51 protein-coding genes and 2 tRNA genes are annotated in these 51746 nt (G+C 58.8%); 27 read left to right on the top strand and 26 right to left on the bottom strand.

The genetic code is table 11. The annotated features are described in order from the left end of the window. The 5 genes from ACR0ES_RS07360 to ACR0ES_RS07340 form a co-directional block, all read left to right on the top strand. On the top strand, window positions 1–183 hold a 183-nt coding region (locus ACR0ES_RS07360; RefSeq protein WP_480486824.1), incomplete at its 5' end, for a hypothetical protein. Between the two features lie 347 nt (window positions 184–530). Further along, window positions 531–1280, top strand: a complete 750-nt coding sequence (locus ACR0ES_RS07355; protein WP_480870026.1) for a 5-oxoprolinase subunit B family protein — start codon at window positions 531–533, stop codon at window positions 1278–1280. Beyond that, window positions 1277–2275 carry a 5-oxoprolinase subunit C family protein gene (locus ACR0ES_RS07350; protein WP_480870024.1) on the top strand — a complete coding sequence of 333 codons (999 nt, stop codon included), beginning with the start codon at window positions 1277–1279 and terminating at the stop codon, window positions 2273–2275. Before ACR0ES_RS07355 ends, ACR0ES_RS07350 begins: the two co-directional genes overlap by 4 nt. Before the next feature lie 12 nt (window positions 2276–2287). Then, a complete protein-coding gene (locus ACR0ES_RS07345) occupies window positions 2288–3049 on the top strand; it encodes a LamB/YcsF family protein (protein ID WP_480538882.1) in 762 nt (253 codons plus the stop codon). 150 nt (window positions 3050–3199) lie between these two features. Then, complete coding sequence (locus ACR0ES_RS07340; RefSeq protein ID WP_480538884.1) at window positions 3200–4447, top strand: hypothetical protein; 1248 nt, start codon at window positions 3200–3202, stop codon at window positions 4445–4447. A 56-nt stretch (window positions 4448–4503) separates the two neighbouring features. Here the strand turns inward: ACR0ES_RS07340 and ACR0ES_RS07335 are convergent, their stop codons facing one another. Next, complete coding sequence (locus tag ACR0ES_RS07335) at window positions 4504–5898, bottom strand: D-alanyl-D-alanine carboxypeptidase family protein (protein ID WP_480773261.1); 1395 nt, start codon at window positions 5896–5898, stop codon at window positions 4504–4506. Window positions 5899–6177: 279 nt separating this feature from the next. After that, window positions 6178–6879 (bottom strand): HAD family hydrolase, encoded by a 702-nt coding sequence (locus ACR0ES_RS07330; RefSeq protein ID WP_480773262.1) that lies wholly within the window; start codon window positions 6877–6879, stop codon window positions 6178–6180. Window positions 6880–6972: 93 nt separating this feature from the next. On the opposite strand from ACR0ES_RS07330, the gene clpS reads away from it, so the two are divergent. The 4 genes from clpS to hemF are packed head-to-tail and all read left to right on the top strand — an operon-like array spanning window position 6973 to window position 10052. After that, a complete protein-coding gene (clpS, locus tag ACR0ES_RS07325) occupies window positions 6973–7314 on the top strand; it encodes an ATP-dependent Clp protease adapter ClpS (protein WP_209598551.1) in 342 nt (113 codons plus the stop codon). Window positions 7315–7358: 44 nt separating this feature from the next. Then, complete coding sequence (locus ACR0ES_RS07320; RefSeq protein WP_480870022.1) at window positions 7359–8324, top strand: class I SAM-dependent methyltransferase; 966 nt, start codon at window positions 7359–7361, stop codon at window positions 8322–8324. A 37-nt stretch (window positions 8325–8361) separates the two neighbouring features. After that, window positions 8362–9162, top strand: a complete 801-nt coding sequence (locus ACR0ES_RS07315) for an SDR family NAD(P)-dependent oxidoreductase (RefSeq protein WP_480483341.1) — start codon at window positions 8362–8364, stop codon at window positions 9160–9162. Window positions 9163–9167: 5 nt separating this feature from the next. Continuing rightward, the gene (gene hemF / locus ACR0ES_RS07310) at window positions 9168–10052 is read left to right on the top strand and encodes an oxygen-dependent coproporphyrinogen oxidase (protein ID WP_480483339.1); all 885 of its coding nucleotides are present in this window, start codon (window positions 9168–9170) and stop codon (window positions 10050–10052) included. A gap of 3 nt (window positions 10053–10055) precedes the next feature. Here the strand turns inward: hemF and ACR0ES_RS07305 are convergent, their stop codons facing one another. Further along, complete coding sequence (locus ACR0ES_RS07305) at window positions 10056–10463, bottom strand: hypothetical protein (RefSeq protein WP_480870020.1); 408 nt, start codon at window positions 10461–10463, stop codon at window positions 10056–10058. A 182-nt stretch (window positions 10464–10645) separates the two neighbouring features. Between ACR0ES_RS07305 and ACR0ES_RS07300 the strand changes: the two genes are divergently transcribed. Both ACR0ES_RS07300 and ACR0ES_RS07295 read left to right on the top strand, forming a co-directional pair. Next, window positions 10646–11158, top strand: coding sequence for a toxin-activating lysine-acyltransferase (locus tag ACR0ES_RS07300; RefSeq protein WP_480870018.1), 513 nt, complete (start codon window positions 10646–10648; stop codon window positions 11156–11158). After that, complete coding sequence (locus tag ACR0ES_RS07295) at window positions 11159–12085, top strand: Hint domain-containing protein (protein ID WP_480870016.1); 927 nt, start codon at window positions 11159–11161, stop codon at window positions 12083–12085. It abuts the gene before it with no gap. A gap of 2 nt (window positions 12086–12087) precedes the next feature. Here the strand turns inward: ACR0ES_RS07295 and modC are convergent, their stop codons facing one another. Genes modC through modA form a run of 3 tightly spaced genes read right to left on the bottom strand, consistent with a single transcriptional unit; the run spans window position 12088 to window position 14662 of the window. Next, on the bottom strand, window positions 12088–13188 hold the full coding sequence (modC, locus tag ACR0ES_RS07290) for a molybdenum ABC transporter ATP-binding protein (protein ID WP_480870014.1): 1101 nt from the start codon (window positions 13186–13188) through the stop codon (window positions 12088–12090). After that, window positions 13185–13877 (bottom strand): molybdate ABC transporter permease subunit, encoded by a 693-nt coding sequence (gene modB, locus ACR0ES_RS07285; protein ID WP_480870012.1) that lies wholly within the window; start codon window positions 13875–13877, stop codon window positions 13185–13187. Before modB ends, modC begins: the two co-directional genes overlap by 4 nt. Before the next feature lie 5 nt (window positions 13878–13882). Then, window positions 13883–14662: a molybdate ABC transporter substrate-binding protein gene (gene modA, locus ACR0ES_RS07280; RefSeq protein WP_480832180.1), complete on the bottom strand. Its 780-nt coding sequence runs from the start codon at window positions 14660–14662 to the stop codon at window positions 13883–13885. Between the two features lie 243 nt (window positions 14663–14905). Between modA and ACR0ES_RS07275 the strand changes: the two genes are divergently transcribed. The 4 genes from ACR0ES_RS07275 (at window position 14906) to ACR0ES_RS07260 (ending at window position 20527) form a co-directional block, all read left to right on the top strand. Next, window positions 14906–14981, top strand: a tRNA-Val gene (locus tag ACR0ES_RS07275). 146 nt (window positions 14982–15127) lie between these two features. Further along, a complete protein-coding gene (locus ACR0ES_RS07270; protein WP_480870010.1) occupies window positions 15128–18724 on the top strand; it encodes an adenylate/guanylate cyclase domain-containing protein in 3597 nt (1198 codons plus the stop codon). Window positions 18725–18750: 26 nt separating this feature from the next. Then, a complete protein-coding gene (locus ACR0ES_RS07265; protein WP_480870008.1) occupies window positions 18751–19008 on the top strand; it encodes a DUF4242 domain-containing protein in 258 nt (85 codons plus the stop codon). A gap of 103 nt (window positions 19009–19111) precedes the next feature. Then, complete coding sequence (locus ACR0ES_RS07260) at window positions 19112–20527, top strand: FAD-binding oxidoreductase (RefSeq protein ID WP_480545969.1); 1416 nt, start codon at window positions 19112–19114, stop codon at window positions 20525–20527. A gap of 327 nt (window positions 20528–20854) precedes the next feature. On the opposite strand, the gene ACR0ES_RS07255 is transcribed toward ACR0ES_RS07260, so the two are convergent. From ACR0ES_RS07255 to ACR0ES_RS07240, 4 genes are read right to left on the bottom strand one after another with little or no spacing between them, the layout of a single operon-like run. Next, window positions 20855–21652: an ABC transporter permease gene (locus ACR0ES_RS07255; RefSeq protein WP_480773270.1), complete on the bottom strand. Its 798-nt coding sequence runs from the start codon at window positions 21650–21652 to the stop codon at window positions 20855–20857. Further along, window positions 21649–22401, bottom strand: a complete 753-nt coding sequence (locus ACR0ES_RS07250; RefSeq protein WP_480475310.1) for an ABC transporter permease — start codon at window positions 22399–22401, stop codon at window positions 21649–21651. Before ACR0ES_RS07250 ends, ACR0ES_RS07255 begins: the two co-directional genes overlap by 4 nt. Before the next feature lie 9 nt (window positions 22402–22410). After that, window positions 22411–23175: a transporter substrate-binding domain-containing protein gene (locus ACR0ES_RS07245; RefSeq protein WP_480475308.1), complete on the bottom strand. Its 765-nt coding sequence runs from the start codon at window positions 23173–23175 to the stop codon at window positions 22411–22413. 44 nt (window positions 23176–23219) lie between these two features. Then, window positions 23220–24017: an ABC transporter ATP-binding protein gene (locus tag ACR0ES_RS07240; protein WP_480486771.1), complete on the bottom strand. Its 798-nt coding sequence runs from the start codon at window positions 24015–24017 to the stop codon at window positions 23220–23222. A 77-nt stretch (window positions 24018–24094) separates the two neighbouring features. On the opposite strand from ACR0ES_RS07240, the gene ACR0ES_RS07235 reads away from it, so the two are divergent. The 5 genes from ACR0ES_RS07235 (at window position 24095) to ACR0ES_RS07215 (ending at window position 29543) form a co-directional block, all read left to right on the top strand. Continuing rightward, entirely contained in the window at window positions 24095–24751 is a 657-nt protein-coding gene (locus ACR0ES_RS07235; protein WP_480773271.1) for a TetR/AcrR family transcriptional regulator, read from the top strand. After that, entirely contained in the window at window positions 24748–25932 is a 1185-nt protein-coding gene (locus tag ACR0ES_RS07230) for a pyridoxal phosphate-dependent aminotransferase (protein ID WP_480832189.1), read from the top strand. Before ACR0ES_RS07235 ends, ACR0ES_RS07230 begins: the two co-directional genes overlap by 4 nt. Then, complete coding sequence (locus ACR0ES_RS07225) at window positions 25929–27533, top strand: 5-guanidino-2-oxopentanoate decarboxylase (RefSeq protein WP_480773272.1); 1605 nt, start codon at window positions 25929–25931, stop codon at window positions 27531–27533. The genes ACR0ES_RS07230 and ACR0ES_RS07225 overlap by 4 nt, the downstream gene beginning before the upstream one ends. A 3-nt stretch (window positions 27534–27536) precedes the next feature. Beyond that, window positions 27537–28319 (top strand): dimethylarginine dimethylaminohydrolase family protein, encoded by a 783-nt coding sequence (locus ACR0ES_RS07220; RefSeq protein WP_480773273.1) that lies wholly within the window; start codon window positions 27537–27539, stop codon window positions 28317–28319. Between the two features lie 225 nt (window positions 28320–28544). Further along, window positions 28545–29543, top strand: a complete 999-nt coding sequence (locus ACR0ES_RS07215; protein ID WP_480773274.1) for a LacI family DNA-binding transcriptional regulator — start codon at window positions 28545–28547, stop codon at window positions 29541–29543. Here the strand turns inward: ACR0ES_RS07215 and ACR0ES_RS07210 are convergent, their stop codons facing one another. Together ACR0ES_RS07210 and ACR0ES_RS07205 are read right to left on the bottom strand one after the other, a co-directional pair. Next, entirely contained in the window at window positions 29544–30677 is a 1134-nt protein-coding gene (locus ACR0ES_RS07210) for a Gfo/Idh/MocA family protein (RefSeq protein ID WP_480773275.1), read from the bottom strand. A gap of 37 nt (window positions 30678–30714) precedes the next feature. Further along, entirely contained in the window at window positions 30715–31818 is a 1104-nt protein-coding gene (locus tag ACR0ES_RS07205) for a Gfo/Idh/MocA family protein (protein WP_480538911.1), read from the bottom strand. Window positions 31819–31942: 124 nt separating this feature from the next. Between ACR0ES_RS07205 and iolC the strand changes: the two genes are divergently transcribed. Genes iolC through ACR0ES_RS07190 form a run of 3 tightly spaced genes read left to right on the top strand, consistent with a single transcriptional unit; the run spans window position 31943 to window position 34593 of the window. Beyond that, window positions 31943–32911 carry a 5-dehydro-2-deoxygluconokinase gene (gene iolC / locus ACR0ES_RS07200; RefSeq protein ID WP_480870031.1) on the top strand — a complete coding sequence of 323 codons (969 nt, stop codon included), beginning with the start codon at window positions 31943–31945 and terminating at the stop codon, window positions 32909–32911. A 9-nt stretch (window positions 32912–32920) separates the two neighbouring features. Beyond that, a complete protein-coding gene (locus tag ACR0ES_RS07195) occupies window positions 32921–33757 on the top strand; it encodes a 5-deoxy-glucuronate isomerase (RefSeq protein ID WP_480870006.1) in 837 nt (278 codons plus the stop codon). Beyond that, window positions 33754–34593: a class II fructose-bisphosphate aldolase gene (locus tag ACR0ES_RS07190; protein ID WP_480870004.1), complete on the top strand. Its 840-nt coding sequence runs from the start codon at window positions 33754–33756 to the stop codon at window positions 34591–34593. Before ACR0ES_RS07195 ends, ACR0ES_RS07190 begins: the two co-directional genes overlap by 4 nt. A 15-nt stretch (window positions 34594–34608) precedes the next feature. Here the strand turns inward: ACR0ES_RS07190 and ACR0ES_RS07185 are convergent, their stop codons facing one another. The 12 genes from ACR0ES_RS07185 to ACR0ES_RS07130 all read right to left on the bottom strand — a co-directional run bounded on the left by ACR0ES_RS07185 (window position 34609) and on the right by ACR0ES_RS07130 (window position 45659). Then, entirely contained in the window at window positions 34609–35367 is a 759-nt protein-coding gene (locus ACR0ES_RS07185) for an SDR family NAD(P)-dependent oxidoreductase (RefSeq protein ID WP_480870002.1), read from the bottom strand. After that, window positions 35364–36170, bottom strand: coding sequence for a 5-deoxy-glucuronate isomerase (iolB, locus tag ACR0ES_RS07180; protein WP_480832194.1), 807 nt, complete (start codon window positions 36168–36170; stop codon window positions 35364–35366). The genes ACR0ES_RS07185 and iolB overlap by 4 nt, the downstream gene beginning before the upstream one ends. 48 nt (window positions 36171–36218) lie before the next feature. After that, window positions 36219–37400 (bottom strand): phytanoyl-CoA dioxygenase family protein, encoded by a 1182-nt coding sequence (locus tag ACR0ES_RS07175; protein WP_480483299.1) that lies wholly within the window; start codon window positions 37398–37400, stop codon window positions 36219–36221. Between the two features lie 47 nt (window positions 37401–37447). Continuing rightward, the gene (gene iolE / locus ACR0ES_RS07170; RefSeq protein ID WP_480773279.1) at window positions 37448–38347 is read right to left on the bottom strand and encodes a myo-inosose-2 dehydratase; all 900 of its coding nucleotides are present in this window, start codon (window positions 38345–38347) and stop codon (window positions 37448–37450) included. Beyond that, entirely contained in the window at window positions 38344–40176 is a 1833-nt protein-coding gene (gene iolD / locus ACR0ES_RS07165) for a 3D-(3,5/4)-trihydroxycyclohexane-1,2-dione acylhydrolase (decyclizing) (protein ID WP_480870000.1), read from the bottom strand. The genes iolE and iolD overlap by 4 nt, the downstream gene beginning before the upstream one ends. Before the next feature lie 151 nt (window positions 40177–40327). Further along, entirely contained in the window at window positions 40328–41149 is an 822-nt protein-coding gene (locus ACR0ES_RS07160; protein WP_480475274.1) for an ATP-binding cassette domain-containing protein, read from the bottom strand. 1 nt (window position 41150) lies between these two features. Next, window positions 41151–42257 carry an ABC transporter permease gene (locus ACR0ES_RS07155; protein ID WP_267364099.1) on the bottom strand — a complete coding sequence of 369 codons (1107 nt, stop codon included), beginning with the start codon at window positions 42255–42257 and terminating at the stop codon, window positions 41151–41153. Window positions 42258–42325: 68 nt separating this feature from the next. Beyond that, window positions 42326–43246, bottom strand: coding sequence for a sugar ABC transporter substrate-binding protein (locus ACR0ES_RS07150; RefSeq protein ID WP_480869998.1), 921 nt, complete (start codon window positions 43244–43246; stop codon window positions 42326–42328). A gap of 124 nt (window positions 43247–43370) precedes the next feature. Beyond that, window positions 43371–44384, bottom strand: a complete 1014-nt coding sequence (gene iolG / locus ACR0ES_RS07145; protein WP_480869996.1) for an inositol 2-dehydrogenase — start codon at window positions 44382–44384, stop codon at window positions 43371–43373. Between the two features lie 388 nt (window positions 44385–44772). Then, window positions 44773–44849 (bottom strand) — tRNA-Arg (locus ACR0ES_RS07140). 21 nt (window positions 44850–44870) lie between these two features. Then, complete coding sequence (locus ACR0ES_RS07135; protein ID WP_267366437.1) at window positions 44871–45347, bottom strand: GNAT family N-acetyltransferase; 477 nt, start codon at window positions 45345–45347, stop codon at window positions 44871–44873. After that, window positions 45348–45659 (bottom strand): ETC complex I subunit, encoded by a 312-nt coding sequence (locus ACR0ES_RS07130; RefSeq protein WP_209507877.1) that lies wholly within the window; start codon window positions 45657–45659, stop codon window positions 45348–45350. Window positions 45660–45928: 269 nt separating this feature from the next. On the opposite strand from ACR0ES_RS07130, the gene uvrB reads away from it, so the two are divergent. Next, window positions 45929–48115 carry an excinuclease ABC subunit UvrB gene (gene uvrB, locus ACR0ES_RS07125; protein WP_480869994.1) on the top strand — a complete coding sequence of 729 codons (2187 nt, stop codon included), beginning with the start codon at window positions 45929–45931 and terminating at the stop codon, window positions 48113–48115. 79 nt (window positions 48116–48194) lie between these two features. Next, complete coding sequence (locus ACR0ES_RS07120; protein ID WP_480869992.1) at window positions 48195–48845, top strand: hypothetical protein; 651 nt, start codon at window positions 48195–48197, stop codon at window positions 48843–48845. 178 nt (window positions 48846–49023) lie between these two features. Here ACR0ES_RS07120 and ACR0ES_RS07115 read toward each other — a convergent pair whose 3' ends face one another. Next, a complete protein-coding gene (locus tag ACR0ES_RS07115) occupies window positions 49024–49314 on the bottom strand; it encodes an antibiotic biosynthesis monooxygenase family protein (protein ID WP_209507883.1) in 291 nt (96 codons plus the stop codon). Window positions 49315–49570: 256 nt separating this feature from the next. Here ACR0ES_RS07115 and ACR0ES_RS07110 point away from each other — a divergent pair, with 256 nt between their 5' ends. Both ACR0ES_RS07110 and ACR0ES_RS07105 read left to right on the top strand, forming a co-directional pair. After that, a complete protein-coding gene (locus ACR0ES_RS07110) occupies window positions 49571–50362 on the top strand; it encodes a formate/nitrite transporter family protein (RefSeq protein WP_480869990.1) in 792 nt (263 codons plus the stop codon). Window positions 50363–50473: 111 nt separating this feature from the next. Then, window positions 50474–51181 carry an ORF6N domain-containing protein gene (locus ACR0ES_RS07105; protein WP_209507887.1) on the top strand — a complete coding sequence of 236 codons (708 nt, stop codon included), beginning with the start codon at window positions 50474–50476 and terminating at the stop codon, window positions 51179–51181. Between the two features lie 21 nt (window positions 51182–51202). On the opposite strand, the gene ACR0ES_RS07100 is transcribed toward ACR0ES_RS07105, so the two are convergent. Next, window positions 51203–51631 (bottom strand): excalibur calcium-binding domain-containing protein, encoded by a 429-nt coding sequence (locus tag ACR0ES_RS07100; RefSeq protein ID WP_480869988.1) that lies wholly within the window; start codon window positions 51629–51631, stop codon window positions 51203–51205. Between the last annotated feature and the right edge of the window lie 115 nt (window positions 51632–51746).

The raw sequence follows: 51746 nt of genomic DNA, 5'->3' as shown, positions 1-51746 counted from the left end.
AACCTCAACCTCAGATGCCCACCGTCTCTCCGGTGCGTCTCAACCGTCTTTCCAGTCCGTCAGGCCAACCTCAGTTGCGCCGGTGAAGGGGGTTCTAAGTATTACTCTCAAAACCCGCAAGCGGAAAATGACGTTATTGGTCTTTTTTTTGAATTTTCTTTGTTTATTGTTTTACTTCAATAGCTTACATTCATTCAAAATTGACCTCCACCCTCCTGTCCGGGTACTTTTGGGCACGATCTGACTGGCAAGCCCCATAAGACAAAATGGGCCGACACAAGATATAGAGACTCCGCGATTTCAAGATACAAGTCAGGGCGACTCGAAACGGGAAAACGAGTCGGAACTGCGGCCAGAATCCGGTCAAAAACCTCTCACCCCCGCCGGACGCCTAATACTGCGGGTCGCTCCCTGCCGGGATGTGGACGGAACAGGCACAATGTCCGCTATTGAACGCCCTGTCTTGCGCATCCCCTAAAGATGCGGTCAGGTTCCACCAATTCACTCTTCGATCCGAAAGCAGATCAGCAATGGCGCGCAACATTCAGTTTCCTTTGGTCAGAACCGTCGGATTTGACGGCGCGCTGGTGACCTTTTCGGATAGGATGACCAACACCGCGAACCGGGCAGCGCTGGCGTTTCGGTCTGAAGTCGATCGTCTGCACTGGGATGAGGTGACCGAGTCGTCAGCCTCCCTGGGCTCGGCCTTTGTTCGGTTCGACACGCAGCGCATCTCTCATCAGAAAATGCTGCAAAAGCTTCGGGATCTGGTTGACCAGAAAGACTGGTACACTACACCCCTGCCCGCAGGTCGCAGGTTGTGGCGCGTTCCGACAGTTTACGGGACCGACCTTGCCCCCCAGCTTGACGATGCCGCCGCTGCTGCCGGCCTGTCGCCGGAAGAAGCAATACGTCGGCTTGGACAGTCCCGCGTGCGGGTTCTGACCATCGGCTTCGCTCCGGGGCAGCCTTATCTTGGGCCTCTGGGACCCGAATTCAACATTCCCCGGCTGCAAAGCCTGACCCCCATGGTGCCGGAAGGGGCTTTGGTTCTGGCGATCTCGCAATTTGTTCTGTTTTCCGGGCCGACGCCAACCGGGTGGCGGCATATCGGGCAGACCGCCTTTCGGTGTTTCCGTCCCGAAAGGGTCGAGGCCTTTACCCTTAGACCCGGCGATGAACTGTTGTTCGAGCCCGTTTCCCGAGACGTTCTGGAACACATCAAGGCCAACAACGAGGACGGCACAGGCGGCGCAACCTGTGAGGAGATTGCGCCATGAGCCTTATTGTCCACCGGATTGGCCCGACCTGCACCATTCAGGATCAGGGGCGCACAGGTTTTCTGGATCAGGGGCTGTCCCGATCAGGGGCCGCGGATATTCTGGCCTTGCATGAAGGGGCGGCGTTGCTGGATCAAAGCCCAAACCTTGCGGCGCTGGAGATGGCCGGGATGGGAGGCGAGTTCGAGGCGACGCATAACACGCGCATCGCCCTGACTGGCGCACGAATGCAGGCCAGCATTGATGGCAGCCCTGTCGCCTGGAACGCCTCGCACCAACTGAGCGCCGGGCAAAGGCTGGTCATCGGGGCGACGCTGGCTGGAAACTACGGCTATCTGCATCTGGGCGGCGGTATTGATGCCGAGGTTTTTCTGGGGTCCCGCTCCACCCATCTGACAGCGCGGATTGGCCGGGCGTTACAGCAGGGTGACAGGCTGACCTGTGGACCGGATGCAGGCAACAGCGGGATGAAACTGGCTGCTGTCGAGCGGTTTTCGGGCGGGGTGCTGCATGTGGTTGCCAGTTTTCAGACATCTTTGTTTGACGGCGCGACGCTTGAACGGTTTGCCCAAACCAATTTCCGGCGCGGCGCACGCGCCAACCGGATGGGCATGCAGGTGGACAGCGACGGTGACGGCTTTGCCGCCTCGGGCCAGCTGAATATCCTGTCCGAGGTGATCACCCCCGGCGATATCCAGATGACCGGCACTGGCGATCCGTTCATCCTGTTGCCGGAATGTCAGACCACGGGCGGGTACCCTCGTATCGCGACCGTTCTGCCATGCGATATGTCCCGCGCGGCACAGACACCCGCAGGCGGCGACATCCGGTTCGAATTTGTCAGCATGGAACAGGCTGAAGAAATGCACAAAGCGTTCCTGTCAGACCTTGCGCGCCTGCCCTCAAAAGTCGAGGCACTGGTGCGTGATCCCCATGACATACCGGACCTGTTGTCCTACCAATTGATCGGCGGAGTGATCTCTGCCACAGACTAAGGAGATGTGCCAATGCCAAGCGTCGATCTGAATGCCGATTTGGGGGAAAGTTTTGGCCCCTGGAAAATGGGCGATGACGAAAGCCTGCTGAAAATCATCACCTCGGCCAACATCGCTTGTGGGTTTCATGCCGGTGATCCGGATGTAATGGCATCGACGATGAAACTGGCGGCCGAAAATGACGTAGGCATCGGCGCGCATCCCGGCTTTCCCGATTTACAGGGGTTTGGTCGGCGGAACATGAAGTTGCCCCATGACAACCTGCGCAATCTGGTCCGGTATCAGCTGGGGGCCGCAATCGGCATGGCCACCGCAGTTGGTACCAAGGTACGGCACCTGAAACTGCACGGGGCGCTGGCCAATATGTGTTCAGCCGATATCAATATGGCGCGCGCCTGTTATCAGGGTGCATTGGATGTTGATCCCGATATCATCGTCATGGTGCTGGCCGCGACAAAACAGGAAGAGGCCGTGCGTGAACTCGGGTGCAATTGGGTGGGCGAGATTTTCGCCGACCGTGCATATAACGACGACGGAACACTGGTTGATCGCAGCCTGCCCGGCGCCGTCATCCACGACGCCGACGTCGCCGGACCTCGCATCCTGAACATGGTCCGCGAAGGTGCGATCATCACCGAAAGCGGCAAGCGGCTGGAAACGTCCATCGACACAATCTGCCTGCACGGCGACGGCCCGACCGCGGTTCAAATCGCCCGCTCCGTTCGCGAAAGCCTGATCGGGGGCGGTGTCGATGTGACGAAATTCACCCGCTGACCATCATGCGTTAACGTCGGCAACCCAATTTCACGACTGTTGCCCGTACAGGTCTCAGCGCCTAGCATGACGGGCAAGCACATGTTCTGAAACCTACAATTTCAAACGATCGCTCGCCCCGGTTGGGGTGTCGCGCAAGGAGGTAGTCGAATGTCCTTTGATCTGATGTCCTATCAACCCCGGGGCGACAAGAAGAACTCGGACTTCTTTGCGGAATACCTGCCGAAAATCTACGAGCGCCGGACAAGCTCGGGCATCGCCGGGCAGGTCGGGCCAATGCGCGCAATCTGTATGCAGGTCGAAACCGACGCGCTGTTCGATACGCTGGTCGAACTTTACGTGATGACACCCTATCGCCACACAGCCAGCTATCTGGGGCAGACCCACAAATTTTCGGTCCTGCATTCGCATCCCGATTATCCCGCGCTGATCGTGATGGCCCCGCTCAGCCCCGGTTTCGAAGACTTCATCCCCCGCATCAATCGCATGTACCCGCTGGCCCGCAATACGCCGCAAACGCGGTATGTTGGCGAGATTTTCGGCGCCTGTGATCTGAAGGCGCTGACCGGGACGCTTGAGGATCAGAATATCCGCTTCGAATATGCGGGAGACACAGAAAACCCGTTCTACACATTGGACGGCTTCCGCTTTACGACCCCGTCCGATTTCACCTGTAACCGGGTCGGGTATTCGACACTTGATTTCAACGACACAGACAGCCTGGGCCTTGGTGATCGTGTGTTATTGAGCGACGCGGAACAAGCGCGGCTGGATCAGGCAGCCGCGTTCGGATCGGACAGCAAAATAGCGCCCTTGATGCTGGGCATCGATCATCTGGCGACGCGCGTGCTGGCGGGTGAGCGCGAGGATGCGATCCTCGAATTCCTGACCATGGTGCCCTACTATTTCTGGGGGGCTTACAACATCTTCGACATGAACTCGTCCACCAATGTGAACCGCAACGCCAATGTGGACGATGACAAGAAATCTCCGGCCAAGGTTTTCACCGCCAACAACACGCCGTCCTTCGTCAACTCATTCGCCAAGCTGCCGATGCCGACCGAGGATTTTGTGCGCAATTTTGGCCGTCGCCTGCATCACATGGCCGTCGAGATCAAGGATGGCGACCATGGTGCCGGGGAAAAGAATGTCGACTTTGTCGTGAACACGCTTAAAGACAAGGGCGTGCCGTTCCTGGCCCATGTGGTGGGCGAATGCAAAGACGACCCGAACCTGAAACAGATCTTCTCGAAACACTCGAAGAACACGCTGCTGATCACTGAATATATCGAACGGTGTCACAAGTATGACGGGTTCTTCACCAAGGACAATGTCGCCGCCCTGACCGCCGCCGCGGGACAGGACGAACAATATCAGCACGGTCACGTCTTCGATTAAAAAAAGGGCCGCGGATGACCGCAGCCCAGACCCAACAGGAGAGAATATGCCGGACCTTATGATGGCCCGATCATGAAACAGGTGACATTGCGGGCTTGCAGACGGCGACACGCCAAATCGGCCTGTTCCCGCGTCATGCCCTGGAATGTCGCATCAAAGCCGCGCGAGCTCTGACTGACCTTGCGCAGACTGCCATCCAGCGTGGTCATTTCCGACAGCGCCGTTTTCAGCAGAATCTTCTCGGCCTCATATCGTGTGGTGTAGCGGCCCACATTGACCCCCCACAGATGCCCACCGGACGAGGACAGGCGGGTAATCACTTCCTGCTCGGGCTCTGGAGGGCTGGCGGGCTCGGTCGAGGCCAGCACCAGATTGTCCGGGCGCAATGCCGGGCGGGTGTCCGACGTTTCAACCGGCGGGGCGGTTGGAGCAATATCCGCTTCGGCAATCGCTGCGGCAATGCCGCTGCTGATACGGTCGCTGTTCTGGTCTGCCACGACCGCGACCGCACTGGCAACCTGTGTTGTGGCACTCGGGCGCCCAAGCGGGCGCAGGCTGGATTTCGGTGCTCCGCTCAGCGCTGCAACTTGGGTATCGCCCCCCAGCCCGACATTGCCCGCATAGACCGGGCGCTCAGGTTTGCGGATAGGTGCACGAGACGGGGCACGGCGAAACCCCAAATCCAGCAATTCCGCAACCTTGGCGTTCCGCGACGCCCCGGATTTACCACCAAAGACAGTTGCGATGATACGCTCATCCTTGCGTTTGGCCGACGCCACCAGGTTGAACCCCGCCGCACGTGTGTATCCGGTCTTTATTCCGTCCGCACCTTTATAGGCCGCCAGTAGGCGGCGGTTGGTGTTGGGAACAGTCTTGATACCGGCATCCGTCGATTGGCGCGAGAACAGGTTATAATACTGCGGGTAATCATATAGCAGATGCCGTCCCAGCGTGGTCATGTCACGCGCGCTGGACAGGTGCCCTGCCTCAGTCAGACCATGCGCATTCTTGAAGGTCGTGCGGCTCATTCCCATTGCTTTGGCGGTTCGGGTCATACGGCGGGCAAAGGCTGCTTCCGAGCCACTGATGGCAATGCCGATCGCCGTGGCCGCGTCGTTGGCCGATTTTACCGCAGCGGCGCGGATCAGATAGCGGAACGCAATCGTCTGGCCCGCGCGCAGGCCCAGCTTCGACGGGGGCTCGGCCGCCGCCTTCTGGGTAATCCGAACGGGTGTATCCAGTGTGATTTCGCCGTTTCGCACTGCCTCAAACGCGATATAGAGCGTCATCATCTTGGTCAGCGAGGCCGGGTGCAGCCGCGCATCCGCATTTCGTGAATGCAGCACCTCGCCAGTTCGGGCGTCAATCACCATAGCTGCATAAGGCGCCGCCATTGACCTGAGCGGCGCAAACGCCAGCACACATAGCAACGCTATAAGGAAAAAGCCCATTCGGGCCGGAACTGTCCGCCGAATCTGCACGATCTTTGCCTCTGTCTGCCTCACGCTGCCGGGTTTTCCCGGTCAGCAATATTTATTTTATTGTCTCCAAGGCTATCACAGCGACCCAATGAAATAAACCGAAAGCTGAGGTTTTCGCAGTTTCGTTTTGCGTCTGGGCTGAGGCTATATCTTGCGAATTTTCCCGTCAGAACCACCAGATGCGCGATAAAGGCAAAACTGCGCCCGGTTGCGGCAGGGTTTATGTGAAACTGAGGCGAAAAGGCAACATCACTTCAGGTCGCGCAACAGATCGGCCAGATCACCCAAATCCCTTAACTCGCGGAATCGGGGGCTTTCGACCGGGGCTTCTGCATGTTCCACCTCCCAGACCAGACCGTGGGGCACGTAGACACCCCAGCACCCGGCCTGAATCGGGGCTACGACATCTGACCGCATCGAATTGCCGATCATCATTGCGGCAGTCGGGCCATCACCATGACGGTCGAACACGAACCGATAGGTTTCGGGCGTCTTTTCGGAAACGATTTCCACACCATCGAACAGATCACCCAGCCCGGACTGGGCCAGTTTGCGTTCCTGATCGATCAAGTCGCCCTTGGTGATCAGGATAACCCGATACGCATCGGCAACACCTTCGACGGCCTCGCGGGCATGGGGTAACAGCTCGATCGGATGGGCCAGCATCTCTTGCCCCGCTTCGATCAGCTGCCGGATGACCCAGGCCGGAACGCGGCTTTCGGTGACTTCGATCGCCGTCTCGATCATCGACAGGACAAATCCCTTGATGCCATACCCATAGCGCTGAATGTTGCGTTTTTCTGCCGCAAGAAGACGGTCCATCAGGTGATCACGATCGGCATGATCGGCCAAGAGTTCAGCAAAACGAGCCTGCGTCAGCTGAAAAAACCGTTCGTTATGCCAAAGGGTGTCGTCTGCATCAAACCCGATTGTCGTCAGCTTGGTCGTCATCCCGTTTACGTCCGCTTGCTCTTTTCACCAGCCATGCACACGTTATATAAGCGCCAAGATAAACCCCAAGCCTGAATCGGACAGTTGCACACGATGCTTGAAATGATCTGGATGATGTCTGACAAGCCGGACGACGACAGTGACGCGTCCGTCCTGGTACAGACACGCCCAAAAACCAAGCGTCCGCCTTTATACAAGGTCCTGTTGCTGAACGACGATTATACACCGATGGAGTTTGTGGTGCATGTGCTTGAACGCTTCTTCGGCATGACCCATGCGCAGGCGTTCGAGATCATGCTGACCGTTCACAAGAAAGGCGTGGCCGTAGTCGGTGTTTTCAGCCACGAAATTGCCGAGACCAAAGTTGGTCAGGTGATGGATTTTGCCCGCAGGCACCAGCACCCTTTGCAATGCACAATGGAACGCGAAGAGTAAGGCCTTTGGCCTGACGCGCGCGCCTCTCTCAGCCGGAATTGCCCATGTCCCCTCGTCTGGAACTTGCCTTGCAAAACGGCCTGACGCTGTCCCCCCCTCTTAGCGTGATTTGCCCCACGCCCGACCATGATCTGTCTGCGCTGGCGGGCGGCGCACAAGTTGTGCAGCCCTTCAAACCATTTCACGACCATTTCGCCGCGCAGGGTTTTGAAACGGTGCCCGACGCAGATGGCCCCTGTCAGGACGCCATTGTCTTTCTGCCCCGCGCCAAGGCACTGGCCCGGTCGCTCATTCAGCAGGCCTGTGCGCGGGCGAACGGCCTGGTTGTCATCGACGGTGCCAAGACCGATGGTGTGGACAGCATATTGAAGGATGTGCGCAAGCGGGTTCCGGTCGAGGGACCGATTTCCAAAGCACATGGTAAGATTTTCTGGTTTCAGGCCGATGATCTGGCCTTTGTGGACTGGGCCGCGCAGAAACAGCAGATGGTTGGCGGATACTACACGGCACCGGGTGTGTTTTCAGCGGACGGAGTTGATCCTGCCTCGGCCCTGTTACTGAAGACCTTGCCTGACCGGCTTGGCCCCCGCGCGGCGGATCTGGGGGCGGGATGGGGATATCTGTCTGCGGAGATCCTGAAACGCGGTTGGGTAAGCTCGTTACATCTGGTCGAAGCGGACCATGCGGCGCTGACCTGCGCGCGGCTTAATGTCACCCAATCCCAGGCGCATTTTCACTGGAGCGATGCCGTATCCTGGACCGCGCCGGAGCCTATCGACACCGTTGTGATGAACCCGCCATTTCACACCTCACGCAGCGCGGATCCCGCCTTGGGGCAAGGGTTTATAACCTCCGCCGCCCGCAATCTGACACGCAACGGAACCCTTTGGATGGTCGCCAACCGGCACCTTCCCTACGAAGCTACACTGAACGAACATTTCGCTCAGGTCGGTGAAATTGCCGGCGACAACCGGTTCAAGGTATTCCAGGCCTCTCGCCCTCGGCGTTAAGGCCCGTTAACCTGCGCCCCAATTCAGGAGGATTCGGATGTCCTTTTCCATCGCTGGCAAGACAGCAATCGTAACGGGCGGGGCCAGTGGCATCGGCCTGGCCATCGGGCGGCATTTCGCGGATGCGGGCGCAAATGTCATGTTTGCCGACATAGATGAAAAACGCCTGATCGACGAGCTTGGAGAACAGGCCGAAGGCAGCAATATCCGGTACTTTGCGGGCGATCTGCGCGAAAAGCTGACCATAGCCAACCTGTTATCTGCGACGCTGGATGCGTTTGACCAGGTGGATATTCTGGTCAACGGCGCACGGCAAGTGATCCCGTCTGATCCGCTGGATCCGGATGACGATTCGATGCGCACCCTGCTGAACCAGAACCTGATGCCCGCCTTGCGGCTCAGCCAGTTGGTCGCAAATCGCATGATCAAACAGGCCGACGGCGATGTCGAAAACCCGGCGGGGACGATCATCAACCTGTCCTCGATCGCGGCCCGGCGGACCCACCCCGATCTGATGGCCTATTCCGTTTCGACCGCTGCACTGGATCAGCTGACCCGGTCCCTTGCGGTTGCGCTGGCTCCGAAACGGATCCGCGTCAACTCGATCGCGCTGGGTTCGGTCATGAGCGCATCGCTACAATCGACCCTCAAGGACAATCGCGACTACCGCGTCGATATCGAAAAGCACACGCCCCTGGCCCGTATCGCCTCGGCCACGGAACTGACGGAAACCGCGCAATATCTTGCGTCTGATGCAGCTGGTTTCGTCACCGGGCAGATCCTGACAATCGATGGTGGCCGTACCCTGCTTGACCCGGTCGCAGCCCCTGCACATTAAGACCCATGTTCGAAACAGAAAAATCTACCGCCTCCGCCTGGTTTCGCCAATTGCGCGATGACATCGTTGCAGCGTTCGAAGCCCTTGAAGACAGCCACACCGACGGGCCGTTTGCCGATGCCGCACCCGGTCGGTTCGAGGTCAAGGAAACCAAACGCCAGTCGAACGATGGGTCAGACGCGGGCGGCGGGCTGATGTCGGTCATGCGCGGCGGGCGTGTGTTTGAAAAGGTCGGTGTCAATGTCTCGACTGTCTACGGCACGCTGGGCGAACGTGCGCAACAAGCGATGGCGGCGCGCAAAGGCATCCCCGGAATGACCGAAGACCCGCGCTTCTGGGCGTCGGGTATCAGCCTTGTGGCCCATATGCAGAACCCCCATGCCCCGGCGGTCCACATGAATACACGCATGTTCTGGACACCCCATGCCTGGTGGTTCGGTGGCGGCTCGGACCTCAACCCCTGCATCGAGTATGACGAGGACACCGCGCATTTCCATGCCACGCAAAAGGCGCATCTGGACCCGCACGGACCCGCCCACTACCCGCGCCTCAAGGAATGGGCTGACGAATATTTCTATATCCCTCACCGCAAACGCGCGCGCGGCGTCGGCGGGATCTTCATGGACGACTATTGCACCGGTGACTGGCAGGCGGATTTTGCCCTGACACAGGATATTGGCAGGGCCTTTCTGCCCGCCTTCCTTCCCTTGGTTGAAAAGCGCCGCGTTCAGAACTTCTCAGAAGCGGACAAGACCACCCAACTGGTGCATCGCGGCCTTTATGCGGAATACAACCTAGTCTATGACCGGGGCACAAAATTCGGTCTGGAAACCGGGCATGACCCGGATGCCGTTCTGATGAGCCTGCCGCCGATGGCAAAATGGGTCTGACGATCAGAACGTGTCCATGATGAAATTGTCGTAGCAATAGTTCTGCGCCGACACCGCCGACATGTTTGCTCCGACTTTCTTGACCGTGATCGAATAGCCGGGTTTCGTATCGGCCCCCGGCGGCGGGGTCATGGAAAACTGCACCGTTCGCACGCCGGGCTCATACGCCCGCCAGATATAGATCCTCTGCGAGTTCGGAACCCCCAGTGTGCGAATGGCATAATCTCCGATCCCGCACCAATAATTGACCGGCGCGGATGAACCGACAGCCTTCACCTCGTAAACCCCGTCCGGCAAGGGCGTGATCTCGGTACGGAACTGCGGCCGGACTGACAGGCCGAACCCCACCGCCCCAGCCACCGCTGGCGCTAAAACAAGTGTGGCAGTGATGAATGGCTTGAGAAAACGCATGATCCAGATATCCCAAAACAATGGCACCAATACCGATAGCATAACCACGACACCCTGTGAGTAAAGTGGGACACACCAGCTGCGCGGGCACAGTTATTTGGGGAATTTCCACTATTCATATCGCCGGAAACGAGTACACTACCCGAAAGCATTTATAACGCATCAAACTATCGGCAATTCCGTTGACCAAGAGCTTTCCAAAAGACTGGTTCGATTTCCCGCCCGAGAAATATGCGGATCTGGGTGCGATGTTTTATCTCGCGGGTCTGACGAAAACGCACCAGAAACGTAATCTGGCACAAGTTCTTTATGCGTTCGAAACCCCGTTTCGTCTGGGCCAATACCAGATCTTCAGGCAGAATGGCTTTCCCCGCGGATTTGTCACTTTTGCCGGTCTCAGCCCCGAGGCCGAGTATCGCTATGCGGTGAAAGAAAATCCGCTGATGGACAAGGATTTTACCAGCGGGTCCTCCTTCTGGATCATCGACCTTGTCGCGCCGTTTGGACAGACCAGCCAGATTGTTGATATCCTCAAGCAAGAGATCCCGCATCCGCGCGTGCGCACCAACCGAATGGACAGCGACATGACACGCAACCGGATTGTCGAATGGACGCGGGACGATGCAGGCGAGGTTCATATGCGCCTGTACCGAAAGAAGGAATTTGAGCGGATGCTGCAACAAGGCGAGGTCTAGTTGGTTTCAGTTCCGATCACAGGTGAATTGACCGGCAACGTGACCGGGTCCCCACCCAATGTGGCGATGGGGCAACCCACGCTGAACAACGGAAACTTTACACCGCTCACCCAAACCTGGACAATTGCGACACCCCCTGCCAACGGTACAGCCACGATCGACCCAAATACCGGTGAGTGGACCTATACGGTCGATCCGACGTATTTCGACAGCCTCGACAATGGTGAAGTTGTCTTTGATTCCTTCTTCATCAGTGTCTCGGGAACAACGCAAGCCGGTCCGATTACACTTCCTTTTACCGGCTCTCCGGACCCGGTAGAGGTGGTCATCCGGATCGAAGGCGTGTGTTTCGTAGCCGGAACCCTGATCGAGGCCGAAAACGGCCCCCGCGCCATAGAGACCCTGAAGGTCGGGGACAAGGTGGCGACAGCCGATCACGGGTTGCAACCTGTTCGCTGGATCGAAAGCAGCACGATCCCACCCGACCGATTACGCAATGAACCCGCAATGTGGCCCGTTCGCATCTCGGCAAGCAGTCTGGGATCCAACACACCCTCGCGGGATCTTCTGGTGTCTCAGCAGCACCGTATTCTGGTGAAAGGCCCCCGGGTCGAACTGCTTTTCGGAACCACCGAAGCGCTGGTTGCCGCCAAGCACCTGTGCAGATGGCCCGGAATAGGGCTCGATACCTCGGTTGAAACGGTCGAGTATCTTCACATCCTGCTGGATCGGCACGAAATCCTCTCGGCGGATGGGGCACAGGCAGAAAGCCTGTTTCTGGGGGAAGAGGCGCTACATACCCTTTCATCCGACGCGCTCCAGGAACTGGCCGCCATATTTCCCGACCGTCCCTCCTCCGGCCATCAGGGGTTTGGGCGCGCCGCGCGCCTTATCCTGATGGAACACGAAGCCCGCGCACTTGCCTGAGGTCAGGTGCCAGTCCCGATACGGCCACCGACATTCTGCGGGGCCAGTGCAACCGTCTTGATCACGGCATGGCACGTGCTGCCCGGCTGCAAGTTCAACGCCGCAACTGACCGGCGCGTGACCCGCGCCAGAACAGTCCCAGCCAGTGTCCTGACTGACACGATCGCTCCGGGACCTTCACCCGACCGGATCGAGTCGACCGTCCCGCTGAGCACGTTCAATGCCGACAGACCCTCGGGCTTTTGGACGGACAGGATCACCTCTTGCGCCGGAATGCGAATTCGCAGATGCGCGCCGACCTCCTGCCCGATACGTGGCAGAAACAGACGCGCGCCATTTGCGTTCAGCTCGGTCAACCCGTCAGCGTGGTGCTGGTGCACCTGCACTTCCAACACGGCACCAACCGCACGCACACCTGCGGGCGCCACGGTCGGGTCGGACAGAACCTCGGACGCGGGGCCATGGCGGACGACCCTGCCATCCTGCAAAGCGACAACCGATGTGGCCAGACGGGCCACCTCGTCGGCTGAGTGGGTCACATACAGGATCGGGACAGACACCTCATCCCTGAGACGCTCGAAATAGGGCAGGATCTCCGCCTTGCGGGCCTCGTCCAGCGCCGCAAGCGGTTCATCCGCAAGGATCAGCCGCGGGCTGGCCAGCAACGCCCTGCCTATCGACACGCGCTGTTTTTCGCCCCCTGACAACCCGGCTGGACGGCGATTCAGAAGGTGGCCGATCCCCAGCATCTCGATGACCTTTTCCGGGTCTTCCCGCCGCGCGCTTTTGGGGGCGAACCACCGGCCATAGGCAAGGTTCTGGCGCACGGTCAGATGCGGGAACAACCGCCCCTCCTGAAAAATATAGCCCAACCGCCGCCGGTGCGGTGGCAGCCAATGCCCGCGTTCGGTGTCAAACAACACCCAGTCATCCACGGCCACCCTGCCCGCGCGCGGCCGCAGCAATCCGGCCACCGCGTTGACAATCGTGGTCTTGCCCGACCCGGAACGCCCAAACAGCACGGTCACACCGGGTGGCGCGTCAAAACTGACCTCCAGATCGATCCCCGGCAGCTGATGATGCAAGCGAACGGACAGGCTCATGATCCGGCCACCCGCGCGGCAGCGCGCCGTCCCACATATTCCGACAGCAGTAACGCGCCCATGGCGATGACGATCGAGATCAGGACCAGCCGCGTTGCAGCAGCCTCGCCCCCCGGCACCTGCAAAAAGGCGTATACAGCCGATGGCAATGTCTGCGTCTGCCCCGGAATATTCGACACGAATGTAATCGTGGCCCCAAACTCACCCATGGCCTTGGCAAAGGCCAGAATGGCCCCGGCGATGACACCGGGCAGGATCATCGGCAAGGTCACGGTCAGAAACACCATAGGCCGCGACGCCCCCAGCGTCGCCCCAGCCTGTTCCAGCTTCGGGTCCACCGCCTCGATCGACAGACGTATCGCCCGGACCATCAGCGGAAACGCCATGATACCAGCGGCCAGCGCGGCCCCAGTCCAGCGAAAGGCAACCACAATGCCGAACTCGGCCAAGAACCGCCCCAACGGCCCCTGAATGCCGAAGGTCAGCAACAGCAGATACCCCGTCACAACCGGCGGCAGGATCAAAGGCAAATGCACCAGACCATTCAAAACCTGCCGCCCGGGGAACCGCCAGCGGGCCAGAATGTAGGCAACAAAAATGCCAAACGGCAAGGTCGCCAGCGTCGCCCAGAAAGACACGCGCAGCGACAGCTTCAGCGCTTCAACTTCGGCGGGACCCAACCACTCCAACGCGATCACCCGCCCGGCAGGGAAAATCCCTGCTCCTGAAAAATAACCATAGCAGCATCGCTGTGCAGATGATCCAGAAAAGCCCGCGCCGCACCTGTGGCATTACCTGTCATCGCCGCCGGATAGATGATCGGAGGGTGCAGGTCGGTCGGAAAACTGGCCACAACACTGACCCGCTGTTCCGCCTGCGCATCCGATCGATAGACGATCCCCAGAGGCGCGGCACCGGTTGCCACAAGGGCCAGCGCAGCGCGCACATTATCGGTTTGCGCCACACGCTCCTGCACCGCCTCCCACTGGTTCAACCCCTGCAAAGACGCCTTGCCGTAGATACCGGCGGGCACCGCATCGACCAGCGCCATGGCCAGAAAGCCTTCGCCCAGCTCGGCCCTGAGGTCATGAACCGTCCGAATGTCACCCAGATCAGGACGCCCCGCAGCGCCGATCAGAACCAGACTGTTGCCCAGCAAATCCGACCGTGTCTCTGGCCACAACAAGCCCTGCTGTTCCAGAAAATCCATCCAGTCGGCATTGGCCGAGATGAACACGTCCGCAGGCGCACCCTGCTGAATCTGCCGCGCCAGTACCGAAGACGCCGCGTAAGACACGGTGACATCCTGCCCCGTCCGCTCTGTGTATTCCGTTGCGATTTCGTCCAAAGCGGTCTTGAGACTGGCCGCGGCGAAAACCAAAACCCCTTCTGCCCCGGCCCGAACCGGAGCCAGCACAAATGCGCCAAGGACCAGTGCCACCATCCAGATACGGCAGGCGAAGGGTAGGATCATGTGTGCTCCCGACCGGAAAGTTGCAGTCTCTTCGGGCATATCGGAGGCCATAGGGCTCTTGCAAGCGCCTTTGATCTTTTCCAGACCACACGCCTGAAACCCACGCAGACCTGCCTCATAAGCCCATGCTCACCGAGGCTGGCGTTGTTGAGGGCGGCATTTCCTATCCGCAACCCATCGCGGAATAAAAATCTCACAGACCCTCTTGCGCCCGCCCGCTGGCTTGGCTACATGCAGCGTCACGGGTGATTAGCTCAGTTGGTAGAGCGCTTCGTTTACACCGAAGATGTCGGGAGTTCGAGTCTCTCATCACCCACCATCCTTTCCCCACAATGTATCAAGGTCTTACGTGACTGGCACATTTTGCTGTGCTGCGCGTGAAACTGCGTCCGCTGCGCATTGATCGCCCGGCTGAATAAATAGCGTTTTCTTGATTAGTGACGCGTATCTCAGCATGATCCGGATATGTCGGTTGAAATGGACACGTGGCTGAACGACCTCGGATTGGGTCAGTACGCAAGTGCCTTTGCGGAAAACGACATTGATGCGCGGGTTTTGCCATTGCTGACAGGCGACGACCTGAAAGAGCTTGGGGTAAGCCTTGGTCACCGAAAGATCATCCTTGCGGCGGTTCAGGATTTGGTTGGCTCTGGGCGCCTGTCTTCATCAGCGCCAGCCGCAGGGGAGCCAACCAGCGAGAAAACTCAGCCATCCTCCGTTGATGATGTGCATGGCGAAGCTGCACCAGCGAAGAAGCCCATCGCACCTGCGGCTGAGCGGCGTCATCTGACAGTCTTGTTCGCTGATCTGGTCGGCTCGACGGAGTTGACCAACCGATTTGATCCCGAAGACATGCGGGATCTGCTACAGAACTATCAGGATACCGTCGCGGGGGCAGTGAGCAGGTATGGTGGCTATGTCGCGAAATATCTTGGCGACGGTCTTCTTGTGTTTTTCGGCTGGCCAACAGCCTACGAAGATCACGCCATTCGCGCGATAAAGGCGGGGCTTGAGTGCGTCCGTCGGGTTGAAGAGCTCAACGCCCCTGACGGTGAGCGTTTGTCAGCCAGACTGGGTATTGCCAGCGGCGATGTCGTGGTCGGTGACACGATCGGCGAAAACTCGTACGAAGAAGGTGCCATGACCGGGCCGGCGGTCAATCTGGCGGCGCGGATACAGGAACACGCCCTGCCAAACTCGGTGGTTTTGTCTGCAGAAGAAACCGAAGCCGCCTTGCACCGGATATTCGAGTTCGAGACCCTTGGATCAACTCAGTTGAAGGGGTTCAAAGACCCTCGGACCTTGTTGAAGGTCGTATCGGAACGCAGCGCGGAAAGCCGGTTTCGCGCGTCATACAAGGATGACGCTGGCAGCACCATGATTGGCCGGGACTACGAAAAGGGGATCCTGTTGCAATCGTGGCAACGTGCCCAAAACGGTCATGGTGAGGTCGTTCTGCTGTCGGGTGAGGCGGGGATTGGAAAATCGCGCCTGACTGAGGGGTTTCTTGCGGACATTACAGCAACCGGACAGGCCGATGTGATAAGGCTGAACTGCTCGCCCTATCTGACCAGCAGCCCCTTTCATCCGGTCACCCAGCGAATTTCACAGGATGCGGGCGTTGAACCGGATTTTGATGACAATCAAATTCTGGAACACGTCAGGAAGCTGCTGGAAGGCCGGGAAGGTCTGGACTGGGAACAGGTTCTGCCTGTCTTTGCAGCGCTGGTTGCGCCGCGCAGCGCGCCGGCTCGTGAAGTTCTCGAGATGTCGCCGCAGGAGCAACGCGACATAACGATCCAAACCCTGATCCATGCGGTGCAGGTCCGGGCAAGCGTGCGCCCGGTTATTCTGTGTGTTGAAGATGCACATTGGATCGATCCCTCGACGCAAGCCCTGCTGGAGCGGTTCAAGGCGATTTGCACCGATCTTCCCCTGATGATCCTGATGACCCACAGACCCGGGTGGGACCTGGCCCGCGATGACGGGGACACGCATGTTCAAACACTCCTGCTGCGCCGGTTCGGTTCTGCTGATGTCTCGGATCTGGTCCGCAATATCACTGGCAAGGACCCGGACGATGCCTTGATCGCGACAATCATCGAAAAAACGGACGGTGTGCCCCTGTTTGTCGAAGAATTGACCCAGGCGATCGTGAATGCTGATGAGCAGGCACAAGTCCGCATACCATCCTCGCTGAAGGGTGCCTTGATGGCGCGGCTTGATGCAGTTTCGCCCGAGGCCAAACAGGTCGCGTTGACGGGGTCAGTCATTGGGCGGGAATTTGAACCAGATTTGTTGAGGGCCGCGATGGGGCTGGAACGCGCGGATATCAATCTTCGTCTCGAAGAACTGTCGCGAACGGGACTGATCTTTGAAAGCGGAAACAACCGCGGGCATTTTGTGTTCCGCCATGCCCTTATCCGCGATACGGCATATCAATCCATGCTGAGCTCTACCCGCAGGCAGCAACATTCAAACGTTGCCCGTGCACTGATCGCAATGCGATCAGCTGAAATCGAACGCCGCCCCGAACTGGTGGCCCGCCATCTGTCAGAAGCAGAAGATTGGCGCGCCGCATTCGACAAATGGGAAGCTGCGGCTGAAATGGCATTGGCCCGGTCAGCCAGCCAGGAAGCGATGACCAATGCCCAGGAGACGCTCAAAGCGGCTAAGCGGCTGAACTCGGAAACCAGCCCGGAAATGGTCAGGGGCATGATCCTGGTTGGCCGCAGCCATGACAGCCAGGGTCAGTTGTCCGAGGCGATGGCGGTTCTGAAAACTGCATCTAACGCTGCACGGAAACTCCACGATGTGCAGTTGTCAGCCGATGCAGCCAATCATTTTGCTGACTCGTGCATGATGACAAGCACGCGACATCACGAGGCCATTGACCTTTGTGACAAGGCGCTGAAAGACCTGTCTGACGGTGACGAAGTCAGGCGGTGCCGGTTGATGAGCCAACTTGCAAGGGCGTATATGTTTGTCGGCCAGTTTTCCGAGGGTACGCGCTTTGGTCAGCAATCCATGGAACTGGCGGCGAAACTTGGGGATCATAAATCCCAGTTTTCGGTAATGATGATGCATTTTGGGGCGCCATTCATCGCGCGCAACGGGCGAGAGGCGCGCCATTGGCGTGAAAACCTGGATGCCATGCATCGGGTCGCAGAAAAGCTTGGCACCATTGATCAGGGCCGCGACCGGACGCTCAGCCTGTTTGTCGGTGCTGAAATGGCCGACCGCGACCTGATGGACAACTCACTCGAATTGCTGACTGCGATTTCCGAAAAGGACAATCATCTGCAACTCTATTGGGTTCAGAAACACGCACGCGCCATGGTTGCAATCATGGACGGCGACTTTGTTCAGGCTGAAAAGCACGCCACCGAAGCGGTCAAGATCGGCCGAAAAACGCACGGCGAACATGTCGAGGGCGTTTTCGGCGTTCAGATGTTCACCATCCGCCGCGAGCAGAACCGCCTGCACGAGGTCGCGCCTGTGATCAAGAAACTGATGACCGACAGCCCCGAAGACATATCGTGGAAGCCGGGTTTTGGCCTTATCGCAGCCGAACTGGGGTACACGGAACCCGCCGAAAAAACACTGAATGAAATGGCGGAAAACGGCTTCGACCTGCCGCCAGATGCCATGTATTCAACAACACTGTCCTATCTTGCCGACATCTGTGTGGCAGTCGGGCATCCGGATCATGCCCAGACGCTTTACGGTATGCTGCAACCCTACGAGGACCTGACGATCACCGCAGGGGCAACCACAGTCTGCACAGGTGCCGCAGCCCGACGCTTGGGGAACCTGGCAACGGTGCTGAAAGACTGGGAAATTGCCGGGAAGATGTTCCGGAAAGCCATCGAGATTGACACGAGGATGAATTGCCCGCCATGGATTGCGCATTGCAAGGCAGCGTATGCATCCGCACTCAGACAACAGGGCCGCCCCAGCGATTTGGAACTGGCGTTTCAACTGGAAGGGGAAGCGTTGGCAATATCACAGAAATTGAGTATGGTTTCCCTTAAGTCAAAGCTCGAAGGGGTAGCCAGTTAAGGCCCGGAAAATGCTTGGGGGGCATAATGCCACGATACATCATTGAACGGAATTTTGCCGAGCAGCTGAATATCAGCGACAACGACAAAATTCACATCAAAGAAATCAACGACGAAGTCGGCATTGAATGGATCTTTTCCTTCCTCAGCGCAGATAAGCGCAAAACATACTGCCTTTACGAAGCCCCGGATGAAGAAAGCCTGCGAAAAGCAGCCGAGCGTCTGAACATTCCTACCGATGTCATCACGCCGGTAGATCGGATCGATCCGGGACTATTTGCCTGACGACCAGCTTTCTCCCACAACCAAGTATCCCCTTCTCAGGGCAATAACAAACTCACGAGGCAGCCGTGCGCGAAACCTTTCCTGAAACAAGGGAGGCCTAAGCATGTTTGACCTGAAAGCACTCGACGGACATATCGCAACTGTGGATCAAGGCGATTTGGACGCGCTTGATGCCTCACTGCGCGGCGGGGTCTACCTGCCGGGAACCCCGGAATACGAAGAAGCCAGGATTACCTGGAACAGCATGTTCGAGCGTTTCCCCGCCTTCGTGATCCGTGCGATGGGGGCGAGCGACGTCCAGAAGGCAATTAACTTCGTCCGACAAGCAGGCCTCATGATGACCGTTCGATCAGGTGGGCACCAGATTGCAGGGCACGCCGTCGCGGACAAGGCCGTCATGCTGGACCTGTCCCAGATGCGTTCGGTTCACGTGGACCCTGCCCGCAAAACTGTCCGCGTTGCACCCGGTGCGTTGCTTGGAGACGTTGATCGCGAAACACAGGCCCATGGTCTTGTCGTCCCCACAGGCATCAATTCGACCACCGGCATCGCCGGGCTGACCCTGGGCGGCGGTTTCGGCTGGACGACCCGGAAATTCGGCATGACAATCGACAACCTTCTGTCGGCAGAAGTCGTCACAGCGGATGGCGCGATTGTCACCGCATCATCCACGAGCCACCCGGAACTTTTCTGGGCCATTCGTGGTGGTGGCGGAAACTTCGGTGTCGTTACCTCATTCGAATTCCAGTTGCATGATCTTGGGCCGGATGTCCTGTCCGGCCTGATCGTGCACCCGATCGAAAAGGCACCAGAATTGCTTTCCGAATTTGTGGCCATTGCGGACACGTCCCCCGATGAGCTCACCGTCTGGAGCGTGATGCGAAAAGCGCCGCCGCTCCCGTTCCTGCCGGAAGAGTGGCACGGGCGCGAAGTGCTGATTTTCGCAGCGTGTTACAGCGGCCCGATGGATGAAGGTGAAAAAGCGATGTCGGCCTTGCGCGCGCTGGGTGAGCCGATTGTGGATGTCATTTCACCGCACAGGTTCGTGGACTGGCAAGCGGCTTTTGATCCCCTGTTGTCGCCGGGCGTCCGCAACTATTGGAAAAGTCATGACTTCAACACGCTGCCCCCGGCCGCCATCACGGACCTGCTGGACGCGATTTCCACCCTTCCTGATCCCGCCTGCGAGGTATTCATTGCTCATGTCGGTGGCGCGATGGCCCGCGTTGAGCCCGCTTCTACCGCCTACCCACAAAGATCTGCGCATTTCATCATGAATGTCCACACGCGATGGGAAGACCCTGACAAGGATGACACCTGCATCGGTTGGGCACGCCAGCTGTACGAACAGATGAAACCGTACTCAACAGGCAGTGCCTATGTGAACTTCATGCCTGAAGACCAATCCGATCACATGAAAGGCGCTTATGGAGTGAACGGCGAAAAGCTGTCCAAGATCAAAGGAAAGTACGATCCCACCAACTTGTTCAGGATGAACCACAATATTCTACCAACGTAAGACAACCAGAGTGGCAATTCCCGAACTGCATTGATGTTGGGACCGCTGTCTTAGCACCACTCAATTTTTCTCGCTGTTCGGCTATCGCGCCAAGCGGTTCCTCTCACCTATGGCCGCGCTGGCACTCATGCCCTCTTGTCGTGCAGCTACCCTAGATGCTGTATCCTTAGAGCGTTGAACTTGCGGGGCGCGACCGAACCGACGTCCCTGATCCCGCTTCAAACACCTGTTTTACGCTTAAGCCTGCAATCTGGGTCGCTAAGAACAATTCATCGAATAACCGCCTCGAAATTCGCGGGGCAAGTTTCTTTCGACTACTGGCCGAAACTATCCGACAAGCCCATTGCGGCGTCCGGTTCCCAGAACCTTCACCTCGAGCCAGTGGAACACCAAAGCAATTACGCCCGCTACGAGAATGTAGAATACAGCCAACAGGATAAGCGGTTCGTAGACGATAAACGTATCGGCACGCACACGGGACGACACGGCATAGATATCAACCACGGTTATTGTGGCGACCAGCGGTGTTGCCTTTAATTGCAGGATAGTTTCACCGCCCAAAGTCGGCAGAACATTGCGGATTGCCTGCGGTAACCAGATGCGGCGAAACATCGTCAGCCTTGGCATACCAAATGCCTTGGCCGCCTCCAGCTGTCCTTTGGCAACGCCCTTGAAGGCTCCGCGCATGACCTCGCCTTCATAACCCGCATAAGAAAGTGTCAACGCCAGCACCGCATAGGGCCAAGCCTGACGCAGGTACGGCCAAAGATCAGACGATCGTATCCATGGAAACTGCGGAAACAGAGAGCCGAGGCCATAATACAGCAACCAAAGCTGCAAAAGTAGCGGTGTGCCGCGAATGATGGTACAGAACGCCTTGGCGGGTGCCGCAAGATACCATGGCCCAACGGCCTGCGCTAATCCAAGCGGTACAGCCAGTAAAAATCCAAGAACGATCGTGACAACCAGCAACCAAAGCGTGGTCCAGATACCCTTCAATGCAAGCGGCGCATAATTGGGTATCCAGTCCCACCGCAATGTCATCGCGCACCAAACCGCGATCCCGGCAAAGATCAGCATCATCACGATACGATGAGGTTGCATCAGAGATCTGAGGTCGATCATCTGCTGCCTCCGTTCAGAGCGGGTTGGCCGCGACGGGCCCATTTCTCAATCCGCGCAAAGATCCCACCCGAAAACAGCGTAACCATCAGATAAAGGAAGCCCGCCGCCAAGAAAAAGGTGAAGTAGGCCCGCGTGCTGCTGGCCGCCTGGCGCGTTTCCAACGTCAGCTCGTTAAAACCGACTACAGCCAGCAATGCTGTGTCTTTGGTTGCAATCAGCCACAGGTTGGCCAGACCAGGTACGGCGAAGCTCATCATGGCGGGGATCGTGACGCGCCGCATGGTCATGAAGGCCGGCATTCCGTAGGATTTCGCCGCTTCGATCTGACCGGGCGGAACCGCCTGAATGGCGCCGCGCAGAATCTCGGTCGCATACGCGCCCTGAACGACGCCCAGCACCCAAATGCCTGCGGCAACGCCGTTGATCTCAACCCGGCCACCACCCATGGCAGCAGATATTTTGTTGATAATATCGGATCCCACGTAATACAGGATCAGGATCAGGACCAGTTCCGGCACGGCCCGGATCACGGTCGTGTAAATGGCAAGAAGGTCGCGCGTGACCTTCCCGCCGTAAAGTTTGCCATACGCTCCGAACAATCCGATCACGAGGCCCAGTGCATATGCGCCAAAAGCAATCTGCAAGGAGTGGGACAATCCGCGTAGCAGATTGGCCCCCCACCCCGGCGGCGAGAGCGACAGAAGCTCTGCGCTCTGCGCCAAACCAAGTGATTCCAGAAATCCGGTCACGGCAACGGCTTAGTAGATGCTGGTCGAGAAATAGTTCGACGTGATCTTCTCATGCGTGCCATCGGCAAGAATTGCCGCGATGCCCTTGTTCAACGCCGCAAGCAGGTCATCCTGCCCTTTACGAACGCCCGCACCGACACCACGCCCCAAAATGGCGGGATCGTCCTTCACGGCACCTTTGATTTCGCAGCAAGCACCGGCATCCGAATTCACAAAATCGGCCATCGCAATGCTGTCAGCTTGTGTGGCGTCGATCCGACCCGCAAACAGGTCCTGATTGGCCTCATCCTGAGTTTGATATACGCGCAGTTCGGAATCCTTGAAGTATTCCTGCGCATAGGCTTGGTGGATCGTCGAAGCCTGAATGCCAATGACTTTACCCGCCAGCGATTCCGGGGTTGCTTCGATATCCATCGATTTATCGGCAACGATAACCGCAGGTGTGTTGTAATAAGGATCGCTGAAATCAATGGTTTTCAACCGCTCCTCGGTGATCGACATCGAGGCCATGATGGCGTCGATCTGCTGCCCCGTCAGCGAAGGGATGATACCGTCCCAGGCCACCGGCGTGATAACACAGTCAAGTTCGGCAGCGGCGCAAACTGCATTGATGACGTCGATCTCCCAACCAACCCAGTTGCCTGAACTGTCCAGCGACGCGAAGGGCGGATAAGGCTCAGCCGCGATGCCGATCTTGACCTCTTCTGCACTGGCAACACCAGCCGAAAGGACAGCGGCGGCAAGACCGGACGCGAGCAGTTTTTTGACGTTCATTTTGTTACTCCCTTTAGGTTTATTTTGTTGTTTTTTGTAGTGGATCAGGCGACCGAGCTGAGGAACTGCTTCAATCGTTCTGATTTTGGATTTCCGAAGACCTCGGCAGGTGGACCCTGCTCTTCAATGCGGCCCTCGAAAAGATAGACGACATGGTTCGCGACTTCGCGCGCAAACTTCATTTCATGGGTCACAAGCAGCATGGTGCGCCCTTCCGCTGCAAGATCCCGGATCACGGTCAGAACCTCGCCGACAAGCTCTGGGTCAAGCGCTGAAGTTGGCTCATCGAAAAGCATTACCGAAGGATCCACCGCAAGCGCGCGTGCGATGGCGGCGCGCTGTTGCTGACCGCCTGAAAGATAGGCCGGATAGGTGTCGGCCTTGTCACCAAGCCCCACCCTTTTCAGCAGGTCATGCGCCCGCGCGACAGCTTCGGCCCTTGGTACCTTAAGGACATGTACCGGTACCTCGATCACGTTTTCCAAAAGTGTGCGATGTGTCCACAGGTTGAACTGCTGGAAAACCATCGCAAGCCGCGTACGGATACGTTCAATCTGGCGGCGGTTCGAGGGGCTGCCGTCGGCATGCATTTCAACCAGCTCACCGCCGATGGTGATCTTTCCCGAGCTTGGTGTTTCCAGAAAGTTGATACAGCGCAGCATGGTGGATTTGCCCGAGCCCGAACCCCCAATGATGGCAACGACATCGCCCTTGTTCGCTGTCAACGAGACACCTTTCAAAACCTCCAGCGTGCCGAAAGACTTGTGCAGGTCCTCAACCCTTATCGCCTCGTCAGACGTGGTTGTTTCGCGTGCGGGTGATGCTGCTTTGGCTGTGTCCATATCCAAGAATCTTCTGATTTCAGCTTGCAGTAAGCCTCGAATCTCGCAATTATGCAAGTGTATAATAATTCCGTACCATGGATGACCCGGACGTGCAGGACGACAGCCGTAAATTTACACGTGAATCTGCCGAGTTTCGGCGCGAGGCGCTGATCCTGGCGACTTTGGACCTGATCGCCGAGATGGGTGTTCGGGGGGCCACTGTGCGTCAGATCTCGGCCCGTGCGAACGTGACCCAAGGGCTGATCCGGCACTATTTCTCATCCAAGGAGGAACTGGTTCAGGCCGCGTACGAACATCACATGAATACGCTGACCGATCAGACAGCTGCGTCGTCAGGGAAAGGCAGCGCAGTATCTCAGTTGACCAACTTCGTTGATGCGTCGCTGCGACCGCCAATCGTTGATCCAAGCGCTGTGGCCTTGTGGGCCGGCTTCCTGAACAAGGTGCAGCGAGATCCGAAAATGCAACGCATTCACCAGCAAACCTATAACTATTTCCGGGATCACCTTGAAAAGCTGATCGTCGCCGCATTGCAAGAAACCGGGCGTCCCGTCACCGCGTCGCAAGCGGCGCAACTGGCCATTGCCTGTAACGCGGTTATCGACGGTCTTTGGCTGGAAGGCGGTGCGCTTCCAGATGCGTTTTCCGAAGGTCAATTGGCGCAGATCGGATTGGATTCAGTCAGTGCTATCGTCGGTATCTCATTGATCAAAGAGGTGGAACAACCATGAAGACCACATCTGTGACAGAACGGTTAGCGGGCTTGGGTGGCGCCAAATGGGGCGTACATCTGAAAGCGCGCGACCTTATTAAGGCCGGAGCGGACATCGTCGAAATGACGATAGGTGAACCGGACGTGCCGGTGCCGGACGCGCTGGTCGAAGCCACCGTAACCTCACTACGGGCCCAGCGAACGGGCTACTCCAATGGCCGTGGCGAAGCTGGCTTGCTTGACGCGCTTTCCGCCCGTTACTCGGCTTCCCGCGGACGCGTTTTCGGGCCCGAGAATTTTCTGTGCTTTCCCGGAACGCAGACCGCATTGTTCGCTGCCATGGCCGGCGTTGCCGAGGCCGGTGACGAAGTTCTGGTCGGTGATCCGATGTATGCAACCTACGAAGGGGTCGTGCGTGCTTCTGGGGCGGAAATGGTGCCCGTACCGCTGCGCCCGGAACACGGGTTTCGCATGCAGGCCAAAGATATCGCCGTACGCGTAACACCGCGCAGCCGCGCCATTCTTCTGACCACGCCACACAACCCAACGGGCGCGATCCTGACCGCCGAGGAGCTAGCCGAGATCGGACAGCTCGCGATTGCGCATGATTTGTGGATTATCTCGGACGAGGTCTATGAAGAACTGATCTTTGACGGGGCCAGATTTGTGTCGCCGCTGGCAGACCCGGAACTGGCGGATCGTGTCATAGGCGTATCATCCATCTCGAAATCACATGCCGCGCCGGGGTTCCGCAGTGGCTGGTGTGTCGGGCCAGCCGCGTTTTGCGAAGCGCTACTGCCCTATTCCGAGACCATGCTTTTCGGCAATCAGCCCTTTATCGCCGATATGACTGAAAAGGCGATCCGCGACGGGTCCGAGGTTGCCTCCGGCATGGCCGCCCGTTTTTCGGCGCGCGCCACGCTTTTGGCTGATCGCCTCGAAGCAGAAACGGATCTGACCGTTCACCGGCCTCAGGCGGGAATGTTCGCCATGATCAACGTCTCCGCCACCGGGTTGGACGGCGAAGCCTATGCCTGGGACCTGTTGCAGACCGGGGTGGCTGTCATGCCGGGTTCCGCCTTTGGGGACAGCTTGAAAGACTGGGTGCGAGTGGCCCTGACGATCAGTGACGCCAACTTTGCCACTGCGGTCTCTCGCATCATCGACCACGCCAACAGAAAATCACGCGAGGTTGCATGAGTGAAATGACCGTGGGCGAAGCATTGGTTGCAAGGCTTCGCCAAAAGGATGTGACCTGCGTGTTCGGAATTCCGGGCGTTCATACGGTCGAGCTTTACCGCGGGCTTGCAGGCTCGGGCATTCGTCACGTTACACCCAGACACGAACAGGGTGCAGGGTTTATGGCCGACGGCTATGCGCGCGTGTCAGGCAAACCGGGTGTGGCCTTTGTGATCACCGGGCCTGGATTGACCAATACATTGACGCCGATGGCGCAGGCCCGCGCGGATTCAATACCGATGCTGGTGGTGTCCGGTGTCAACAAAACCGCATCTCTTGGCAGGGGTTTAGGGCATCTGCATGAATTGCCAGACCAGTTGGGACTGGCCAGGACCGTTGCGTTGCTGTCCGAACAAGTTTCCGCCACCAACGCTCTGGACCCGGTCTTGGACCGCGTGTTCCACACCCTCGCCAACGGTCGATCCGGACCGGTGCATATCGAAGTTCCGTTGGATATCGCAGCGGCTGATTATCAGGAAACACAGGTCGAACCGCTTGTCTCAGCCTCTCCGATTGACCCGGCTTTGATTACACAAGCCGCACAGCAACTGGCCAAAGCGAAGAACGTTGTCATTCTGGCGGGCGGCGGCGCAAAACGTTCCGAGGCTGGATTGCAGGCCCTGGCCGAAGCTCTCGATGCGCCCGTGGTGCAAACGGTCAACGCGCGCGGCCTGATGCACAGGCATCCGCTGACTGTTCCGGCAAGCCCCAGCCTGAACGCCGTACGCGGCTTGATAGAAAGCGCCGATTGCGTCCTTGCACTGGGAACCGAGCTGGGCCCAACCGACTATGATATGTATGCCACCGGCCAAATTGCCAAAATGTCAGGGTTGATACGGGTTGATCAATGTGGCGGGCAACTGGCGCGACATGAGGCAGCGCTCATCATTCAAGGTGACGTCAACTTGGCTGTATCAGCGCTGGTTGACGCCTTGCCGCACAAGCCAAAGCAAAGCGATGGCGCGGAACGTGCAGGCAAAACACGTGACGCCGCCTGGGCGGAAATTGGTCCAGACTATCGCAAACAGGTGGAAATCCTCAACGCAATGCGTTCTGCGGTCCCGAACACCCTGATGGTCGGAGACTCCACGCAACCAATCTATGCCGGCAATCTTTTCTACGATCACGACCGGGCCGGAGGCTGGTTTAACGCGGCAACCGGGTACGGCGCGCTGGGCTATGGAATCCCCGCAGCCATCGGCGCTTCGGTCGCCGATCCCACGGCACGTGTAATATGCATCGCGGGCGATGGGGGCGCGCAGTTTTCTCTGCCTGAAATTATGGCCGCGGTCGACGAAGACCTGCCGGTCACCTTCGTGATCTGGAACAATCACGGATACCAGGAAATTGCCACGTCAATGCAGGATGCGGGCGTGACAGTCATAGGATGTGATCCCTCGCCCCCCGATTTTTCAGCGACGGCCAAGTCATACGGTATTCCATTCGCTTCGGTTCCAGCTGAACCGCAGGCTGTCGCGCAGGCATTGCGCCAAACTGCCGCCCAGAACGGGCCGGTAATGATCGAAGTCACCGCTCCGAAATTCGCAGCTCAGAAAGATTGAAACATGTCAGACCCAACCTTTGAGTTTTCCCGCGCCATCACCCGCCGTCCGGCTCCGACTATTGCAGGCGGGTTGCGTGCAGAAGATATCGGAAACCCGGATTTCGACGGGATGACAGCGGCGCATAAGGCATATGTGGCAGCACTGAAAAGCACCGGAGCAGAGGTGATCGAACTGGATCCCCTGAACGCGTTTCCCGACGCGCAATTTGTCGAGGATACAGCCCTTTGCCTGCCGCAAGGTGCGATATTGATGCGGCCCGGCGCACCTTCGCGGATGGGTGAAGTGGCTGAAATGGCGCCGACCCTTCGCGACTGCTACGACACGGTTCTGGAAATTCAGGGACCCGGCCATGTCGAGGGTGGAGATATCCTTGTTACCGGTCGAGAAATTCTGGTGGGCCGGTCAGACCGGACTGACGCGGAAGGTGTCGCCGAGCTGGCGAAAATCACCTCGGAGTGGGGGCACAAACTGCGCGAAGTTTTCACGCCCGAGGGCGTCCTACACTTCAAGACAGATTGTTCGCTGATGGACGCCGAGACAATACTGTCGACCCGACGGCTGGATGCATCGGGCTGTTTTGAGGGCTACCGGGTGCTGCATGTTGCGGACGGAGAGGAAGCTGCCGCCAATGCGATCCGCTTCAACAATCTGGTGCTGATGGCCGCTGGCTTCCCACGCACCGCTGAGATGTTGGATCGCGAAGGGTATGAGGTCGTAGAAATCGACAACACCGACTGCGCAAAGCTGGACGGAGGAATGTCCTGCCTTTCGTTAAGGTTCTAAGGGCGTAACCGGTAGCGTTCGATCCTTGGTGTTTCTTGCGAAACCCGTCGCCTGTACCGGTCTTTCCTTTCCCGCCATTCGCTCATAAACATAGGTGGCCGGCGATGATCTCGTCCGCCTAGTGCGACCTGCAACCGGTTGCAAGACTTTTGCGATGGTGCATAATGAATCTCTGATGCAAAACACCTTGATATCTCTGACCATCAACGACCGGAGCCGCACTGCGTGAGCGTGACCCTGAAAGACGTCGCCGCCTTGGCCGGTGTATCGCGATCTGCCGTGTCGCGCACCTTTACCGAAGGCGCCTCGGTCTCTGCGAAAACACGCAGCAAAGTTGAAAAGGCCGCGCGAGAGCTTGGCTACAGTCCCAACGCCCTCGCCTCGTCCCTGACCACCGGGCGCACAAAACTGATCGGGTTGATTTCGAACAACTTTCACAACCCGATTTTTCTTGAGGTGTTCGATCAGTTTACCCGCGCCTTGCAGGAACGCGGGCTGCGTCCTTTGATCGTGAACCTGACGGACGAGACCGAGCCCGCAAACTCGGTCCGCATGCTGCGCCAGTATTCGGTTGACGCGGCCATCGTTGCCTCTTCGACGCTGCCGCCCAGCTTTGCCAAGGCGTTTCACGATGCGGGCGTACCGGTGGTGCACACGTTCGGTCGCTCGGCCACCTCGCCCGAAGTGCATGTGGTGGGAATCGACAATGTCGAATGCGGGCGCATGGCCGCGCGCGAGCTTTTGGCGCGCGGATACAGGCGTGTCGGCTATCTGGGCGGGCCCAAAGATGCAACCTCGGCACTCGACCGGTATCGCGGGTTCATGGAAGAATTGGCAGATCATCCCGATATCGAATTAAGTCATTGTTTCGCAGGGGCTTATTCCTTCGAGGCCGGCCGCGCCGAAATGTTGCGCCTGTTGGCCAACTCCCCGTCCGAGGCGTATTTCTGCGGCGATGACATCCTGTCTGTAGGCGCATTGTCCGCACTGGCTGATCATGGGCTGAAACCCGGTCAGGACATTGGAATTATCGGACTGAACGACATGGAAATGTCGCGCTGGGAAAGCGTTAACCTGACAACGATCCACCAGCCGATCAAGCAGATCATCACCTCATCCGTCGATCTGGTTGTCGAGATGCTGAAAGAGCCTCAGCGCTATCCCGAGGCCCGCATTTTCCCCTGCCGGGTGATCGAACGGGGCACATTGCGGCCCCGCCCCTGATCAGCGAAACATCGGCGGCCGCGCGTCCTTCCATACGCCATCGGCCTTGCCCGATGCAACAGCCGCGTGAACGGCCGCAATGGACCGCAGCCCATCTGCCGCACCGGGCAGACCGTCGCGTCTTTCACCGCGGATCGCATCCGCCAGATCGCAATAGATGTTGGCGACCGCCAGCGGGAACCCCTCGGGGTGCGCTATGGCGACACGCGACAGGCGTTGCACCTCGTCGTGCAAACCGCCCTCACCCTTTTCGATGATCTGAGTACGCCCCCCGACCGGAGTATAGATCAACTGGTTGGGCTGTTCGGATGCCCAGCGCAGCCCACCGGTTTCGCCAAAGACCTGAATGTCAAAGCCATGCTGCCGCCCGATCGCCACTGATGATGTCCACAGGCGCCCAACCGTGCCGCCCTCCATCCGGAAATTGATCATTGCATCATCTTCCAACTCACGGCTGGCGATGGTCGAAGCCATGTCGGCAGACAGGGTTTTCACCTGATCGTCACAGATGAAACTGGCCATGTGCAACGCATGGATGCCGCAATCGGCAAACTGCCCCGAAACACCGGCCATCGCTGGGTCATAGCGCCAGCGCACGCGCGGATTATCCGCATCTGTGGCGTCGCCATGATGACCGTGGCTGAAATTGGTCACCACCAGACGCACCTTGCCGATATCGCCTGCGCGCACCATTGCACGGGCCTGACGCACCATCGGATAGGCAGAGTAACAGTAGTTCACCGCACAGATCCTGCCCGAGGCTTCGGCCACGCGCACAATCTCTTCGCCCTCTTCCACCGTCATGGTCATCGGCTTTTCACACAACACGTTAAAACCTGCCTCAAGATAGGCCTTGGTAATCTCAAAATGGGTCGAGTTGGGCGTCGCGATGGTTACCAGATCAACCCGATCCTCGCGGTCTTTTTCGCCCGCCAGCATCTCTTGCCAGTCACCATAGGCACGATCGGCAGCAACACCCAATCGCTGCGCGTATTCGCGGCCCACCTCGGGTCGGTGATCCAGCGCGCCAGCTGCAAATTCGAACAACCCGTCCGCCTGCGCCCCAAGGCGGTGTGCAGGACCAATCTGGCTGCCTTCACCACCCCCGATCATGCCCCATCTCAACTTAGCCATGGTCATTGTCTCTCATTGGAATTGTCACGTAGAGCGATCAGAAATCGCTGATGTCCTGCCACTGCCGCTGATCGGACGAGGCCAGCGCAGCGGCCAGCACGCGGTTGACCTCATGCCCGTCGCGGAACGTGGGCCAGATCGCCTCGCCGGTGTGGATGGCCTGTAGAAAGTCCTTGGCCTCGATGATGATCTGGTCCTGATAGCCGGTTCCATGACCCGGACCCTGACAGAAGGGCTCATAATCCGGGTGCGCGGGGCCGGTCAGGATCTTGGTGAACCCGCGCGCGGCTTCGGGCCCTTCGCGCTTGTACAGCCACAGCGCGTTCTGGTCCTCCTGATCGAACCGGAGCGCGCCTTTTGTGCCCGAGATTTCATAGGCATAGCCCATTTTCCGACCCGTCGCGACGCGGCTGAAATACAGGTTTCCCATCACCCCGTTTTCAAACCGACACATCATCTGGGCATGGTCGTCATTTGTTACCTCACCACCGGGGCGGGTTTTGTGAACGGTCTCAACATCGGCCATCACCTGCGCAATGGGCCCGATCAGCGCCAATGCGCCGTTGACCATATGCGGGGCAAGATCGCCGATTGTGCCATTGGCCCTACCGGTTGTGCGCCAGGTGGCCGGGGCCTGCGGATCTGCATAGAAATCCTCGGTATGCTCGCCCCGGAACCACGTGATGTCACCAATCGCGCCATCGGCAATCAACTGGCGGGCATATTGGCTGGCGGGTGTGCGGATATAGTTGAACCCCACCATGTTCACCGCCCCCGAAGCCTCTGCCGCGGCAACCATCGCCCGACTGTCTTCAAGCGATGCACCCAATGGTTTCTCGCACAAGACCGGTTTACCCAAGGCAAAAGCCGCTTCGGCAATCTGACGATGTGTTGACTGAGGCGAGGCGATCACGATTGCCTCGACCCTGGGGTCTTCAACCAACATGCGCCAGTCATCGGTTGCCCGCTGAAAACCATAAGCCGCCCGGTAGCGTTCGGCACTGTCCGGGCTCGACGCGCAGATGACCTCAAGCCGGGGGCGCAACGCCGTGTTGAACACCGCACCGACGGCCGACATGGCAACGGAATGGGCCTTGCCCATATAACCGCCACCCACGATTCCCACTCCGATTTCAGGCATCTGCCATGGCCTCGCACATTGTGTTTGCAACCGGTTGCAAAATCAGTATCGTGTGAATCGATTCAACGCAAGGTCCAAACTTTGCCCACCCCACTTTGCCGGAGGACATGACGTGAGCGCTTTGATGGAGGGTATCAAAGGAAACCGCTTTGCCGTTCTGGGGCGTGCGGGTATGGACCTTTACGCAGACCCGATCGGTGTCAAAAGCGAAGAGGCCGATACGTTCCATGCCGATCTTGGCGGCTCGTCCGCGAATATCTGCACCGGTCTGGTCAAGCTGGGCAGTCAGGCATCCTTGATCACCTCCGTCTCGGACGATGCTATTGGTCGGTTCTGCCTCAACCGGTTGCAACATTACGGGGTGGATACCTCTTACATCCGCGTGTTGGGGGGTGAGTATCGCACCTCTCTGGCCCTGTATGAAAGCCGGACCGAGAACTTTCAGAATGTCATCTACCGCAACGGTGCGGTCGATTTTCAGGTTACTGACGCGGATGTCGACAGGGTTGACTATTCATCCTTCTCGGCCCTGATCTCGGCTGGCACTGTCTTTGCGTCGGAACCCTCGCGCAGCGCCACGTTCCAAGGGTTTGAAAACGCGCGCAAAGCTGGTCTTCCGATCATTTTCGATGTTGATTACCGCCCCTACAGCTGGCCGTCGCCGGAAGTTGCCGCTGACGTTCTGTCCCGTGCGGGCGAAGCCTGTGACCTGATTGTCGGCAATGATGAAGAGTTCGGGTTCATGGCCGGAGGTCTGGAAAAGGGCTTTGCCAAGGCACAGGACCTCGCCAGGAAACCGGGCCGGGTTGTCATTTACAAGATGGGCGAAAAAGGCGCCGTGACGCTGGCGGATGGGCAGGAAATCAGAACCGGGATCTACCCAGTGGACGCCATCAAGCCAGTCGGGGCTGGTGACAGTTTCATGGCAGGGCTTCTGGCTTCGATCGCGGCGGGGCACTCGCTGAAAGACTCGGTGATGCGCGGTTCCGCCTGCGCATCCATTGTCGTTTCCAAACCCGGCTGCGCCCCCGCCATGCCGACGACCCCCGAACTGAACGCGTTCCTCGCCTCTCACCCTGGCCCGACCACATAGGAGTATCCCATGCATATCGCGCCCTATGACAATCAGAACAAGCCCATCGTTGACGCCGGTGATCCGTCCGTTCCGCTGAACTATTTCAACATCGTCAAACTGAAAAAAGGCGAGGCGTTCGAATACCAGGTGCCGGGCTACGAGACCTGCATCGTCCCTGCAACCGGCAGCGTCGATGTGGATGTCGAAGGCGTTTCCTTCCCCAGTCTGGGCAACCGGGGCGAAGATGTCTGGGATGGCGAGCCCGAGGGCGTCTATGTGCCCGTCGGCGCAAAGGTACAGATGGTCTGCGTTTCTGACGCGACCGAGGTGTTCATTGCCGGTGCCAAATATGACAAGGTGCTGGACCCGTTCGATGTGCGCGAACACGACCTTGTGCAATATGGCAGCGACGACACCAAAACCCACCGCAAAATCAAACACATCCTTGGCCAAAAGCAACACGACAAGGTCGGCCGCCTATTGGTGAGTGAGCTGTTCACCGTCGGTCAGGGCGGCTGGTCGGGCTTTCCCAGCCACAAGCATGACACCAACCGCCTGCCGGACGAAACCCGCCACGATGAGACCTATAATTTCCGGTTCAAACCCAACTGGGGCTCGGGCCTTCAGATGTTGCAGCGCGAGGATAACCAGCCGGGTGACGCCTATCACATCGTGGATGGATCGACCGTTTGCATCGACAAGGGCTATCACCCCTGCTGCGTTTTGCCGGGGTACGAGATGTATTATTTCACCATCCTCGGCGGCCTGACCCAGCGTTCTCTGGTGCAGTATTTCCAGCCCACACATGCCTATCAGATCGAGACCATTCCCGGCATCAAAGACATGATTGCGAAATTCAAATGACCCTCGTCACACTGAAAGACGTCGTGCAACCCGCGTATGAACAGGGCTATGCCGTCGGCGGGCTGGTCACACTCGGCTGGGAAGACATGCGCGCCTATGTAGCCGCGGCCGAGGCCGAGAATGCGCCCGTGATCCTGCAAGCCGGACCCAGCTGCCGCGAGCACACGCCACTGCCGATCCTGGGCAAGATGTTCCGGTATCTGGCCGAAAACGCCTCGGTGCCCGTCGTGGCGCATCTGGACCACGGCTATACCTTCGAGGACTGCAAGATCGCGCTGGACAGCGGGTTCACCTCGCTGATGTTCGACGGGTCGCGCAAACCCCTGCGGCAAAACATCGATGAAACCGCCGCAATTGCCGAGATGGCCCATGCGGCAGGGATTTCCTGCGAGGGCGAGATTGGTTTTGTCGGGTACTCGGGCGGTGAAGGATCGAACGGCACCGACCCGGCAGAAGCGGCCCAGTTCGCACGTGAAAGCGGTGTGGATGCGATGGCGATATCGGTCGGCAACGTCCATCTGCAACAAAACAAGGAAGGCGGTCTGGACGAAGCCCGCATCGCCGAGATCGACGCCATGACCACAGTGCCTCTGGTCATTCATGGCGGGTCGGGCGTGCCGGTAGATCAGCGCATGAAGCTGTCCCGCGAAACCTCAATCTGCAAATTCAACATCGGGACCGAGCTGCGCATGGCCTTCGGCAATGCCCTGCGAGACGCTGTCAATCGCGATCCCGAGCGGTTTGACCGCGTGACGATCCTGAAAGAAACCCACGATCCGGTCGAAGCCGCCGCGCGCATGGTCATCCGTGCCTTTGGCGCACCACCGCAACGTTAACGCGCGCTTTCGCCCTCAGATCGAGCCGCCCTCGACCATGAAGTTGCCCGCGCTGCACATGGCGGCGTCGTCCGAGGCCAGAAACAGAACCATGCGCGCGACATAGACAGGCTCTATCGGATCGGGCAGGCATTGACGGTCCACCTGTTTGGCCAGCGCCTCGGGCGTCACCCACAGGTCTTTTTGGCGGTCGGTCATGATCCAGCCCGGCACAACCGTGTTCACGCGAATGCGGTGATCGCCCAATTCGCGCGCCATGGTGCGGGTCAGGCCATGCACAGCGGATTTGGCTGTAGCATAGGCCGGAAAACCTGCCCCGGCCTCCCACCAGGAATTCGATCCGATATTGATGATCGAACCAGCGCCCTTGGCGATCATACCCGGGGCCACAGCCTGAATGGCAAAGAACATGTGACGGATATTGGTCGCCATCCGCTCATCCCAATAGTCAGGCGTGACTTCGCGCCAATCATGACGGTCATCCTGGGCGGCGTTGTTGACCAGCACATCCGCCTCGCCCAGTTCCTCGACCAGTTGCTCCAGCGCAGCCCGCATTGCTTCGATATCGCGCAGGTCGCATTGCGCAAAGGTGTGTTCACCGTCCAGTTCCGCCAGCAAAGCAAGGCCCGCATCCGCATTGATATCCAGAAACCCGACCTTCGCCCCTTGTGCGGCGAAGGCGCGAACGGTTTCCGCACCAATTCCCCCGGCCCCGCCGGTGATGATAACCGTTTTGCCCGCAAGGCTAGGGTAATTGGCGAAGTCTTGGCTCATCCGTCACGCTCCATGATCCATTCGACCTCGGGGGCCAGGGCAAACCGCCATTTGCGCAGCGGGCCCGCCATGACGTTCAGATAATACATCTCAAACCCATAGGGCGCGCCGCAAGGGTGATGGCCACGCGGAACGATCACAACATCGCCATCGGAGACAGCCATCGTCTCATCCAACTGGCCATCATCGGTATAGACCCGCTGAATTCCGAACCCGTTGGCCGGGTTGAGGCGGTGGTAATACGTCTCTTCCAGATAGGTGATGCGGGGGAAATCATCCTCATCATGTCGATGACTGGGGTAAGAGGACCAGTGCCCATTGGGCGTAAAGACTTCGGTCACCAGCAGGCTGTCGGCATAATCCTCGTTCTCCATCGCGATATTGTTGATATATCGCGTATTCACACCCTTGCCGCGTTCGGTCAGCGTGATGCCATCTGGCCCGATCCGGCGCGCTTTGTGGCCGCCCTTGCCCGGGGCCGAGCAGACCGCCACAACACAATCGGTTTCCGCCACAGCCTCCCACTCGGTTCCGTTGGGCAGATACAGGCTATGCGGCGGTGTCTTTTCGAACACGTTCATCCGACCGCCCAATACGCCCCAGTCCTGCCCGGCCCCGGTGATCCGCGCCTTGCCTTCGACCATCACCAGAATGACTTCGCGGTCTCCTGTCGCCTCGGCCGCCCTGTCGCCTGCTTGCAGATGATACAGCCCAAAACCCACATATCGCCATCCGGCACTGTCCGGAGTGATGTCATGTACCTTGCCACGGGTTCCAATAGGCTTCTTCAGCAGGTCTGCCATTCTTGTTCTCCTTATTGGGCGGGCCTAAACGGCCCGCCTGTATCGCCCTCAGGCCGCTTGCCGTGTTTGCAGGGCCGAAAGCGCCTCGGACAGTCGGGCCTCGGCCCACCCTTCCGATACGGCCCGGTGCAATATGTCAGCCTGGCTTTCGGGCGCATTGCCACCAATCGGCGGGTCGGTGTCCAGATTGGTCGGGAACGGATAGCCCTCAGCCGTTGCGGCAATCGCCGCAATCAGCTCTGGCGCACTCAGCGCCCCCCGTTGTTTCAGGGCGGCCAGCGACGGAAACACCGCCTGCGACATGGACTGCCGGTCAACCATCTCCATCGCACGACCGAAGGCAGACGAGACCTGCAACAGGTTCGCCATCCGCTGAATATCCGCACTGCTGTTTTCCCCGGCAGCGTGAAACAGCGCCGGGTTGAAGAACACCGCATCCCCCTTTTCAAGGGGCAACTGAATGTAGTTCTCTTCGAAAAACGCCCGGTGTGCCGCGTCATGGAAGGCGAGATATCCCGGCGCATAAAGCTGCGAAAACGGCAGCAGTTTGGTTGGGCCGCTTTCCACGGGCATATCGCAATGCGCAACCGCCCCCTGCAAGGTCAGCGAAGCCGTCACCAGATGGGCATGGGCCGGATACCGGGCGGCGCTGTCGGCGGTTTGAAAGCCCAGATGATAATCCCGATGCGCCTGCTGTGCCTTGCCGCCGGGGCGCACCTGATTGATTTGCGCGGTCATTTGATAGTTCGGCCCCAGCCACGCCTCGCAAGCCGCTGCAATGGCCACATTCCCGAAATAGAGCGCAAAGCCCTCGGGATCGCGCAAGCACTGTTTCTGCAATGCGTTCCATATCCGGTCATTCGCGCCCGAGGCCGCGAAGTGGTCACCTTCCCCGGCCCCGCCCTGACGTTCTTCCTCGATGATCTGATGGAACACAGCGGTCGCCCGGTCGATCACGGACGTATCCGCAAATGCGCCTTTTAGAACGATCACACCCGCAGATTTGTCCAACACGCCTGCCCATTCTGCCAGCAGTGCTTTTCTTTGATCCGCATTCTCCAGCGCCGGGCGCAGGGCGTGCATATCATAGATCGGAACGTTCTTTTGCACCGATGCGGCATGAGGCACCGCACCGGTTGTCAGGTTTTGCGAGGTCAACACCTTGAACTCATCCAGATCGCAGGATTCCCGGTCAAAATAGCCGACGTATCCAAGTTCTTGATGTACCATGACAAACTCCTCTTTCATGGCTTCGGTGTTGCCCCGAGGGGCGGTGATTAAACGGTGATCTCCAACCCTGCCTTGCCGCAAACCTCGACGATGTGGTCATAGCCCAATTTGGAGTACTCATAGGGCGGCGCCTTGGCGGGGTCCTGCTCGGCCTCGACCACGATCCAGCCGCTGTAATCCATTGCTTTCAACGCGTTGGCTACGGCCTGAAAGTCGATGCACCCATCACCCGGCACGGTGAACGCGCCGGCGATCACCGCATCCAGAAAGCTGCGATTGTTCTCGCGCGTGTCCCGCACGATGTCCGGGCGGATATCCTTGAAGTGGACATGGTGCACACGGTCGCCCCAACGGTTCAGTGTGGCCATCACGTCGCCGCCACCAAACAGCAGATGGCCCGTATCGAAGCACAAGCTCAATTCGGGGCCGGAACCCTCCATCAACCAGTTCACATCCTCTTCGCTTTCGATGATCGTGCCCATGTGATGGTGATAGGCCATCGGCATACCCTGATCTGCCATCCATTTGGCAAGCTCGGTCAGTTTGCCCGCATAGGCCAACACATCGTCTTTGGACAGCTTCGGGCGGTCATTGACCGGCGTTCCGATCTGCCCCTGAACGGTATTTGAACACTCGGCGTAAACGATGCAGGGGCTGTTCAGCGCAACAAACTGTTCGACCTGTTCACGCACGATGGCGATTTCGGCGTCCAGGTCATTGACCAGAGTACTACCCGAGCACCAGCCGCCGCACAGCGCGATGTCACTGGCATCCAGATAGGCGCGCAACCCTTCGGTGTCGCCGGGCATCCGCTGGCCACGCTCGACACCGGTATAGCCGATCTCGCGCGCTTCTTTAAGCGCCTGCTCCATCGTGTAGGCTGCGGTCAGGTCCGGCAAATCGTCATTCTGCCAGGCAATCGGAGAGATACCGATCTTCACGCTCATTTCGTGTTTCTTTCCTTGATGGCGACCTCATAGGCCGCACGTTTTTCGTTTACTTCCGGGCGGATGCTGACCTCGGGCACCGCCACTTCCCACCACGTTCCGCCATATTCGGTCGATGGGTACGGGTCGGTGTCGATCACCACCACATAGGGGCCTTTGACCTCGCCACGTTTGGCCAGTGCCTCCTCAAGCTCGGCGATCGAGCTGACCTTGACCGCCGTCGCCCCCATTGCTTCGGCATGTTTGGCAAAGTCGATCACCGAATTTTCACCGCCGATTGCGTGATCCAGCAGGTTGTTAAACTCGGCCCCGCCGGTTCCCATCTGCAAACGGTTGATGCAGCCAAAGCCGCGATTGTCGGTGACCACAACGGTGAACGAAATCCCCATCATCGCCGCCGTCGCCATTTCGGAATTCGCCATCATGTAAGTGCCGTCGCCGGTAAAGCAGATCACGTCGCGGTCGGGCTGGGCCATCTTGATGCCCATGGCACCGGCGATCTCATACCCCATGCAGCTGAAGCCATATTCCATATGATAAGCACCGGGGCGCGGTGCCTTCCACAGCTTGTGCAGCTCACCCGGCATCGTGCCTGCGGCACACATGGCAACGGTGTTTTCATTGGCCGCCCGCTGCACGGCACCAATCACCTGCATATCCGTGGGAAGTGCATTGCTGTCCGCGGGCGCGTCGGTCAACGCATCGACCTTGGCAAACCATTCGGGTTTCAGCGTTGCAGGCATATCAGGCGCGCGGTAACCGCCCAACGCGTGGCTCAGTTCACCCAGTCCAACGCGGGCGTCAGCCTGCAGCGGCATCGCGCCGTGCTTTGCCGCGTCATAGGCGGCGGTGTTCAGGCTGATCAATTCCCGCTCTGGGTTCGCGAACAACCCCCAAGACCCGGTGGTGAAATCCTGAAAACGGGTGCCGACGCCCAGCACAAGATCCGCCTCGGCGCAGATATCGTTGGCAGGCTCACCGCCGGTGACGCCAATCGGACCAAGGTTCAGCGGATGATCCCAGGCCAGCGCGGATTTACCTGCCTGCGTCTCGGCCACCGGCACATTGTGCGCCTCGGCAAAGCGCTGCAAAGCGGCGGTCGCGTCCGAATAATGCACACCGCCCCCGGCCACGATTACAGGGCGCTTGGCTGCTTTAATCGCGGCCACGGCCCGTGTCAGTTCACCCTCATCCGGACGAATTCGGCGCTGATACCAGACGCGCGGCTCAAAAAAGCTAACGGGATAGTCATAAGCCTCGGCCTGCACGTCCTGACAAAAGGCCAGCGTCACCGGACCGCAATCCGCCGGGTCCGTCATGGTGCGGAAGGCACGCGGCAGCGCCGTCAACAGGTGCTCCGGCCGGGTGATGCGGTCGAAATAGCGGCTGACCGGTCTGAAACAGTCATTCGCACTAATAGTTCCGTCCGAGAACACTTCGGGTTGCTGCAAAACCGGGTCGGGTCCACGCGTGGCGAACACGTCACCGGGCAGCAACAAAACCGGCAGGCGGTTCACATGGGCCAGCGCAGCAGCGGTAACCATGTTGGTGGCCCCCGGCCCGATGGACGAAGTGACCGCCATCGCCCGCCTGCGCCCCAACTGCTTGGCATAGGCAATCGCACAATGTGCCATCGTTTGTTCGTTATGACCGCGATAGGTGGGCAGGCTGTCTTTCACACCGTGCAGCGCCTCGCCCAAACCAGCCACATTGCCATGGCCGAAAATCGCCCAGACACCTGCGATAAAGGGCTCTCCGGCCTCGTTCATCTGCGCGCCCAGATAGCGCACCAGAGCTTGCGCCGCGGTCAGTCGGACTGTCTTGCTCATCATGATCCCTTTCAACTCAGCCCCGCCTTTGGCGGCCTGCGGGTTTTCTCATTTGCGAAGGTGCCAGCTTTTGTATCAAAGCCTGAAAACAGAGTGGCGTCACGTGCCACCGCCCGATGGATGCCCCATTGGGACATCCAAATTCTGTACTCTAAACCGTGCCGCCCAGCGATCCCTCAAGCTCGGCCATTTCCTGACCGCCCGCCATCAGGTCCTGCAACTGCTCTGGCGTGATCTCGCCACGCGTTGCTGTGCCCAGCGTTTTGCCCCGGTTCAAAACGGTGAACCTGTCACCCACCGCCAGCGCATGACGCACGTTGTGGCTGATGAAAACCACGCCGACGCCCTGACTTCGCACCTTGTCGATGGTGGCCAGCACGTTCGAGGTCTGGCGCACACCAAGGGCCGAGGTCGGTTCGTCCAAGATCAGGATCTTGGCACCGAAATACACGGCGCGGGCAATGGCGACGGTCTGCCGTTCCCCCCCAGACAGGGTGCCAACGGCCTGATCCGGCCCACGCAGGTTGATGCCCATCTTGCGCATCTCTTCCATGCAGACCTCATTTGCGTGTTCGACATCGAACCGCTTCAGCAAACCCTTACCCTTGGTCGGCTCGCGCCCCATGAAAAAGTTGCGCGTGACGCTCATCAGCGGGATCATCGCAAGGTCCTGGAACACGGTCGCGATGCCTGCCTCCATCGCATCCCGAGGGGTGTCGAAATGCAGCGGCTTGCCCTCGAAAAAAATCTCGCCCTTGGTGGGTTTATGTACCCCGGACATGGTCTTGATGAAGGTTGATTTACCCGCGCCGTTATCGCCCAGCAGGCAGTGGCATTCACCCGGCTTGACGTCAAAACTGACGCCCGCCAATGCGATGATGTTGCCAAAGTGCTTTTCGATATCCTTCATTTCCACGATGGGGGCCTGATCGCCCGCCGCATCGCCGTGGTGGAACTTGGTATCTTCGGTCATATCAGCGCTCCCCGGTTACGCGTTTGCGGATCGCGTTGTTGAACAGAACGGCAATCAGCAGCATCGCGCCCAGGAACACCTGGAACCAGTCCTGGTCGAAATCCGTATAGGTCAGTCCGATGACAACCATGCCAAAGATGATTGACCCAAAGAACGCTCCGATGGCCGAGCCATATCCGCCCGTCAGCAGACAGCCCCCGATCACGGCGGCGATAATCGCCTCGAATTCTTTCTGGAAACCGCGCCGCGCGTCGGTCGAGCCCGCGTCGATCACCGTAATGATGGCAACAAGTGCAGCACAGCAGGCGGTCAGCATGAACAGGGACACCTTGATCTTGCTCACGGGAACACCTGAATTCGATGCCGCAGTGCTGTCACCGCCCGCCGCGAAAATCCAGTTTCCGGCAGGGGTCCGCAGCAACACGTAGGTGGCTGCCAATGCCAGCACGATGAACCACAGGATTTCGACCGGTACGCCGGGCACCTTGGGTGCTCCGCTTTTGAAGGTGTCAATCATGCCGTTGGCCGCCAGCCAGGCAAACAGGCTGCCAAAGGCTTCTCCCGAAAAGAACGGCGCCAGCCAGTCGTTTTCAACCACGTCACGCACACCGCGCAACTGGGTCGATCCTCCGGTCGCCGCCTTGAGGCCAACCAACGACAGACCGCGCAGAATGAACAGGAAAGCCAGCGTCACGATAAAGGACGGCAGGCCGGATCTTATGACGATATTTCCGTTTACTGCCCCGACGAATGCCGCGAATACAAATGTCATGGGGATCGCAATGATCAGTGGCAACTGCCATGTCACCACACAGACGCCGAAAAACAGGCCCGCAAACGCCACCATTGAACCGATGGACAAATCAAACTCGCCACCGATCATCAAAAGGGCCGCACCGATTGCCAGAATGCCCAGCTGTGCCGCAGGTGTCATGAAGTTCATGACCCCGGCCAGGGTAAACATCGAATCGTCTGCTGTGATGGCAAAGAAGATGACCACCAGAACGACGCCCGCCATCGCACCGAGTTCGGGCCGTTTCATGAGCTTGGTCATGAAAGGTTCTTTCTTGACCCTTTCGTCCCCGGCGATTTGCGCTGAGTCACTCATCGTTTCCTCCCACTTGGGTGGGAACGGCGCCACCGCGCCGCCCCGTTTTGTTCAGGTTGCGGTATGGATCAGCGGATGCCCTGCGCGGACAGCTCGATCACCTGCGCGGCCTTGTCCTGAGTGATCAGGTTCGGACCCGAAGGAACGTTACCACCGGGCATCAGGCCGTATTTGGCGTGCAGGCCCATGAAGTTCACCGACAGATACCCTTGCAGATACTGCTGCTGGTCAATGGCAAAGGCCGCGTCGCCATCTGCAATCGATTGCAGGAAGTTGGCCGACAGGTCGAAGGACGCAACATTCACGTCACGACCCGATGCTTTGACAGCGGCAACAGTCGGCTCACCGGCCGAGCTTGCACCCAGCGCCATGACCGTATCGACGGCTTCGTTAGCAGCCAGTGCAGCCGAGACCTTCGACTCGATTTCCGACGGATCGTTCGAGGTTGGCAGAACTTCGACATCGCCGCCAAAGCCTTCCGCGAAACCTGCGCAGCGCAGGTCCAGCGCAACGTTGCCCACTTCGTGGTTCACACAGATCGCGGTTTCGCCCCCCATCGAAGCCAGTTGTTCGCCCGCAGCTTTCCCGGCGTCAAACTCGTCCTGACCCACGTGCAGCAACGCACCCAGCTGTTTCGACACATCCGACCCCGAGTTGATCGAGATCACCGGGATGCCTGCGGCAACGGCGCGTTCGATTGACGGGCCAAGCGCATCCGCATCCGGGATCGAAACGATCAGGCCATCGGGCTCCTGGTTCACGGCAGCGTCGATCAGCTGCGACATGGCCACCATGTCGAAGGTTTCCGGCGCGCGGTATTCCACATTCACACCGACATCCTTGCCAGCCTGCTCAACACCGTTCTTCACGACGTTCCAGAATGCGTCATTGGCCTGGCCATGCGATACGACCACGATGTCCTGCGCAAGAGCAGGCGTCGCCAGGGCCAGTGCCCCCGCGGCAAGTGCACCTTTAACGAATTTCTTCATTTCAGTTTCCTCCCATTGGTTCAGTCTGATCTTCTGTTGGGGTACCGGCCCCAATCATCCGGCTGTGCCGAATCTCAGTGGCTGCGGCTCAGGGCCGAGCTGTCGTTAGTTTGAAGAATTTTGGTCATTTTGCAACCGGTTTCAAAATTTCCTCCATCCGGACGGGCATTCCCGTCTGCGCTGACAGGGTCGCGGCCTCGGCCATCGCCAGCGCCGCCACACCATCCTGCAACGTGACGGGAACGTCGGAACCGCCGCCGACAGCATCAACAAATGCGGCCCATTCCACGCGGTAGGCCGGCATGTAGCGTTCCAGAAAGAAATAAGTCGGCTTCGCGCCCACAACGCCATTTGCCGTCGATTTCACGACGGTGTTTTCCAGCATGTTATGCGCCTGCAACAACCCTTCCGAGCCCAGCAACTCGACCCGCTGGTCATACCCATAGGCCGCCCTGCGCGAGTTCTTGATGACCGCAATCCGGCCGTCTGCGTAAGTCATTGTGACCACGGCCGTGTCCACATCGCCTGCCGCGCCGATCTCTGCATCCACAAGCGACGATCCCACCGCTGTGACGGTCTGGGGCACATCCCCCATCAGAAAGTTCGCCATGTCGAAATCGTGGATCATCATGTCCCGAAATAGTCCACCGGACACTTTTACATAGCTGACCGGTGGCGGGGCCGGGTCAAATGACGTGATCGACAACAGTTCGGCCTTGCCGATTTCACCTGCGTCCAAACCGGCCTTCAAAGCTGCAAAATTAGGATCGAACCGCCGGTTAAACCCGATCATGACAGGTTTGCCACGCCCCGCGACGGCGCTCAGACAGTCCTGTGCCCTCTGAAGGCTCAGATCGACGGGCTTTTCGCACAGAACGGCTTTGCCAGCGCCCGTGGCCGCCTCGATCAGGTCGGAATGCGTATCCGTCGGCGTTGCAATCAGAACAGCGTCAATTTCGGGATCAGCGATAATTTCTTCTGAACTGCGTGCCTCGGCCCCATATTCATCCGCGAGGCTGTTCGCCGCCTCGGGCAGTGCATCGGATACCGCACACAGCCTGCTTCCCGGATGGGAAGATATGGCCTGCGCATGAACGCGCCCGATACGCCCGGCACCCAGCAATCCGACCCTCAACATGCAGCTCTCCCGAATCTTGTTGTTGTGCGTAACAATGATTTTCTTTGCAACCGGTTGCAATATATTTTTTGCATCACCCCCGGTTTTGCCAGCGGTTCCCACAGCCTCAACACGAATACCGCGCAAAAAACCGGTCTGGTCTCAACAGGATTGCACTGCCTGACACGCATATTTCCGCGCAAATACCAGCCTACGGGAATCCCCCAATATCGCCGCACGGTGAATCACGTTAGATTGTACGTAAGGAACACGTACTACCACTCTGTGACCCCCTTAGAGGGGCTGGCATGACCCCCTCATCCAGCCCCTCATACCACACCAAACAGCCACAAAATCACGACGCGCCGACCAAAGCAGGCGCATGTCAGGTATTGATCTGGTTTGACAATGGCGATCCCTGAAGGACTCGAACCCTCAACCTGCTGATTAGAAGTCAGCTGCTCTATCCAGTTGAGCTAAGGGACCGCTGCGCCCTTCTTGCGGTTTTTACCCGCGGGGTTCAAGAGGCAAGCGCATGAATGCGCTGTTGGGATCGTCAACATACCCAAAGATAGGCCCGCAATAGGAATAACCCAGCGACTCATACAGCTTGCGCGCGGCATCATATTCGCGAAGATGGCTCGCCCCGGTCTCAAGAACCAAAGCCTCACACCCCTCTGCGCCAGCCTGTTCAGCCAGATGCACCATCAGAACGCGCGCCAGCCCGCGCCCTCTTGCCTGCGCCAGAATATGCACTGATTTTACTTCGGCGGTTCCGTCGGGCAGCGCTTTCAGCGCACCGCATCCCAATGGCTGCTGTCCGTCAAAAATAGCCCAGAACCGCACCCCCGGCCCAGCCAAGGCTTCAGCGTCCATCGTGTGGTTGCTTTCCGCAGGTCCCGCAGTTTCACCATGGGCAAAATGCGCATCGACAATCGGGCGCAATACGTCCGATGTCGGGTCAGCCTCTCGGATTTCGATCATTCAGTGCGTCCAGGGGCCGCGCCGGTCGGTTGCGAAATTCTCGCCATAGCCCCGCGCGCGCAGATTGGGTTTGCGCTTGTGCGGCTCGCTGACCTGCGCATCGATACCGTGGGCCTTGGCATAATCCAGCGCCTCTTCCCGCGTGTCGAACTTCAGGCGCACCTGAGCCTGCGTGTCGCTGGACGACGTCCAGCCCATCAGCGGATCAACCTCGCGCGCCGAGGCCGGGGCGTATTCCAGAACCCATTTGCGGGTCTTGGCCATCCCCGAGGTCATCGCATTTCTTGCGGGCTGGTAGATCCGTGCGCGCATGTCGCCTCTCCGTACTCACTTGGCTGAGCCCGTTTATGCGTCAGAGCGCGCCCGGGGGCAAGATTGCAATTGTCGCGGCTCCGCCTGCGAACTCATGCCAGAAACTGTCATCAGGTCGGAATAGGGTCTCGCCAAACAAACGCAAGAACATCACACCGTCTCACCCGTCGCACGGCCTCAGACCGCATAGCGGGCAATGAATCCGGATCGGCCCTTGCAGTTGGACAAAATAAGAACAAATGTAAGGGCCTGACGCCCGGAGCCTGCCAATGCCTTACGCCCATTCCGACAAGACCCAACTGACCGCCGAAGACGTGCGCGCGCGCCTGAAACTGGAAGGCGGCAAGCAATTCGTGATGCATACCGAATTCAATCCGGCGGGCGATCAGCCCACGGCGATCAAGGAACTGGCGGGCGGCGTGCTGGACGGGGAACGCGATCAGGTGCTGCTGGGCGCGACCGGGACGGGCAAGACCTTCACCATGGCCAAGGTGATTGAAGAAACCCAGCGTCCGGCCATCATCCTCGCCCCCAACAAGACATTGGCGGCGCAGCTATATGGTGAGTTCAAGGGCTTCTTCCCCGAAAACTCGGTGGAATATTTCGTGTCCTATTACGACTATTACCAACCCGAAGCCTATGTGCCGCGCTCTGACACCTACATAGAAAAAGAATCCCAGATCAACGAACAGATCGACCGGATGCGCCACTCGGCCACGCGGGCGTTGCTGGAACGCGATGACGTGATCATCGTCGCCTCGGTCAGCTGCATCTACGGTATCGGCTCGGTCGAAACCTACGGGGCGATGACGCAGGATCTGAAGGTCGGTCACGAATACGACCAGCGGCAGGTGATGGCCGATCTGGTGGCCCAGCAATACCGCCGTAACGATCAGGGGTTTCAGCGCGGCTCGTTCCGGGTGCGGGGCGACAGTTTGGAAATCTGGCCCGCCCACCTCGAAGACCGCGCCTGGAAACTGTCCTTCTTCGGCGAGGAACTGGAACAGGTCACCGAATTCGACCCGCTGACCGGCGAAAAAACCGACACGATGGACCATATCCGGGTCTATGCGAACTCCCACTACGTGACGCCGAAACCGACGATGCAGCAGGCCATCATCGGGATCAAAAAAGAACTGCGGACGCGCCTCGACCAGCTGGTCGGCGAAGGCAAACTGCTCGAGGCGCAGCGGCTGGAACAGCGCACCAATTTCGATCTGGAAATGCTCGAGGCCACCGGCGTCTGCAACGGGATCGAGAACTATTCGCGCTATCTGACCGGCCGCGCTCCGGGCGAACCGCCACCAACCCTGTTCGAATTCATCCCCGACAACGCCATCGTCTTTGCTGACGAATCCCATGTCAGCGTACCGCAGATCGGCGGCATGTACCGGGGCGACTATCGGCGCAAGTTCACGCTGGCCGAACACGGATTCCGCCTGCCGTCCTGCATGGACAACCGGCCCCTGAAGTTCGAGGAATGGGATGCCATGCGCCCGCAATCCGTCTTCGTCTCGGCCACCCCGGCGGCGTGGGAGCTGGACCAGACAGGCGGCGTCTTCACCGAACAGGTGATCCGCCCCACCGGCCTGCTGGACCCGCAAGTCGAAATCCGCCCCGTGTCGATGCAGGTCGACGACCTGCTGGACGAGGTGCGCAAGGTCGCCGCCGATGGCTATCGCACATTGGTCACGACGCTGACCAAACGCATGGCCGAGGACCTGACCGAATACCTGCACGAACAGGGCATCAAGGTCCGCTACATGCATTCCGATATCGACACGCTGGAACGGATCGAGATTCTGCGCGACCTGCGTCTGGGCGCCTTCGACGTGCTGGTCGGCATCAACCTGCTGCGTGAAGGGCTCGACATCCCCGAATGCGGGCTGGTCGCCATTCTGGACGCTGACAAGGAAGGCTTTCTGCGGTCCGAGACCTCTTTAGTCCAGACCATCGGTCGCGCCGCGCGCAACGCCGAGGGCCGGGTGATCATGTATGCCGACAAGATCACCGGTTCGATGGAACGCGCGCTGGCCGAAACCGACCGCCGCCGCGCCAAGCAGATGGCCTATAACGAGGAACACGGCATCACGCCCGCGACCGTGAAAAAGAATGTCGAGGACGTTCTGGCCGGGCTGTATGAGGGCGACGTGGACATGAACCGCGTCACCGCCACCATCGACAAACCGATGCACGGCGCCAACCTCGAGGCGCACCTGAACGGGCTGCGCGACCAGATGCGCAAAGCCGCCGAGAACCTGGAATTCGAAGAGGCCGCCAACATCCGGGATGAGATCAAACGCCTAGAAGCGGTCGATCTGGCCATCGCCGACGACCCCATGGCCCGCCAATGGGCGGTCGAGAAAGCCTCGGAGGAGGCAGTGAAATCGCGCGGACGGTCAACGGCTGGACGACCCGGGCAACGGGGTGGGAATGTGAAGAGAAGGAAGCGGTAGGTTAAAACGCAACTGACGGTTGCAATTTGCCTCAAAGCAGGAAATCTATCTTCTTAGACAATCGGTTTAGGAAAGTTTTTTGATCACGCTTCTTATTGCAGTTGGACTGCTCGGAACAATTTCACTCCTAGCAATGGTTTGGGTATGGGTAAGTGTGCTCGCAGGATGGCGCGAAGCGTCGCCCGGCAGAAGTATATCAATGCTATGGTTCGTGCTCCTTTTGATGATCATCTGGGGACTTGGAGTAGATTCGAGCTTTAGCGGCTTACGAATGCTGGCGCTAGCTGTATGGCCCGCCTCAATCCTATTTTTACTGGGAGATGCTTTAACCGCGAGACTTTTTGTTTTTTTCTTTGCGGCGTTGATTTTACTGTTTTTGGTGGCCGCAGCCGCTGCGATCATGCCGGGCAAGGCAAAAATACCGACTATTATTGTTGGCGCAATGCTTACAGTGATAGGTCCGGTCGCGTTGCAAAACCTGCAAGTGCAATGGCAAATGAAAAGATACGCGAAAGCATCCGAGTTACGCATCATAGAACGTTCGTCTTTGTTCAAGTCCATTCGAGATCGCTCCGACGGTTACCAGTCCCCACATGGCGTCGCGTGTAACAGCGAGAATTGGCCGTTTCTTTGGAGTTATCGGCACAGAGACTGGATCGCACTGCCGTCCAACACCCGTTACGGCGGTGATACTAGGGAAAGAGTTATGAGCGTTTGCCTGAGTAGGTAAGTCACATCCCACACTCCACCCTTGCAGCCCAGCGCGCACTCCTCCACGTTTGAATTCACAAATTGTGTTTCCAAGCGGTTGCCATGACGAACCCGAACACCCTGGCCAGACCACATGAGGTCCAAATCGCTGTTCTCTCCAAATAAAAGAAAGGGCGGGTCTATCCCCGCCCTAACCGCTACCCCTTATCCCAATGGGCAATCACGTCGTACCCAACCGGCGTCGGTGGGCCTTCCATGAATTCGGCGAAATGGCCCCACAGCTCGGCCACTTTGGGCGCATTCGCGTTCGAGGTCGCTTCGCTTTCGACCACCGAGATCACATAGCCTGAACCATCCTCGTTCATCACGTTGGTAAAGCTGTGCATGCCGGGCATACCCATGATGTCGGATTTCAATTCATTCATCTTCGCCGTCGCCGCCTCGCGCGTACCGGGCTTCATTTTGTATTGGGTAATTCGTGCAAACATCACTTTCCTCCGTCGTCTGGCGAAATTGCCATGTAACACGGCCGGAACGGCCCCGCCGCGCGTACTCTAGCACGGCAGTCCGAAATCTCGCATTGATACCGGCGATTTGCGCCGATTTTCAACCATACACCGCACTGCATCCGGGTGGCTGTCCCTTCAGGGTTGCAGCCTCGCCCCCAGTGCGGTTGTTTTTGCACCGATGGATGCTTGATCCCAATCAATGTCGAAACGCGAATGCGTCGGCAAAGTGGGTCCCATGCAAACACAGAACCCAACCGGAATTGACGCCTACAAACCAGCCCAGATCGCCGAGCTGGTTGAAACAGCTGGCGTTGCCAAGGCACATCTCACGGTCGGTCAGACGCTGACTCTGGCGATACTCGCGGGTGTGTTCATCGGTTTCGGCGGGGCCGCCTTCACCATGGTCATGACCGGCGTTGACCCGGGGTTTGGACCGGCCCGCTTTCTGGGTGGCGTCGTGTTCTCGCTGGGCCTGATCCTTGTGATCGTCGGCGGGGCCGAGCTGTTCACCGGTAGCGCCCTGATGACCATCGCGGCGGTGGATCGGAAAATCTCGCCGCGCGCCCTGCTGCGCAACTGGGGGCTCGTGTACCTTGGGAATTTGGTCGGGTCTATCGCGCTGGCTCTGGCCGTCGCTGCAACCGGTTTGCTGGACGGGCCCATGGGGGCCACCGCATCAGCAATCGCAAATGGCAAGGCCGACCTCTCTGCCACCCAGGCGTTTGCCCGCGGCGTTCTGTGCAACGCGTTGGTCTGCCTTGCCGTCTGGCTGAGCTTCGCGGCCAGAACAGCGGCGGGCAAGATCATGGCGGTACTCTGGCCCATAGCGGCGTTTGTCCTCTTGGGGCTCGAACATTCGGTCGCCAATATGTACCTGCTGCCGCAGGGCGCGCTTGCCGGTGCCGACCTCGGTTTTGGCGCGGCCATGGGCAACCTGTTCTGGGTCACGATCGGCAATATTGTCGGCGGCGCAGGCGGCGTCGCGCTCGCTTATCGCTTTGCCTATCTGCGCAAGATACCCCAATGAACACGCCGACCATCCGATCAGGGACGCGCCAAACCCCGGCATTTCAAACTTGCACCCCGCCCCACCCTCCTCCACGTTTGAAATCACAAATTGTGATTCCAAACGGCTGCCATGACGAACCCGAAAAACCTGCCCAGCGCGCATGAGGTGCAAAGCGCCATTCACAGGGTGCGCGGCACCCGTGTGGTGCTGGCCGAGGATCTGGCGCAGTTCTACGGAAAATCCGTCAGTGCCTTCAATCAGGCGGTGTCGCGCAACACCGACCTGTTCGAGGGCTACCGCTTTCAGCTGACCGATGCCGAGGTCGCTGATTTGCAATCACAGAATGTGATTTCAAAACCCAAAGGCCGCGGCGGGCGGCGGGTCAATCCGTGGGTCTATACCGATTACGGCGTGGCCATCGCCTCGGCCCTGTTCAAGGACCCGCGCGCGATCAAGATCACGCGGATGATCACCGAAGCCTTTGTTGATGGCGCGAACGCTCTGGCCGAGGTTCCACGCAACCTGCCGGAAATCCTGCCGCCCGAGGATGCACCCACCCCGCTGCTGCCCAATGGCGACCAACTGCGCGAACTGGCCGAAAACATCCTCGATTCCGGCCAGCAGAGCCTTGTCGATTATATCGCCAACCCCACCACCAAGCGCCAACAGGCCGTGGCGGTGATCATGAAGACGCTGGCCGAAACCGCCGGGGAAGAGGTCCGCACTCAACAGGAACGCCTGCGCCTGCGTATCGCCGAACGGCTGGCCACCGGCGATTATGCCAGTGACGACGATCGCAAAGGGTTGTTGGAATTGCTACAGGCGATGAAAGGCTAGCCCCTTCCCGCCCCCCGAAAATCAGGGGCGCACGAACTTGGCGCTTCCCACCGACCGTTCGCGCGGCTTTGGCTGGTCCTGCGCCTGCACGGTGGTCGCGCGTGGCAGCTCCAGCTCGGCATACCCGCAGGCCACCCCGTCACCATCCGGGTCGTTGCGCCCATGATATCCCGGCTGCCCAGCGCGGAACGGACCGATCCCCATGGCCTGTGTCGCATCACACCCCGCCAGCGCGATCAGGTGGATCACCGCCTCGTCCCGCTCATAGCCCGAGGTGCGCAGAAAGACGCCCGTGGCAATCAGCACGGTCGTCAGCGGCAGCAGCAGAACCATGATCAGTATCCGCAGCGGGGACAGCGCCTGCCGCCGCGCCGCCTCGGCGCGCTGGTGTCGTCTGGCCGAGCGCGGGTTCAGATCAGGTGCTTCCTGCGAGGGTTTCTTGAACAACATGCCCCGACCCATAAGGGCAATATGTGGCAAAGCCGAGGCAACACAGTTCCACCGGGTTCAAAAAATCTGGCCCGGCCTGAAACCACCGCCCGCACAGGCACAATTTTGCTTACTG

The sequence above is a fragment of the Ruegeria sp. N7 genome (assembly GCF_056531345.1).
The sequence above is the reverse complement of the archived record's forward strand: the minus strand, read 5'-3'. Positions and strand labels throughout refer to the sequence as shown.

What these genes read in the sequence shown, in the direction of transcription:
- ACR0ES_RS07355 (WP_480870026.1), top strand. Translation starts at nt 531, where the DNA reads ATGGCGCGCAACATTCAGTTTCCTTTGGTCAGAACCGTCGGATTTGAC.
- ACR0ES_RS07350 (WP_480870024.1), top strand. Translation starts at nt 1,277, where the DNA reads ATGAGCCTTATTGTCCACCGGATTGGCCCGACCTGCACCATTCAGGAT.
- ACR0ES_RS07345 (WP_480538882.1), top strand. Translation starts at nt 2,288, where the DNA reads ATGCCAAGCGTCGATCTGAATGCCGATTTGGGGGAAAGTTTTGGCCCC.
- ACR0ES_RS07340 (WP_480538884.1), top strand. Translation starts at nt 3,200, where the DNA reads ATGTCCTTTGATCTGATGTCCTATCAACCCCGGGGCGACAAGAAGAAC.
- ACR0ES_RS07335 (WP_480773261.1), bottom strand. Translation starts at nt 5,898, where the DNA reads ATGGGCTTTTTCCTTATAGCGTTGCTATGTGTGCTGGCGTTTGCGCCG.
- ACR0ES_RS07330 (WP_480773262.1), bottom strand. Translation starts at nt 6,879, where the DNA reads ATGACGACCAAGCTGACGACAATCGGGTTTGATGCAGACGACACCCTT.
- clpS (WP_209598551.1), top strand. Translation starts at nt 6,973, where the DNA reads ATGCTTGAAATGATCTGGATGATGTCTGACAAGCCGGACGACGACAGT.
- ACR0ES_RS07320 (WP_480870022.1), top strand. Translation starts at nt 7,359, where the DNA reads ATGTCCCCTCGTCTGGAACTTGCCTTGCAAAACGGCCTGACGCTGTCC.
- ACR0ES_RS07315 (WP_480483341.1), top strand. Translation starts at nt 8,362, where the DNA reads ATGTCCTTTTCCATCGCTGGCAAGACAGCAATCGTAACGGGCGGGGCC.
- hemF (WP_480483339.1), top strand. Translation starts at nt 9,168, where the DNA reads ATGTTCGAAACAGAAAAATCTACCGCCTCCGCCTGGTTTCGCCAATTG.
- ACR0ES_RS07305 (WP_480870020.1), bottom strand. Translation starts at nt 10,463, where the DNA reads ATGCGTTTTCTCAAGCCATTCATCACTGCCACACTTGTTTTAGCGCCA.
- modC (WP_480870014.1), bottom strand. Translation starts at nt 13,188, where the DNA reads ATGAGCCTGTCCGTTCGCTTGCATCATCAGCTGCCGGGGATCGATCTG.
- modA (WP_480832180.1), bottom strand. Translation starts at nt 14,662, where the DNA reads ATGATCCTACCCTTCGCCTGCCGTATCTGGATGGTGGCACTGGTCCTT.
- ACR0ES_RS07270 (WP_480870010.1), top strand. Translation starts at nt 15,128, where the DNA reads ATGTCGGTTGAAATGGACACGTGGCTGAACGACCTCGGATTGGGTCAG.
- ACR0ES_RS07265 (WP_480870008.1), top strand. Translation starts at nt 18,751, where the DNA reads ATGCCACGATACATCATTGAACGGAATTTTGCCGAGCAGCTGAATATC.
- ACR0ES_RS07260 (WP_480545969.1), top strand. Translation starts at nt 19,112, where the DNA reads ATGTTTGACCTGAAAGCACTCGACGGACATATCGCAACTGTGGATCAA.
- ACR0ES_RS07255 (WP_480773270.1), bottom strand. Translation starts at nt 21,652, where the DNA reads ATGATCGACCTCAGATCTCTGATGCAACCTCATCGTATCGTGATGATG.
- ACR0ES_RS07245 (WP_480475308.1), bottom strand. Translation starts at nt 23,175, where the DNA reads ATGAACGTCAAAAAACTGCTCGCGTCCGGTCTTGCCGCCGCTGTCCTT.
- ACR0ES_RS07240 (WP_480486771.1), bottom strand. Translation starts at nt 24,017, where the DNA reads ATGGACACAGCCAAAGCAGCATCACCCGCACGCGAAACAACCACGTCT.
- ACR0ES_RS07235 (WP_480773271.1), top strand. Translation starts at nt 24,095, where the DNA reads ATGGATGACCCGGACGTGCAGGACGACAGCCGTAAATTTACACGTGAA.
- ACR0ES_RS07230 (WP_480832189.1), top strand. Translation starts at nt 24,748, where the DNA reads ATGAAGACCACATCTGTGACAGAACGGTTAGCGGGCTTGGGTGGCGCC.
- ACR0ES_RS07225 (WP_480773272.1), top strand. Translation starts at nt 25,929, where the DNA reads ATGAGTGAAATGACCGTGGGCGAAGCATTGGTTGCAAGGCTTCGCCAA.
- ACR0ES_RS07220 (WP_480773273.1), top strand. Translation starts at nt 27,537, where the DNA reads ATGTCAGACCCAACCTTTGAGTTTTCCCGCGCCATCACCCGCCGTCCG.
- ACR0ES_RS07210 (WP_480773275.1), bottom strand. Translation starts at nt 30,677, where the DNA reads ATGGCTAAGTTGAGATGGGGCATGATCGGGGGTGGTGAAGGCAGCCAG.
- ACR0ES_RS07205 (WP_480538911.1), bottom strand. Translation starts at nt 31,818, where the DNA reads ATGCCTGAAATCGGAGTGGGAATCGTGGGTGGCGGTTATATGGGCAAG.
- iolC (WP_480870031.1), top strand. Translation starts at nt 31,943, where the DNA reads ATGGAGGGTATCAAAGGAAACCGCTTTGCCGTTCTGGGGCGTGCGGGT.
- ACR0ES_RS07195 (WP_480870006.1), top strand. Translation starts at nt 32,921, where the DNA reads ATGCATATCGCGCCCTATGACAATCAGAACAAGCCCATCGTTGACGCC.
- ACR0ES_RS07190 (WP_480870004.1), top strand. Translation starts at nt 33,754, where the DNA reads ATGACCCTCGTCACACTGAAAGACGTCGTGCAACCCGCGTATGAACAG.
- ACR0ES_RS07185 (WP_480870002.1), bottom strand. Translation starts at nt 35,367, where the DNA reads ATGAGCCAAGACTTCGCCAATTACCCTAGCCTTGCGGGCAAAACGGTT.
- iolB (WP_480832194.1), bottom strand. Translation starts at nt 36,170, where the DNA reads ATGGCAGACCTGCTGAAGAAGCCTATTGGAACCCGTGGCAAGGTACAT.
- ACR0ES_RS07175 (WP_480483299.1), bottom strand. Translation starts at nt 37,400, where the DNA reads ATGGTACATCAAGAACTTGGATACGTCGGCTATTTTGACCGGGAATCC.
- iolE (WP_480773279.1), bottom strand. Translation starts at nt 38,347, where the DNA reads ATGAGCGTGAAGATCGGTATCTCTCCGATTGCCTGGCAGAATGACGAT.
- iolD (WP_480870000.1), bottom strand. Translation starts at nt 40,176, where the DNA reads ATGAGCAAGACAGTCCGACTGACCGCGGCGCAAGCTCTGGTGCGCTAT.
- ACR0ES_RS07160 (WP_480475274.1), bottom strand. Translation starts at nt 41,149, where the DNA reads ATGACCGAAGATACCAAGTTCCACCACGGCGATGCGGCGGGCGATCAG.
- ACR0ES_RS07155 (WP_267364099.1), bottom strand. Translation starts at nt 42,257, where the DNA reads ATGAGTGACTCAGCGCAAATCGCCGGGGACGAAAGGGTCAAGAAAGAA.
- ACR0ES_RS07150 (WP_480869998.1), bottom strand. Translation starts at nt 43,246, where the DNA reads ATGAAGAAATTCGTTAAAGGTGCACTTGCCGCGGGGGCACTGGCCCTG.
- iolG (WP_480869996.1), bottom strand. Translation starts at nt 44,384, where the DNA reads ATGTTGAGGGTCGGATTGCTGGGTGCCGGGCGTATCGGGCGCGTTCAT.
- ACR0ES_RS07135 (WP_267366437.1), bottom strand. Translation starts at nt 45,347, where the DNA reads ATGATCGAAATCCGAGAGGCTGACCCGACATCGGACGTATTGCGCCCG.
- ACR0ES_RS07130 (WP_209507877.1), bottom strand. Translation starts at nt 45,659, where the DNA reads ATGCGCGCACGGATCTACCAGCCCGCAAGAAATGCGATGACCTCGGGG.
- uvrB (WP_480869994.1), top strand. Translation starts at nt 45,929, where the DNA reads ATGCCTTACGCCCATTCCGACAAGACCCAACTGACCGCCGAAGACGTG.
- ACR0ES_RS07115 (WP_209507883.1), bottom strand. Translation starts at nt 49,314, where the DNA reads ATGTTTGCACGAATTACCCAATACAAAATGAAGCCCGGTACGCGCGAG.
- ACR0ES_RS07110 (WP_480869990.1), top strand. Translation starts at nt 49,571, where the DNA reads ATGCAAACACAGAACCCAACCGGAATTGACGCCTACAAACCAGCCCAG.
- ACR0ES_RS07105 (WP_209507887.1), top strand. Translation starts at nt 50,474, where the DNA reads ATGACGAACCCGAAAAACCTGCCCAGCGCGCATGAGGTGCAAAGCGCC.
- ACR0ES_RS07100 (WP_480869988.1), bottom strand. Translation starts at nt 51,631, where the DNA reads ATGTTGTTCAAGAAACCCTCGCAGGAAGCACCTGATCTGAACCCGCGC.